41 protein-coding genes and 2 pseudogenes (1 of these 43 running past the window's edge) are annotated in these 44794 nt (G+C 59.1%); 14 read left to right on the top strand and 29 right to left on the bottom strand.

All coding sequences use genetic code 11. The features are described 5' to 3' along the window. Positions 1 to 146 precede the first annotated feature (146 nt). The gene (locus tag E4P00_RS04360; RefSeq protein ID WP_032876588.1) at positions 147 to 1004 is read right to left on the bottom strand and encodes an SDR family oxidoreductase; all 858 of its coding nucleotides are present in this window, start codon (positions 1002 to 1004) and stop codon (positions 147 to 149) included. Positions 1005 to 1245: 241 nt separating this feature from the next. On the opposite strand from E4P00_RS04360, the gene E4P00_RS04355 reads away from it, so the two are divergent. The 3 genes and pseudogenes from E4P00_RS04355 (at position 1246) to E4P00_RS04345 (ending at position 2160) form a co-directional block, all read left to right on the top strand. Beyond that, a complete protein-coding gene (locus tag E4P00_RS04355; protein WP_078821010.1) occupies positions 1246 to 1491 on the top strand; it encodes a type II toxin-antitoxin system ParD family antitoxin in 246 nt (81 codons plus the stop codon). Between the two features lie 9 nt (positions 1492 to 1500). After that, positions 1501 to 1662: pseudogene (locus E4P00_RS04350) on the top strand (type II toxin-antitoxin system RelE/ParE family toxin); the annotation flags it as partial. Between the two features lie 42 nt (positions 1663 to 1704). Then, the gene (locus E4P00_RS04345; RefSeq protein WP_078821009.1) at positions 1705 to 2160 is read left to right on the top strand and encodes a GNAT family N-acetyltransferase; all 456 of its coding nucleotides are present in this window, start codon (positions 1705 to 1707) and stop codon (positions 2158 to 2160) included. 6 nt (positions 2161 to 2166) lie between these two features. Here E4P00_RS04345 and E4P00_RS04340 read toward each other — a convergent pair whose 3' ends face one another. Continuing rightward, positions 2167 to 2655, bottom strand: coding sequence for a DUF2938 domain-containing protein (locus E4P00_RS04340; protein ID WP_078821008.1), 489 nt, complete (start codon positions 2653 to 2655; stop codon positions 2167 to 2169). 81 nt (positions 2656 to 2736) lie between these two features. Here E4P00_RS04340 and E4P00_RS04335 point away from each other — a divergent pair, with 81 nt between their 5' ends. Both E4P00_RS04335 and E4P00_RS04330 read left to right on the top strand, forming a co-directional pair. Beyond that, positions 2737 to 3186: a helix-turn-helix domain-containing protein gene (locus E4P00_RS04335; RefSeq protein ID WP_078821007.1), complete on the top strand. Its 450-nt coding sequence runs from the start codon at positions 2737 to 2739 to the stop codon at positions 3184 to 3186. Beyond that, a complete protein-coding gene (locus tag E4P00_RS04330; RefSeq protein ID WP_216091158.1) occupies positions 3183 to 3632 on the top strand; it encodes an N-acetyltransferase in 450 nt (149 codons plus the stop codon). The genes E4P00_RS04335 and E4P00_RS04330 overlap by 4 nt, the downstream gene beginning before the upstream one ends. Here the strand turns inward: E4P00_RS04330 and E4P00_RS04325 are convergent. From E4P00_RS04325 to E4P00_RS04275, 11 genes are all read right to left on the bottom strand, one after another. Continuing rightward, positions 3575 to 4027, bottom strand: a complete 453-nt coding sequence (locus tag E4P00_RS04325) for a response regulator (protein WP_179119818.1) — start codon at positions 4025 to 4027, stop codon at positions 3575 to 3577. The two genes, E4P00_RS04330 and E4P00_RS04325, sit on opposite strands and share 58 nt — an antisense overlap. An 11-nt stretch (positions 4028 to 4038) precedes the next feature. Continuing rightward, complete coding sequence (locus E4P00_RS04320) at positions 4039 to 5163, bottom strand: fimbrial protein (RefSeq protein ID WP_216091157.1); 1125 nt, start codon at positions 5161 to 5163, stop codon at positions 4039 to 4041. Beyond that, the gene (locus tag E4P00_RS04315) at positions 5160 to 7757 is read right to left on the bottom strand and encodes a fimbria/pilus outer membrane usher protein (protein ID WP_194440461.1); all 2598 of its coding nucleotides are present in this window, start codon (positions 7755 to 7757) and stop codon (positions 5160 to 5162) included. The genes E4P00_RS04320 and E4P00_RS04315 overlap by 4 nt, the downstream gene beginning before the upstream one ends. A gap of 33 nt (positions 7758 to 7790) precedes the next feature. Further along, positions 7791 to 8537 carry a fimbria/pilus periplasmic chaperone gene (locus E4P00_RS04310; RefSeq protein WP_078821003.1) on the bottom strand — a complete coding sequence of 249 codons (747 nt, stop codon included), beginning with the start codon at positions 8535 to 8537 and terminating at the stop codon, positions 7791 to 7793. Positions 8538 to 8610: 73 nt separating this feature from the next. Further along, a complete protein-coding gene (locus tag E4P00_RS04305; protein ID WP_078821002.1) occupies positions 8611 to 9159 on the bottom strand; it encodes a fimbrial protein in 549 nt (182 codons plus the stop codon). A gap of 277 nt (positions 9160 to 9436) precedes the next feature. Then, positions 9437 to 11770 (bottom strand): ATP-binding protein, encoded by a 2334-nt coding sequence (locus E4P00_RS04300; protein ID WP_216091154.1) that lies wholly within the window; start codon positions 11768 to 11770, stop codon positions 9437 to 9439. After that, positions 11770 to 14112 (bottom strand): ATP-binding protein, encoded by a 2343-nt coding sequence (locus tag E4P00_RS04295; RefSeq protein WP_248130759.1) that lies wholly within the window; start codon positions 14110 to 14112, stop codon positions 11770 to 11772. The genes E4P00_RS04300 and E4P00_RS04295 overlap by 1 nt, the downstream gene beginning before the upstream one ends. A 41-nt stretch (positions 14113 to 14153) precedes the next feature. Next, entirely contained in the window at positions 14154 to 14879 is a 726-nt protein-coding gene (locus E4P00_RS04290; protein ID WP_248130757.1) for a response regulator transcription factor, read from the bottom strand. Between the two features lie 79 nt (positions 14880 to 14958). Next, positions 14959 to 15624 carry a response regulator transcription factor gene (locus tag E4P00_RS04285; RefSeq protein WP_078820998.1) on the bottom strand — a complete coding sequence of 222 codons (666 nt, stop codon included), beginning with the start codon at positions 15622 to 15624 and terminating at the stop codon, positions 14959 to 14961. 221 nt (positions 15625 to 15845) lie between these two features. Next, a complete protein-coding gene (locus tag E4P00_RS04280; RefSeq protein ID WP_248130755.1) occupies positions 15846 to 17195 on the bottom strand; it encodes an EAL domain-containing protein in 1350 nt (449 codons plus the stop codon). Positions 17196 to 17300: 105 nt separating this feature from the next. Beyond that, positions 17301 to 18194, bottom strand: a complete 894-nt coding sequence (locus tag E4P00_RS04275; RefSeq protein WP_122735686.1) for an AraC family transcriptional regulator — start codon at positions 18192 to 18194, stop codon at positions 17301 to 17303. Positions 18195 to 18401: 207 nt separating this feature from the next. Between E4P00_RS04275 and E4P00_RS04270 the strand changes: the two genes are divergently transcribed. From E4P00_RS04270 to E4P00_RS04255, 4 genes are all read left to right on the top strand, one after another. Continuing rightward, complete coding sequence (locus E4P00_RS04270) at positions 18402 to 19019, top strand: hypothetical protein (protein ID WP_078820995.1); 618 nt, start codon at positions 18402 to 18404, stop codon at positions 19017 to 19019. Positions 19020 to 19054: 35 nt separating this feature from the next. Continuing rightward, positions 19055 to 19513, top strand: coding sequence for a (2Fe-2S)-binding protein (locus tag E4P00_RS04265; protein WP_078820994.1), 459 nt, complete (start codon positions 19055 to 19057; stop codon positions 19511 to 19513). 17 nt (positions 19514 to 19530) lie between these two features. Further along, positions 19531 to 21708: a xanthine dehydrogenase family protein molybdopterin-binding subunit gene (locus E4P00_RS04260; protein WP_194440459.1), complete on the top strand. Its 2178-nt coding sequence runs from the start codon at positions 19531 to 19533 to the stop codon at positions 21706 to 21708. A gap of 75 nt (positions 21709 to 21783) precedes the next feature. Beyond that, positions 21784 to 21933 carry a hypothetical protein gene (locus E4P00_RS04255; protein WP_164699489.1) on the top strand — a complete coding sequence of 50 codons (150 nt, stop codon included), beginning with the start codon at positions 21784 to 21786 and terminating at the stop codon, positions 21931 to 21933. A 15-nt stretch (positions 21934 to 21948) separates the two neighbouring features. Here the strand turns inward: E4P00_RS04255 and E4P00_RS04250 are convergent, their stop codons facing one another. From E4P00_RS04250 to E4P00_RS04220, 7 genes and pseudogenes are all read right to left on the bottom strand, one after another. Continuing rightward, complete coding sequence (locus E4P00_RS04250) at positions 21949 to 23457, bottom strand: sensor domain-containing diguanylate cyclase (RefSeq protein WP_078820992.1); 1509 nt, start codon at positions 23455 to 23457, stop codon at positions 21949 to 21951. 347 nt (positions 23458 to 23804) lie between these two features. Next, a pseudogene (locus E4P00_RS04245) lies at positions 23805 to 24013 on the bottom strand (NAD(P)-dependent oxidoreductase); the annotation flags it as partial. 29 nt (positions 24014 to 24042) lie between these two features. Continuing rightward, positions 24043 to 24870 (bottom strand): DMT family transporter, encoded by an 828-nt coding sequence (locus tag E4P00_RS04240; protein WP_078820991.1) that lies wholly within the window; start codon positions 24868 to 24870, stop codon positions 24043 to 24045. A gap of 75 nt (positions 24871 to 24945) precedes the next feature. Then, a complete protein-coding gene (gene gcvA / locus E4P00_RS04235) occupies positions 24946 to 25851 on the bottom strand; it encodes a transcriptional regulator GcvA (RefSeq protein WP_248130753.1) in 906 nt (301 codons plus the stop codon). Positions 25852 to 25912: 61 nt separating this feature from the next. Next, on the bottom strand, positions 25913 to 27868 hold the full coding sequence (locus E4P00_RS04230) for an FUSC family protein (protein ID WP_248130763.1): 1956 nt from the start codon (positions 27866 to 27868) through the stop codon (positions 25913 to 25915). After that, positions 27868 to 28776, bottom strand: a complete 909-nt coding sequence (locus E4P00_RS04225; RefSeq protein WP_248130751.1) for an HlyD family secretion protein — start codon at positions 28774 to 28776, stop codon at positions 27868 to 27870. Before E4P00_RS04225 ends, E4P00_RS04230 begins: the two co-directional genes overlap by 1 nt. Before the next feature lie 12 nt (positions 28777 to 28788). Beyond that, positions 28789 to 28977 carry a DUF1656 domain-containing protein gene (locus E4P00_RS04220; protein ID WP_032876622.1) on the bottom strand — a complete coding sequence of 63 codons (189 nt, stop codon included), beginning with the start codon at positions 28975 to 28977 and terminating at the stop codon, positions 28789 to 28791. A gap of 147 nt (positions 28978 to 29124) precedes the next feature. On the opposite strand from E4P00_RS04220, the gene E4P00_RS04215 reads away from it, so the two are divergent. Further along, the gene (locus tag E4P00_RS04215; RefSeq protein WP_248130749.1) at positions 29125 to 29913 is read left to right on the top strand and encodes a helix-turn-helix transcriptional regulator; all 789 of its coding nucleotides are present in this window, start codon (positions 29125 to 29127) and stop codon (positions 29911 to 29913) included. Here E4P00_RS04215 and E4P00_RS04210 read toward each other — a convergent pair. Next, positions 29910 to 30272 (bottom strand): response regulator, encoded by a 363-nt coding sequence (locus E4P00_RS04210; RefSeq protein ID WP_248130747.1) that lies wholly within the window; start codon positions 30270 to 30272, stop codon positions 29910 to 29912. The genes E4P00_RS04215 and E4P00_RS04210 overlap by 4 nt on opposite strands. Continuing rightward, the gene (locus E4P00_RS04205; RefSeq protein WP_248130745.1) at positions 30269 to 32452 is read right to left on the bottom strand and encodes a PAS domain S-box protein; all 2184 of its coding nucleotides are present in this window, start codon (positions 32450 to 32452) and stop codon (positions 30269 to 30271) included. Before E4P00_RS04205 ends, E4P00_RS04210 begins: the two co-directional genes overlap by 4 nt. A gap of 229 nt (positions 32453 to 32681) precedes the next feature. Here E4P00_RS04205 and E4P00_RS04200 point away from each other — a divergent pair, with 229 nt between their 5' ends. After that, complete coding sequence (locus tag E4P00_RS04200; protein WP_216091147.1) at positions 32682 to 33704, top strand: alpha/beta hydrolase; 1023 nt, start codon at positions 32682 to 32684, stop codon at positions 33702 to 33704. Here the strand turns inward: E4P00_RS04200 and E4P00_RS04195 are convergent. The 6 genes from E4P00_RS04195 to E4P00_RS04170 all read right to left on the bottom strand — a co-directional run bounded on the left by E4P00_RS04195 (position 33688) and on the right by E4P00_RS04170 (position 41002). Continuing rightward, positions 33688 to 34788, bottom strand: a complete 1101-nt coding sequence (locus E4P00_RS04195; protein WP_248130743.1) for a polyamine ABC transporter substrate-binding protein — start codon at positions 34786 to 34788, stop codon at positions 33688 to 33690. The two genes, E4P00_RS04200 and E4P00_RS04195, sit on opposite strands and share 17 nt — an antisense overlap. Positions 34789 to 34851: 63 nt before the next feature. Then, positions 34852 to 35667, bottom strand: coding sequence for a carbon-nitrogen hydrolase family protein (locus tag E4P00_RS04190; RefSeq protein WP_248130741.1), 816 nt, complete (start codon positions 35665 to 35667; stop codon positions 34852 to 34854). Between the two features lie 368 nt (positions 35668 to 36035). Then, positions 36036 to 36851 (bottom strand): fimbrial protein, encoded by an 816-nt coding sequence (locus tag E4P00_RS04185; protein ID WP_248130738.1) that lies wholly within the window; start codon positions 36849 to 36851, stop codon positions 36036 to 36038. A gap of 202 nt (positions 36852 to 37053) precedes the next feature. After that, positions 37054 to 39552, bottom strand: coding sequence for a fimbria/pilus outer membrane usher protein (locus tag E4P00_RS04180; protein WP_248130736.1), 2499 nt, complete (start codon positions 39550 to 39552; stop codon positions 37054 to 37056). Positions 39553 to 39634: 82 nt separating this feature from the next. Next, positions 39635 to 40354 carry a molecular chaperone gene (locus E4P00_RS04175; RefSeq protein WP_248130734.1) on the bottom strand — a complete coding sequence of 240 codons (720 nt, stop codon included), beginning with the start codon at positions 40352 to 40354 and terminating at the stop codon, positions 39635 to 39637. Between the two features lie 54 nt (positions 40355 to 40408). Further along, positions 40409 to 41002: a fimbrial protein gene (locus E4P00_RS04170; protein WP_248130732.1), complete on the bottom strand. Its 594-nt coding sequence runs from the start codon at positions 41000 to 41002 to the stop codon at positions 40409 to 40411. A gap of 295 nt (positions 41003 to 41297) precedes the next feature. Here E4P00_RS04170 and E4P00_RS04165 point away from each other — a divergent pair, with 295 nt between their 5' ends. Further along, on the top strand, positions 41298 to 42080 hold the full coding sequence (locus E4P00_RS04165; protein WP_248130761.1) for a helix-turn-helix transcriptional regulator: 783 nt from the start codon (positions 41298 to 41300) through the stop codon (positions 42078 to 42080). Here the strand turns inward: E4P00_RS04165 and E4P00_RS04160 are convergent. Then, the gene (locus tag E4P00_RS04160; protein WP_248130730.1) at positions 42071 to 43180 is read right to left on the bottom strand and encodes a P1 family peptidase; all 1110 of its coding nucleotides are present in this window, start codon (positions 43178 to 43180) and stop codon (positions 42071 to 42073) included. The genes E4P00_RS04165 and E4P00_RS04160 overlap by 10 nt on opposite strands. A gap of 294 nt (positions 43181 to 43474) precedes the next feature. Here E4P00_RS04160 and E4P00_RS04155 point away from each other — a divergent pair, with 294 nt between their 5' ends. Together E4P00_RS04155 and E4P00_RS04150 are read left to right on the top strand one after the other, a co-directional pair. Beyond that, the gene (locus E4P00_RS04155) at positions 43475 to 43978 is read left to right on the top strand and encodes a POTRA domain-containing protein (protein ID WP_248130728.1); all 504 of its coding nucleotides are present in this window, start codon (positions 43475 to 43477) and stop codon (positions 43976 to 43978) included. A 281-nt stretch (positions 43979 to 44259) separates the two neighbouring features. After that, a protein-coding gene (locus E4P00_RS04150) for an MFS transporter (protein ID WP_248130726.1) crosses the window boundary here: on the top strand, positions 44260 to 44794 show its 5' portion. It continues 683 nt past the right edge of the window; 535 of the gene's 1218 nt are visible here — the first part of the coding sequence; its start codon is at positions 44260 to 44262; its stop codon lies off the right edge, out of view.

Here is a 44794-nt window from a genome sequence, read left to right as displayed (position 1 = left end):
GATCAAAAGCAGATCAAGATCAAGAGCGGCTCGCTTCGCATCGTGGTTACTGGTGGCTGCTACGAAGTTGTGTAGATACCCATGGCTATCGGGGGCAAGCCCCCTCCCACATTTTAGAGCTGCTTGAATCAGGGTTATGTGCCTGTTCAAAGAATCGGCTTGCCCCCCGTCACGCCATAGCGCTCGCCAGAGATGTAACTGCCTTCATCCGACGCCAGCAACACATAGATGGGCGCCACTTCCACCGGCTGGCCTGGGCGGCCCAGTGGCGTGTTGCCACCGAAATGCTTCACCGACTCCTCGGGCATGGTCGACACGATCAACGGCGTCCAGATCGGCCCCGGCGCTACGCTGTTCACCCGAATGCCACGCTCGCCCAGCATCTGCGCCAGGCCGGCGGTGAAGTTGGCAATGGCACCCTTGGTGGCCGCATAGGGCAACAGGGTCGGGTTGGGCATATCGGAATTGACCGACGAGGTGTTGATGATCGAACTGCCTTGCGCCATATGCGGCAACGCTGCCTTGCAGATGCGAAACATCGCCGTGATATTGACGTTGAAGGTTTTCACCCAATCCTCGTCGGGAATGTCCTCCAGAGACTTATAGGTCATCTGGAATGCAGCGTTATTGACCAGCACATCGATACGGCCGAATTTCTCGACGGTGTCATTGACGATCGCCGTGCACTGCGCCGCGTCGCCCAGGTCGCCGGGCAGCAACAGGCACTGGCGCCCTGCCGCTTCGACCCAGCGAGCGGTCTCCTTGGCGTCCTCATGCTCGTCCAGATACGACACCGCGACGTCCGCGCCTTCGCGAGCAAAGGCAATTGCCACCGCACGCCCGATACCGCTGTCGGCGCCGGTGATCAACGCAATCTTGTTGGCCAGGCGCCCCGAGCCTTTGTAGCTTTGCTCACCGCAATCCGGCACCGGGTCCATCTTGCGCTGGTCGCCCGGAACGGGCTGCTGCTGGGGATTGAAGGGTGGTGTTGGGTAGTGGTTCATCGGATTCCCTCCTGTGCATGGATACTGTTGCGAGGGCGTGCCGAGCGCGATAGTTCAGAGCAATTTTCATAAAATCGGATAACCGTTGCCGTGGGTTTGCGCCATTCGGGTAGGCGCATGTCCTCACGCACCGGGGACGGCTCATACCAAACACGACTTCTTTTAACCACTCATCTCGGATGCTCAATATCGCACCAGTAGTATGATAGGTTCACACAAAGATTCTTCTGGAGCCCCCATCATGGCCACTGTACGAAAAACCATCACCGTGACGGATCAACAAGATGGCTGGATAAAAGCACAAATCGAAGCAGGCCATTACACCAATGACAGCGAGTACATCCGGGACTTGATTCGTCGCGAACAAGATCGTAGCGCGCAAGTGGAGGCCATTCGCGCTGCGTTGCTTGAAGGTGAAGCCAGCGGCGAACCTCGGCGCTTTGATCCTGCGGCGTTCAAACAGAGGATGCTGGACGCCCATGGCTGAATACCGTCTTTGGCGCAATACCCTAAGACAGCTCCGGCTTGTGACCAAATCCGTAGTGGCTATCGACGGCGCAGTATTGAGCAGCACATGATTTACTTCAGGATCACTACGTATGGGATTTCAATCATTCGTATCCTCCATGACCGGATGGATACAACCCGCAAGCTATGACACCACGAACCGTCCACTCGGTAGAGTCGAATAGAGATCGAAATGGCTGACGCACAACTACCTCCCGCCACGCCCCAGTGGCTGATCCGCCAGGCCCAACCCGACGACGTACACGCCCTGGTTGAACTGGACGCCTACGCGGCTGCCCATGCCCACCGCCGCGTATTTATCCACGACGCCGTGGTTAACCAGCAATGCCTGGTGGCAGTCAGCGACCACGCGTGCGCCGGGTACCTGGTGCTCACCCACGACTTTTTCGATCACGGCTTTATTGCCCTTGTGGTGGTATCACCGACCTGCCAGCGCCAGGGTGTGGCCCTGCGCCTGCTGGCGGCGGCCGAGGCGGCCTGCAAGACGCCGAAGTTGTTCGCCTCCACCAACGCCTCCAATCGCGCGTCCCAGGCATTGATGACAAAGGCCGGATTCATACCCAGCGGGCAGATCGAGAACCTCGACGAAGACGACCCCGAGTGCGTGTACGTCAAATTCCTGCGCTGATCTGCATCAGGCCCAGGCGATCACCCACGCCGCCAGGTAAAGGCCCACACCAAACACGCCATGATTGATCAGGCTGCGCAGTCGGTTCTTGCCTGGCGTCGGCGTCCTGGACGATGCAAACCCGGCCCCCATGGCCGGCTGTATCACAAACAGCGGAACGGCCACTGTCACAACACCCCACGCCAGTGCAGGTACAAAGGTCGGCGCCAGCAACCAGGCATCGCCTTCAATCCACACCAGCACCCACGCGAACACCACTCCGGTGACGTAATGCGCGATCCAACCCAGGGCTACTTCACCTCGAACGGGAAGCGCTTGCCCAATGCTTGAATGCGCAAATCGCCCCCGGCACGCATGGCCGACCCAACGCCCAACGAACGCAAAATTCAGGGTCGGAACGCCAAGCACCTTCATCAGCAGCATCCACATATCCATCACCACGGTAGCCCCTGCCCCCAACAACACCACCTGTGCAACCCCTTCCAGCGCTGTCATACCTACCTCTTAGTCATGGACCCATTCAACCTGCGCAGGCATCATAGAAGTTGAAGTCAACTTCAAGTCAATGGTCTGTCTATGGATATCACCGAGGTCGTCAAACGCACGGGCATTGCTGCCCATACGCTGCGTTTTTATGAAAAGAAGGGGTTGATTACATCGACCAGCCCGCCCGGTGCTCGCCGTCATTTCGCAGCAGCGGTCGTTGAGCAGTTGGCGGTCATCGCCCTCGGGCGGGCGGGTGGCCTGTCGCTGGACGAGATACACGCCATGCTGTCACCCAATGGCCAGGCCAATGTGGATAGAGCGGTGCTGCTGGCCAAGGCCGACGAGATTGATGCCACGGTCAAACACCTGCAGGCGATGAGCCGGGGCTTGCGCCATGCGGCCGCCTGCCCTGCCCCCAACCACGCACAATGCCCGACTTTTCGCCGCCTACTCACCATCGCAGCAGCAGGAACCTTCAAGCGCGGCAGCGCCGGTCTCGCCAGGGTTCGGCCTGCTCACTCAAACACTGAGGCACTATGATTCGCCACTTTCAACCTGCCGACCTGGAACCCGTCCTGGATATTTGGCTGCACGCGTCCATCCTGGCCCACCACTTTATCGACCCCCCCTTCTGGCATGACCAACTGGGCGCCATGCGCGAGGTCTACCTGCCCAGCGCCGTGACCCGTGTGTTTGAAGCCGACGGGAAAGTGCTGGGCTTCAGTTGCGTATATGAAGACACCCTGGCGGCGCTGTTTGTCGCGCCTGAGCATCAGGGCAGTGGTATCGGTACACAATTGCTCAAGGACGCGCAGGCATCCAGAACTTCACTTCAACTGAGCGTGTATTCGCAGAATGTTCCCAGCCTTCACTTCTACAACAAGCACGGTTTTATCGCACTCAGAGAGCAACGGGACGAACACACAGGTCACCTTGAAACAGTGATGGGCTGGGCGCCTGATGGATTATTTGACCCACTGCCCTGATTACTCCAGCCCGTATTGCACTCGACCTTTCCCATAAACGCCGCCAGCGCCTCCGGATCAGGCAACGGCGCCGCACTGATCAGCACGTTGGGCACATGGCACCACGCAAGCGCGGGCGAAGCGCGTTCGCCCTGACCATAGATCAATACATGACGAATCTGTGGGTTGTCCCTGATGAACCAGAGCAAATCGAATTTCACGCTGTGCGCCAGGGCGGCATTGATGATCAGCACATCCAGCGGCGTATCGCCGAACTCCACAGCACTGAGGACTTCATCCAGCCGGTGTATCGGCGCGATACGGTAATAGCCCAACTGGTTCAACGCCCGCTCGATTTTCAAGCGGTAGAAGTGCTGCCCATCGGCAATCAGAATACGTAGCGCTTTATTGGTCATGTCCCCACCACTCACTGATAAATGATCGTGAAGGTTGCCGACGCATTCGCCGGCCCCGGCGTAACCTTGGCCCCGGTTTGCAGGTAGCGCGCGCGCAGCGGGATGGAATAACTGCTTTCGGTACTCCTGAGGGACAGGCCCGCATTTCGGTTGCTCGCCAATGGCAGGGCAACGCCGTTGCTGGTGGCGACCTGAATGCCGACGCCAGTCGCGGCAGGCGCATTGCCGGCCGTGCTCGGGTCGAGGCTCAGAATGCCGTTGCTTGCATTGATGGCCGTCCGAGCCGGGTCGATGCGGTATTGCAGTGTGTTGTTGACGCGGGTCCCGCTGGTGCCGGTGCCGGTGGGTGAGTTACCGCTTTGTGAAATCCAGCCGGGACCGGTAGTGGAAAACATGCCGTTGAACGCCGGGCAGTCATTCAAGGCGATGGCAAAATCCGTCCAGCCCGTGCTGCTGTTAAGGCCAGTGAATTTATTGACCAGGTGTGTGCCCATGGGCACCGAGACATCCGGTGTACTGCAGGTTCGCGAAACAATCTGGATGCTGCCGGAAATGCCCATCCTGAAGCCGTTCATTCTGGCGTCGCCGAAATTGCCGAACAGACTCACAATCGGCAATGTATTGCCCACCAGCACACCCGGCGTCACCTCGCCAATCTTGATCAAGATCAGCTCAAAGTTCGAAGGCCCGTCAAACGGCACGAGGCATCGCCACCCGGGCGTACACGTGGTCCATGCCTTGGCGCTTTGCCTGGGCAGCAGGCCACCGTAGCTATTGAAAGCAACGCCCAATCCGGGAACGCTGGTTCTGTAGACCTTATTGGCATAGGTGCCAGTGGTCATATTGGCAAGGGCATAGCTGGATTCAACCGTGAGTTCGGTCCACTGTTGATACGGCGCGAAAAGGCACTCAAGCTTGACCGCCTGGCTTGTCGCCATATTGAATCTTTGACGATAGACCTCAGTGCCCACCGGCACATCACGCCCGACGGTGATCGCCGAGATCTGCAACGGCATGGAGCCAACGGCAGGCCGGACACCGTCCATGTAGGAACAGGTGACCGCCATGGCCGTGCCGGCCGAGGCCCACAAGGCCATGCCCAGCAACCCCAGTTTGATAAAAGAACCGATGTTCATAACGCTACCTTTTGCTGGGTGTTGGGCTGCACGCTGTCAGCGACCTGTTTGCCGGCCGCACACACGGCGTCCACTTGTTGCAGCTGTTGCCCATCGCCAGGGCCTGGCGGGATCGTCAGGGCGCACTGCTGCTGCGCCCGGCTGCCCCAATTGACCAGCAAGCGGCGCGTCTCGGGTTTGATCCGCGCATACAGTTGCCCGCCCTGCCCGACCACGCCCACGGTGGCCCCCTCGCCGTCGGTCACCCCCGCGCCGAACGGCAGGCTGCTGCCGTCGTCCAGGCGCACATTGAGCAACACCGCCCGGCCCTGGTTGGTGGTGTATTTGAGGTGCACGACTGCACCTGCACGCGGCGCGGTCTGCTGGCTGGTTTCGCTCAACTCAACGTCCAGGGAACTGCCGATCGGGTCGATCGCCACCTCGTTCAACTCATACGGGCGCAGGTACGGCACCACGGCGTTGCCGCTGCCGTCGAGCCTCAGGCCCGGGTAGCCGGAGACCTTCGCCCCCTCGGCGCCTGGCGCGCTGACCACGGCCATGGTTTCGCCGCGGTAAGGCGTCATGGTCACACCATCGCCATGGGCCACTACCGTACCGCTCGCGCCCACCGATGCGCTGGTATAGCCATCGCCTCGGCCCAGGGCGGCACTGAGCATGGCGCGGGCGCCGGTGTACTGGCCGTTGAGGGCGGCACTCTTGGTGTTGCTGGCGCCGTCATGACCGAAGGTGGCGCCATAGCCATATTGGCGATCCTGGCCGGCAGTGCCGCTGATACCCGCCTGCTCGCTGTAATTGCCGCGAGTGTCACGGCCCAGTTGTGCGGTGACTTGCGGCCCATAGCCCGAGCCGCCAAATTCGAGCGGCATGCTCATGGTCAGCAGAAAACTGTTTTCCATATCGCCCAGGCCCATGCGGCTGCGGTTGGCATTCACGCTGAAACTCACCCGGTTGAACTGCTTGCTGTAGCTGAGCTGGTACTGCACGTCGCTGCCCTGCTGGTTCCAGTAGTTCTGGGCATAGCCGCTGATCGACACCTGGCCCCAAGGCCCGAAGCTCTGGTCGGCGGTGAGTGACAAGCGGCTGCGCGGGCGGCCGAACTGGCTGGTGTCCCAACCGTTTTTCTCGGCATCGAGCAGCTGCACGGCATTGCTGAAATCCAGGTAGTCACGGGTGGAAAAACGGTAGGCCGCCACCGAAAAGTTACTGCCGGTGCTAAGAATGTTCTTGCTGTAGGACAGGCGCATGCTCTGCCCCTTCGCCCGACCGGCAGCCAGGTCGGTCTGGGCGTGTGTCACGTCCACCGCCAAGGCGCCGATCGGCGTGCCGAACGCCAAGCCTGTGAGGACAGCCGCGTAGTGATCGCTCGATTGCACACCGCCGAACCCGGTGAAGGTGTTGTTCAGGCCATATTGCAGCGTGCCTTGCAGCAGGCGCGTCTGCTCGTCAACGAAGTTGTTGCGGGTTTCACCGGCGGTAACGCTGAAACGTGACGTGCCAGGACGCAGCAACTGACTGACCGAGGCATAGGGCACGATAAAGTTTTGTTCGGTACCGTCCGCCTCGGCCACGCTCACGTTGAGATCGCCCCCGTAGCCGGTGGAGTACAGGTCGTCAATCACGAAGGCGCCGGGGGCGACCGTGGTTTCCAGCAGCACGTTGCCGGCCTGGCGAATGGTGACGCGCGCATTGGTGCGGGCGATGCCACGAATAACCGGCGCATACCCGCGCATGGAGTCGGGCAACATGCGGTCATCACTGGCCAACTGCACGCCGCGATAAGACAAGGTGTCGAAGATCTCGCCGCTGGTGTTGGACTCACCCACAGTCAGCTGGCTTTTCAGCGCAGTGATATCGCGTTGGGCGTAGCTGTCCAACGCCTGGTACTGGCTACCGTTGCGCGATTGCCAGCCTACCGATGCATTGTGACGCAAGCGCCAATCGCCAAGGTTGAGGCCGGCATTGAGCCCCAGGAAGGCCGAGTCATTGTTGCCACTGCGGGTGCGGTTGCGATTGGCATTGAAGTTGTAACTGAGCAGGCCTGCGGTGACGCCACGGTCCCACAGTTCAGGGCTGACATAACCCCGCGAATTTCGCTTCAAGGCCGCCTGGGGGATGCTGAGGTCGAGCGCCTGGTTCTCCGGGGAAAAGTTCGCACTGGCACCCTGGATCAAACTGCTCAATGCCGTGCAACCTGGACCGTCAAGCGCCTGGCTGGCTTCGGGCGACAGTTTGGCGATGTTCACGCCCTGGCGCTCAAGCAAACCATGGTCCATGCACACCACCGGCTTGCTGCCGTCAGGCTGGGCCTCGATACGTATGTCCTGGCGACTGTTCAACTGGCCGTTGAGCACAACGTCCGCACGGTACTGCCCAGGGGTCACCGGGTTACCGGCCTGGTATTTGCCGAGGTCGAGATTGCGTGAGTCTTCCGGCAGGAATGCATCGTTGAACTGCACCTCTTGCGCCATCGCGGCGTGTACGCCCCAGGCGCCTGGCGTGACGGCCAGTACCTTGAGTATCAAGCGGGTGAGCGGATTCAGGGCGAAGCGAGGCTGCGCCCCCAGAGGCGGCCTGGAGCGGGAAGAGGTCTGCATAAATGACTCGCGGGTAAAGACGTCAGGAATTGATCAGGGCTTGAGTGCTTTCCGAGTCGGGATCAGCGCGCCGTAATCGTTGATTGCGCTGAACTCCACCTGTGCGCCTGCGGCGGGTGGGGTTTTAAGAGTCGGCAGCGGAAATTGCCGGGTTTGACCCGGGCCCACCATGCCGTCCTCACTGCGCGCGCGCTGACCGCCGGCCACCAGGTCCAGCTCGACCAGCGATACGTGAAACGCCGACGGGTTGAACGCTTGCAGGGCAAGGCCCTGGCCATCGCGGGCCGCAACCAGTTGCCATTGCACCTGCTCGATCGCTTCGCTGGCGGTGCCTGCAAGACCGGTCGGGCGATAGAACAATTTGATCCGCGAACGGAAGGCCATTTGCAGAGTGTTCAGGTCTTCCCCAGCCTCAGGTTTAGGCGGAATTTCCAGCACGTTGAGCCAGAAAACCGACTCCTTGTCCTGGGGCAGCGCTGTCCCCGTGAATAGCACTCGCAGGCTTTGGCCCTTGGTCGGGTCGATACGCGCCACCGGAGGCGACAGCAGAAACGGCGCCTTGGAGCTGGTGGGGGTGGACTCCACACTGCCGGTGTCAATCCACGCTTGCATCAACGCGGGTTGAGTACCGTTGTTATTGAGTTTTACCGTGACTTCTTTCTGGTCCGCCGGGTAGATCACGCGGGTGCCGGTGATCACTACACCTGCCAGCGCCTGGGAACACCCAAGTGCCACAAGGCTTGCCAGAAGCAATTGTTTAAATGCAAGTATGCAAGGCATGACTTAGTCCCAATGCCGCCCCGAAAACACGCCCTTTAAATAAACAACAGGGCGTGCCTTCATTACCGGCGACTTACTGATAATTGATGGAGTAAGTCACGTTGCTGATAACGGTGCCCGGCGTGGTCGCGGCCTGGGCGTAGTACTGAACTGCGTATGGCAGGTCTGCGCTGAGTGAGGTGGCATCGATGTCGATACGGCTGGTGGACGCCACTTGTGCGGTGTCGCCGGCCTTGATGGCCTTGCCATTGGATGCGTCGACCAATTGCAGTTGGACCTTGGTGGCACCACCGCCGATGTTCTTCAAGTTGCCGCTGGCCGGGTCAACCGAGCCACCGGCTTCAAAGAATGCAGCCGCGGTTTTCAGCGCTGCCGAGCATTTGCTCAACTGAATGCTGAAACCAGTCTGGCCCGCCACCTGACCAGCAGAGGCCAGGGAAGCAGTGGAGATAGTCGGCAGCGTGACGGTGGTGCCTGCCGAGCCGGCCGCCCCATTCACTGCAACCTGGCAGGTCTCGGCCTTCAGTTCACCGTTGAAATTGATGGTGCCATCCGAAGCCATGGCAGCGGAGGTGGCGGTTGCGGCGACCAATGCAGCGAGGACGCGGGCTTTGTAATTCATGAGTAACTCCGAGAGAGCGATATACCAGGTAAGTGAAGAAGTTTCCGGTGCTGGATAACTTCTGTGTTGTTGCGCAGTGAAGTGTAGGGAGTCCGCGCAACACCCAATATAGGAGTGCTCCTAAAAACAACTAAGCCACTCAATATTTTCAACAATTAACGTCTGTTTCGCTCGACAAAAACTTACGCACTTCAACTTATGTTATTTGTTTTTAGAGTCACTATTTCGTCTATAGGAGTGGTCCTAAAAACCAGACTGTCGAGGCAAGACGCGTTATTCAATAACCGGCCGCAGCCCAGTCTTGCGCCATAAGATTGAGTTGATCCGCAACCGCTACGGTTGGCCAGTTCACTTCATCGTGCAACAACGACTCGATCCCTTCGGCGCCGGCCGCTATCGCAGTCCAGCCTACCGTCTGTGCAGCCCCCTTTAGCCGATGCGCCGCCTGCAGGGCAACCGGGCGATCACGCAGGGCAACAGCGCTGAACAGACGGTTCAGATCCTGGCGCAGTGCTTCTTGCTGCCCTTCCCGCTCTTGCCCTGAGGCAGCATGCACCTGCGCCGCTGGTATCAGGACCTGATCGCACCACAGCTCGATCATTTGCTGCAATTTGTCCTGACGCACCGGCTTGCTCAGCACGCCGTCCAGGCCGGCCTCAAAACAGCGTTCAAGATAGTCATTACCTGTTACCTGCGACATCGCAATGATTGGACAATGCCCGCGCTGTTGTTGGCGCTCCACGTCGCGCATAGGGCCGCTCAGGTTGAACGCCTGATGCTCATCGATCAGTACCAGATCGACCCTGTGCTGATTGAAGAGCGCCAGCGTCTCGTCACCCTCGACCGCCAGCCGTACGCCCAGGCCAAAACCTTGAAGCAGGGCCTTTACTGCTTGCTGATCGGCATATTCGCCTCCCGACACCAGCACCCATAATGAAACCTCCCTGGACGCCGCATCAGGATCTGCTGCCCGCACAGGCGGCTCAAGCGCTCCAGCCCACTCGACGGGCAACCTCACTTCGACCTGGGTGCCGCTCCCCGGGACGCTGCTCAAGGTCAGCTCGCCGTGCATCAACTTCACCAAACGGCGACAGATCACCAGCCCCAAACCGGTGCCGCCACTGCGCTTGAATGATTGCCTGGCGCGGGCATAGGGCCGAAACAGAGCAGCTTGCGCCTGGTCGGACAAACCAATGCCGGTGTCGACCACACGCATCAACACGTCTGAACTGGCCCCCGGCTGAGTGTCCGGCGACAGCAATTGCACCTCGACCCGGCCGTGCTCGGTGAACTTGATGGCGTTGGAGATCAGGTTACGCAGCACCTGGGCCACCCGCTGGTCATCGAGCAGTGCTGAAGCGACTGGGCGCTGGCCAGTCAATGTCAACGTCAGGCCCTTTTCCTCGGCATAGCCTCGGTAATCATCCACCTGCTGTTGCAACAGTGACCACAAGTCCAGCGGCTCAGGATTGAGCTGCAATTGCCCGGCCTCCATCTTGGAGATATCCAGCACATCGTCTACCAGGCGCAGCAAGGTATTGGCGCCGGTATTGGCCAGGTCCGTGAAGTGCCGCTGCTGTTCGTCCAGAGGGGTGTGCTCAAGCAGCTCGACCGCCGCCAGCACTGCATTCATGGGCGAGCGCACTTCATGGCTCATGACCGCGAGGAACATCGCTTTCTCGCGCTCACGCTGCACCGCGCGCCGCCGCTGGACCCGGCTTTGCCACACCAGCGTGATGAGCAACAGCACAATGGCCAGCAACAGCCACAACTCACCCGCGTAATGTTCGGCGATGGACCTGATGGTCGGGATATCCAGGTTCATGTCGGCAAACCAGGCATCGAAGATCGCCTTGCGCTCATCCCCGGTGATGGAGGCCAATGCCTTCTCCAGGATCGACAGCAGGACCGCATCGCTATCGCGCACCGCCATGCTGACGCCGGTGTGCAGTTGCGGCACCACGCCGGATATCTGCAAGACGCCCTGGTACTGGCGGGAAAGATACGGGATCAACAACCACTCCGAAGCGATAGCGGCGTCCGCCTTGCCGTCCTTGACCATCGCCATCATGTCGACCGCGTTCTGGGCGGCGATGAGCGTGACCCCTGGCGCCTCTTCGCGCAGGAAGGCGCCATAGACTTCGCGACCCAACATGACCAAGCGTTTGTGGGCAAGCTGTTCCAGGCCTGCCAGGGGCTGATCGCCAAAGCGACTGACAAGGATCGTCGAACTGGTGTTGTAAGGCAGGGTGTAAAGCATCCCACGATCCTGGGCCGGGTCGTCGGAACGACGTCGAGTGGACAATATGTCCACCTCACCGCTGATCAGCATCTCCTTGCGCGCACTGCGCGTGGTGGTCAGCACCGGCTCGAAATGCAGACCGGTACGCAGTCCGATCAGCCTCAGGTACTTGGCCGACAGACCGCGCAATTGGCCGCCGCTCATGTATTCGAATGGCAGCAGGTCCTCGAACACACCCACACGCAGTACCGGATGGGCGGCGATCCAGTCCACCTCCTGCTGCGTCAACACCATCGGTGGCGAACTGGCGTACACGCCTGCCGACGCCGGAAGGCACACCAATGCCAGTACCAGCAGCAGGCGCCTCATCAGCGGGCCGTCCGCTGCGCACGCGTCGCCGGCAGTATGTCGAGCACTGTATCGCCGCTCAACGCGGCCCAATGCTGCAACAACGGCCGCAGGGCTTGGGCGTGCACCGGTCCCCACTCTGTTTCGCCATACAGCAGACGCTCCATGTACTCGGCGGCCTGCGCCAGTGCCGACCACTCCATGATCAACGCCGCACCGTGCAATCGATGAGCCACGTGTTGAGCCGATTCGCGGTCGCACAGGGCGATGGCTTTGACCAGGTTTGCCAGGTCACCGGCCATTTCACGGTTGATTGCGGCTTGATCCAGCAAAGGCGCCATCAAGCTGGTACTGGGGGCGGCCAGCTTGACCCCGCACCAGCGTTCAATGACTTCGCACAGCTGCCCAAGGCGTATGGGCTTGCTCAGCGTCGCGTCCATGCCCGCCTCAATACAGCGTTGAAGATGACGGTCGCCGGTCAGGGCAGAGATCGCGATAATCGGGCTGCGTGTGCGCCCCAGTTGTATTTCCAGGGCGCGCAACCTGCGCACCAGGCCATAACCGTCTTCATCGGGCAAATCACAGTCCATCAGCACCAGGTCGTATACGGTTGCCCTGAACAGCGGCCAGGCTTGCGCGGCGTCGGCAGCGATCACTGGCTGGCAGCCGAATGCACTGATCTGCGCACGCAAAACCTCCTGGTTCGCATAGGTATCTTCCACCACCAGAATCTGCAGGCCGCTTACGGTTGGCAGGGCTGAGGGTGCCGCTTGCGGCATCAAGACCGGTGGCTCCTCGCCGATGCTCACCGGTAAGCGAATAGCCACTGCCGTGCCTGAGCCCTGCTCACTCGTCAGCGTCAACGTCCCCTGCATCAAACCCACCAGTTGCCGACAGATCATCAGGCCCAACCCGGTGCCCCCTGTGCGCCGGGAAGACTCTCGGGCCTGGGCATAAGGACGAAACAGGGCGGCCTGCGCTGCGTCTGAAATACCGACTCCACTGTCGCGAACCTCAATCTGCAATTGCGCGGTGCCGTCCGCTGAAACCGCTAACGCTACGTCGATGTCGATACCGCCCGTGTCGGTAAACTTGATGGCGTTGGATAGCAGGTTATGAAAAATCTGCGTGAGCCGGGAGCTGTCGAGCAGCAACAAGGGCAACTGCGCCTGGATATGGCAGTTCAAGCTCAGGTGTTTTTCCCGCGCACGCAGTCGATGCAGGCCAACTACACCTTGAACCAATGCCTCAATGTCGATTGCCTCGACAGCCAGCCTTGGCGGTGTGGCAATTGAGCCGGGCCTGTCCAAAACATCATCCAGCAGCCGCCCCAAGGCGTTGGCACCACTGTTAGCCAGATGGGCCAAATGGCGCTGCTGCTGGTTGAGCCGGGTGTGCCCGAGCAATTCCATTGCCGCCAGCACTGCATTCATCGGTGACCGGATTTCATGCCCCATCACCGCCAGGAACATGGTTTTTTCCTGCTCGTTACGCACCGCCAGGCACCGTTGACGCTGGCCTCGATACAGCAGTGCGCACAGGCTGACCAGCACGAGCGCGCCAAGGATCAACACATGCAAATAATGGGCGGCGATACTGGGCAGCGATGGAACATTCAGGTCCAGATCCTGGTACCAGCGCCCATACAGCCGGTTGCGTTGCTCGACGGTGATGGAGGCGAACACCTTCTCCAGTATTGAATACAGCATGACCTGGTCTGTACGGGTCGCCATGCTCACATCCAGCACCTGGCTGCCGAGCACACCGGATACTTCCAGAATGCCCTGGAACCGTTGATACAGATAAGGCGTTAGAAAGATGGCTGACGCGATTGCCGCATCGGCACTGCCGTCTTCAACGCTGGTCAGTATCTCCAAGGCTGAAGCGCTTCTTTTGAAAGTGGCCTGCACCCCTTTTCGGCGAAAGATCTGCTGGTAATACGTACCATCGGGTATCGCTACGGTCTTACCATGCAATTGGTCAATATCGAAAACATCGGGGCTCTCGACACGCGTCACAATGACCGGTGAGGTCGATTCGTAGGCAAGCGTTCGAAGCCCCTTGGTAGTGGGTTCAGACCTGAAGCGTAAATAAGACGACAGCAGGTCAACCTGGCCTTCCAGCAACATTTTCTCGCGCTCGGCCAGCGTTTTTCCAGGTACGAACGTGAACTGAAGGCCGGTCGCGGCCGTGACGAATTGCAAATACTCTATCGACCGCCCGCGCATGACTGCGTCGCTGATGTATTCGAAGGGCATCAGGTCTTCGACCACGCCGACCCGTAATACTGGATGCGTCTGGACCCAATCCTTTTGCTCTGCACTCAGCTCGACCGGACCGGCCCTTGCAGCAGGCACCATCATTATCAGCAAGCTACATAACGCCACGGTACACAGCGCCCTTTTCATGGAGTACCGATGATCTTGTTGAGCTTGAACAGCTCATTGTTAGACGTCACCCCAAGCTTGCGGAATGCAGAAGTTTTTTGCGTGCTGATGGTTTTGATGCTGCGATTGAATTTCTCGGCAATTTCACTCACGGTCATGCCTGCCAGATAACAGCGAATGACTTCCTGCTCGCGGCTCGTCAATTCCGCCAGGGCCAGCGCATCGCGCTCCACGTTGGTGCTTTCACGCGTCTCACCCGTGACCGTTTCCGCCAAGCGATAGGTCATGTCGGTGTTCAAATACACGGCGCCCGCTGCGACTTTGCGAATCGCTTTCACCAACTGGCTCATGTCTTCGCCCTTCCCCACAAAACCACGTGCGCCCACGCGCATGGCCAGGCCCACTGTCGCCGGATCATGATGGCTGGACAAGATCAGAATATGGCATTCGGGAAATTTGACGCGCAACGCCCGGATCAGTGATACACCGTCCAACTCATTGGGATTAAGAGAGAAATCCAGCAGTAGTAAATCTGCCGGTGCCGTAACAAGGCCGGCAATCAAGTCGCGACTTTTTTCATAAATGCCAACCACTTCAAAGTTCGCCTCGGCTGCCAACGTATTGGCAAGGCCATGTCGAACGACGGCGTGGTCATCCAATAACGCAATGCGTATGGTTTTCATCGTGATCGTACCCTCTCGGCCCGGCGCGCGCCGCACCGTCGAAACACAGGGATAACTCATCGATACAACGTCTAATACGCACATGAGTATATGCAATAACCGCAAAATGACACGCGCACAGCAGATGAATCCGCACCGCTCAAATTCCTTCGATAATATGCCTGATCCTGAATAACTCATTGTTCGACATCACCCCCAACTTGCGAAATGCGGCGGCTTTTTGCGAACTGATGGTTTTGATACTGCGGTTGAATTTCTCGGCGATCTCGGTGATGGTCATGCCGGCCAGGTAACACCGAATCACCTCCTGTTCACGTGCAGAAAGGCTGACAAAGCGCAGGGCTTCATCCCGGCCGTTAGCCTCGCCGTCATAGCTCACGGCGGTGGCCTCCGCCACGCGGTAGGCCATGTCCGGGCTCAAGTACACGGCGCCTGAGGCCACCAGCCGGACCGCGCAGATCAACTGCTCCATGTCTTCGCCCTTGCCCAGAAACCCGCGTGCGCCCACCCGTAACGCCAGGATTGCGGTCGCTGCGTCATGGTGCGTGGAAAAGATCAGGATCCGGCAGGCTGGAAACTTCACGCGCAGCGCGCGAATCAACGAAATACCATCCAGCTCGCAGGGGCCCAGCACAAAATCCAGCAGCAATATCTCGGCCGGTGCTGTCGCCAGCCCGGTTATCAGGTCACGGCTACGGCTGTACACGCCGACCACTTCAAAATCCGGTTCCTGTACCAGTCGATTGACTAAACCATGTCGTACAATTGCATGATCATCCAGCAAAGCAATGTGTAAACGTTTCATAGATCAAGGAACACTCTTTATAACGAGCAAAAAGACGAGAACAGCAACTTTATTGACTGTTAATTGGTTCTCGACTTCTCAAGCGCAAGTTCGCCAGCCGAGCTGGCCACGCCTCAGCAGCAGGACATTCAAAAGTACTGAACAATTGAAAAATCAGACGATGCGAAACTTAATGCAATTGCATTCAGATGAATATCAGACTGCTCTTAAAAGCGTAGGGCTCACTCAGCCAGCGATGTACCGGGACTGCTCTGTTGAATCACAAAGTTGAGGAAAGCATCGATTTCCATTGGCCGCGCCAAGGCATAGCCTTGTCCGATCCGGCAGCCCAAACGGTGCAGCAGCGGGATCGTCGACTCATCCTCGATCCCCTCCGCCACCAGGCTCAGGTTGAGCAGCCGCGCCCAGTTGACGATGCCGGCGATGACATTGCGCGACGAGGAATGCTGTTCGACACCCCGGACAAACGAGCCATCGACTTTCATCTCGTCAAACGACAGGTTTGCCAGTAAGGCAAAGGTTGCCGCCCCGGTACCGAAATCGTCCATCGACACCTGGAAACCCTTGGCCCGAATCGCAGTTAACGAAGCCGACAGGTGCAGCTCATTGGGTTCAGGGACGTCTTCGGTCAGCTCGATCTTGAGCAGGCGATTGGGCAGCTCTGCCTGGCGCATTCTGGCCGCCAGGCGATCGGCGAAGTTGGGCGTACAAATCGTCTTGGCTGAAGCATTCACGGCGATGGGAATCTGGATGTTCGCGCGTTTGAGCGACAGCATGACCTTGATCGTCCACATCTCCACCAGGCTGAACAACAGCAAATCCAGGCCCAGGCGGTTGACCAAAGGCATCAGTACCGAAGGCGGTACTTCACCAAAGCGTGGGTGCTTCCAGCGCACCAACGCTTCGGCCCCCACAATGCGTCGGCTGAGCAATTCGAACTGCGGTTGAAACACAAAGCGCAGCCCGTCGCCGGTCGTCAGCGCATGGATCACCTCATCTTCGGCCAGGGCGTCGAAGGTGTTTTTGCGTAGCGAGGGGTCGGGTTGCACGCGGGTCAGTACCGTGGCGCGCAATGCATCGCCCAGGTCCAGGGTGCCGCCTTCGCGCACGATCTCGACGAAAATGCCCGCCGCCCTCGCCAAACGGGCATGGGACTCCAGGGCGCTGACGGCGACTCCACCCATGTACTTGACCCACAGCGGCTTGGCCGACCTTTCACGTGCAGACGTACGTGCACCGTCAGCGGCCCCACCCGGCGCGCCCAGCGTGGTTTCGCCCATCCAGAAAATGCCTGGAAACTGGGCCAGTTTGCCTGACTCGTGACGGGCCTTGAGCAAGCTCGGCAACATCAAGCCATCGCCGCATTCAGGACGAATTTCACACACGATGACATCGACCGGATAATCATCCAGCCACGCTTGCAGCGCATCCAGGGAGTCGACGTTGGCCAGAGGCAGAACGCCCAAGCCACTCAAGGCGGATGCAAGCCGATGTGCGCACGCCGCATCGGATGCCAGCGTGATTACACGTAACGCGCTGAACTCGTTGGGCACGGCGACATTTAGGATCATGACAAGGATTTTCCCGAGACTATTTCTTCAGGGAAAAAGCTTATCAGCGCCAAAAAAGAAACAAATAGGACTGGGACTAAAAGCCAGGGTGGCTGCCATCAGCCTTTATTGAGCCGCATCCGCCCCATCACGCATACGCCGGATATCCCGTAAGGGCGGCGCGCCAAACAGTCGCTTGTATTCGCGGCTGAATTGCGAGGCGCTTTCATAGCCCACCAGGCTGCTCGCCTGGCCTGCGTCCAAGGCCTGATTGAGCATCAGTTGCCGCGCTTCCTGCAGACGCATCTGCTTCTGGAACTGCAAAGGACTCATGCCGGTGATATCGCGAAAATGCTGACGGAATGTCGCTGGGCTCATATGCGCGTGTGCCGCCAGAGCGTCCAGGCTCAAGGCTTGCTTGAAGTTTTTCCTGAACCAGGAAAGCGTCTTCGCCATGCGCTGACGCGGCGTACCGTCGCCGATGATATGCCGCAATTGGGCGCCCTGAGGGCCTGCCAGCAAACGCACAATGATTTCCTGTTGCAGCAGCGGTGCGAGCGACGCAACCAGTTGCGGCTCATCCAGCAGCCTCACCAGTCGCAACAAGACATCCAGCAGCGCCGGCTGCAGCACGTTGACGGAGATAGGTTCGTAGCCGGCCTCGGGCGACAGGGTCGACTCCATTTCGAAGGCCACTTGGGCGATCTGCGCAATGTCCAGGGTCAACATCATGCCCAGCAGTGGCTCGCGTCGTGAGGCGCGTGTGACGTGGGCAGTGACCGGTAGGTCGAAGGTCGACAGCATCAGTTGACCAGGGCCGTAATTGAATAACCTGTCACCGACCATGATGTGCTTGTGGCCCTGGGTAATGATGCCCACGCCCAGGCTGTAGATGCACGGCATCGGCTCGCTGACACCGTGCCGGCGGTGCAACGTCAGCGCGGGCAGCGCCGTTGCAAAGTCACCGTCGGTCCTGGCAAAGCGCTCGATAGCGTTAGACAACTCTGCAATCGGGGACATACCTGCGTCTTTCAATCGAATCACCCTGCCTTGGCGAATTACCTGCCTGAATCGACAAAGGGTAGCAGTAAGTATTGCCGGTAAAAATGCTGATTTGCCCAATCCTGCGGTTCAGGCAAGTAATCGTCATTTTTGTGCAAACGCTGGCCGCGCGGCTCACCTAACCTGCCTGTCTTGCACCGTGAGTTCGCCTGAAGGACCATAATTATGAAAACAGGACTGATCGCCTTTCTCCTGGCGTTGCCCATTTCAAGCATGGCGCTGGCCGACAGCACAGGCGCTCCCCTGCCCGCTGCCGGTAGCGTCAGTAAAGCCGAAGGCTTGAAAGCCTGGCAGCGGATCGAGGCGGTGGTGACGCATCCGCGTTGCGCCAACTGCCACGTCGGCCCCGATAACATTCCCATGTGGACGATAGCCGGCGAGAACAAGACCCGCCCGCACGGCATGAACGTCCACGCCGGCGACTCGCGAATCGGCGTGGAGACCCTGTCTTGTTCAAGCTGTCACGCCAGTTCCGCCACGCCGAACGTCGCCGCACATATGCCGCCCCACGTCGGCCTGCCGTGGCAGCTTGCCCCGGTGGCCTTCGAGTGGTTCGCAAAGACCGGCGCCCAAATCTGTACACAACTGCGAGACCCCAAGCGCAACGGCGGTCGGGATGCGGCGGGCCTGGTCGAGCACCTGCACCATGACGCCAAGGTCGACGGCTTCATTCCCTGGGCCTGGGCGCCAGGGCCTGGACGCTCCACCCCACCCGGCAGCTTCGAGACGCACGTGCAGGACATGACCGTGTGGGGCGCCGCAGGCCAGCCCTGCCCTGAATAAGCCGTTGCAATACTAACGAGTCGGAGAACTCCTTGATGATCACGCTTAATATCAATGACCAGGACATGCGTGTCGACGTCGCCCCCGATACGCCATTGCTGTGGGTGCTGCGCGACACCTTGCAACTGACCGGCACCAAATTCGGCTGCGGCATGTCGCTGTGCGGGGCCTGTACGGTACACCTCAATGGCCAGGCCGTACGCGCCTGCGTTACGCCCGTGTCGGCAGCAACCGGGGCCAGGATCGTCACCATCGAAGGTATCGGCCAGACCCCGACTGGCAAAGTGGTCCAGGACACCTGGCAGCGCCTCGACGTGGTGCAGTGCGGTTATTGCCAATCCGGCCAGATCATGAGTGCCGTGGCCTTGCTGCAAACCAATCGCGCACCTTCCGATACCGACATCGACCGGACCATGGGGGGCAACGTCTGTCGTTGCGCCACCTATGTACGTATTCGTGCGGCCATCCATGAAGCGGCCAAGTCGCTGGCCTGAGCAACGAGGTAATCAGCATGATCCGGTCTATCGAAAACCAAAGCCGCCGTCGCTTCCTCAAGGGTACGGCGGGCCTTACCCTGGCCATGTACTTGCCCTGGTCGGTGGCCGATGGCACCAGCGGCAAAGGCCGCCAGGGCACGTTCGAGCCCAACGCCTTCCTGCGCATCGGCGAGGACAACGTCGTCACCGTCATCTCCAAGCACCTGGAAATGGGCCAGGGGGCCTACACCGGCCTGGCGACCCTGGTCGCCGAGGAGTTGGATGCCGACTGGGCACAGGTGCGCGTGGAAAGCGCCCCGGCCGAATCGCGTTACAACAACTCGCTGTTGGGCATGCAAGGCACTGGCGGCAGCAGTTCCATCGCCAATTCTTGGGAGCAACTGCGTACAGCCGGCGCCACCGCACGCGCCATGCTGGTGTCTGCCGCGGCCTGGTTGTGGAAGGTGCCGGCGCAGGAAATCGAGGTCGCTGATGGTGTGGTTCGGCACCCGGCGTCAGGCAAACAGGCGACACTGGGCCAGTTGGCCAAGCTCGCCGGCGAACAACCGGTACCCGCCGAGGTCAAGCTCAAGGAGCCCGGTGCGTTCAAACTGATCGGGCGCCAGCGCCTTGCGCGCAAGGATTCGGCCGACAAGGTCAATGGCAAGGCGATTTACACCCAGGACATTCATTTGCCTGGAATGCTCACCGCAGTGGTCGCCCATGCGCCGCGCTTCGGGGCCAAGGTGAAATCCTTCGATGCCAGGGCGGCCCTGGCCCTCCCCGGCGTCATGCATGTGGTGCAGGTCCCCAGCGGTGTCGCGGTGGTGGCAAAAGACACCTGGAGCGCCAAGAAAGGCCGTGACGCCCTGACGGTTGAGTGGGACGAAAGCGGCGCGTTCAAGCAAAGCTCCGGGCAGATGCTCGAACGTTATCGCGAACTGGCCAAAACCCAGGGCACAATTGCGCGCGACGAAGGTGACGTCATCGCCGGTCTGGCAGGCGCGGCGCGGACGCTGCACGCCGAGTACGATTTTCCGTTTCTCGCCCATTCGGCCATGGAGCCGATGAACTGCGTGGTCAGCTTGACCAAGGACGGCTGCGACACCTGGCATGGCGCGCAGATGCAGTCACATGTGCAGAAGGTGCTGGCGCAGTTGTTCGACTTGCCACCTGCGCAGGTTCGCGTGCACACGCTGTACGCCGGCGGCAGTTTCGGTCGGCGGGCGAGCAAGGACGCGGACTACGTGCTGGAGAACGCACACATCGTCAAGGCCATCGATGGCAAGGCCCCGGTGAAGCTGGTGTGGCTTCGCGAGGACGACATGCAGGCCGGCCACTACCGACCGATGTATCACCACCGCTTGAGCGCCGGCCTGGATGAGCAAGGCCGACTGATCGCCTGGCAGCACCGCCTGGTGGGCCAGTCCGTATTCGCCGGCTCGCCCTTCGCCGCCTTCATCAAGGATGGCATCGACTCCACCTCGGTAGAGGGCGGGTCGACGCTGCCGTATAGAATCCCCAATCTGCGCGTGGACCTGCACACCCCCGACGATATCCCGATACCGATACAGTGGTGGCGGGTAGTGGGCCATTCCCATAACGCGTTTTCCACCGAATGCTTTTTCGACGAGCTCGCCCAAATGGCCGGGCAGGATCCGGTGGCCTGGCGCCTGGCAATGCTTGAGGGGCACTCCCGTCACCTTGAAGCGCTCAAGCTGGTAGCGTCGAAGGCCGGTTGGGACCAGCCGTTGGCACCCGGCAAACAGGACGAGCGTCGGGGCCGGGGCGTGGCGTTGCATGAAGCCTTTGGCTCGGTGGTAGCCCAGGTGGCCGAGGTGACCGTGCAACGCGATGGTACCTTCAAAGTGGACCGTGTGGTCTGCGCGGTGGAATGCGGCATTGCGGTCAACCCCGATGTCATTCGCGCTCAGGTTGAAGGTTCGGTGGGTTTCGCGCTCTCCGCGGCCCTGCGTGAAGCGATCACGTTGACCGACGGCAAGGTCGACCAATCCAACTTCCACAACAACGAGCCCCTGCGCATCTATGAAATGCCTGAGGTGCTGGTGCATATCGTGCCGTCGGCAAGCGTGCCGTCCGGCATTGGCGAACCGCCAGTGGCACCGCTGGCGCCTGCGCTGGTCAATGCCCTGGCGGCGGCCACCGGCACGCGTATTCGGCGTCTGCCTATTGGTGATCAGTTATCGGTTTGAAGCCTTGTTCAGGAACCTTTTCTCGAATACACAATCTGTGCATTTCCCTTGCGACCTAATTTGAGAACTGCGCGCATGATTCTGAGAAAAGCCTTCCTGTGCCTTTTACTGCTAAGCGCCGGCTTCATCGCTGGCTATGCGGCCAAGCCCACTGCGCAATTGGAAGTCACGGCAGGCCAACTCATGGAGTGTGGTGAAGTGATGATTCCGACGCTGGGTATGTGAGGTTAGAGCAGACAATCAAGGCCCCGTGGCTTGCAGGGAAAATCCATTGCGTCCCGCAGCCTTCGCCGAGTAAAGCGCCTGATCAGCCGCCTCGATCAATCCGAGCGGCGGTTCCAGACGCAAACCCGTGCCCGTCGCAATACCGATACTCACACTGACGTAACCGAACGGGCTGCCTGGGTGCGTGATGTTTTCGTGCTGCAGCGAGTCAAGGATCCGTTGCGCGACCACCGCCGCGCCTTCGCTGTCGGTGCCGGGCATGATGATCGCCATTTCCTCACCGCCATAACGCGCCACCAGGTCTGACGGTCGTCGCGCGCATCGTTCCAATAGCCTGCTGACCCTCTGCAAGCAAGTGTCGCCGACCACGTGACCGAAGGCATCGTTGTAGCGTTTGAAATGGTCGATATCGATCATCAACAACGCCAGCGACGTGCCTTCGCGCTGCGCCCGGCGTGCTTCCAGAGCCAGTGTTTCATCGAAACAACGGCGGTTCGCCAAACCGGTCAACGCGTCCTTCATCGCCAGGAACGCCAATTGACGATTGGAATCGAGCAACTGTTGCTGGGCGACGCGCAGCGCCTCTTCCGCCGCGGTTCGCCGGCGAATATCCAGGATCAGGAACCAGCCGATCAGCCCGGTCAACCCCAGCAAGCCCGCCACCACGACTGCCGACAGTGCCGCCTCGATGCGCCACGCCGCGAGGGCTTCATGCTTGCCCAGCGCGACGGTGGTAATCAGCGGCAGCGTTTCGCTTTTGCGAAAGGCATATAGCCGCTCCACACCATCCAGGCTGGAGGTATGCGCGGTGGTGCCGAAAGGCTGATCGAAATACTTTGCATAGATAGGCGACTTGGAAAAATTGCGCCCCATGTCCTGTTCACGGAAGGGATAGCGCACCAGCAACGTGCCGTCGGTGTAGGACAAGCCGATGGCACCCTCCTGGCCAACGTCAAGCTTGCCGAACACGCGCAGAAAGTTTTCCACCCCCAGCGTCACCGCGACCACCCCGGCAAAATTGCCCGATGCATCATTGAATCGGCGGCTGACGGTAACCACCCATTCCTGATTGGCACGGCTCTGAATCGGTGGACCAATGAACGGCTCGGGGCTCGGATCGTCGCGATGATGAATGAAATAGGCGCGATCGCTGCTATTGGCCCCCTCTGGAATCCGCCGGTTGGAGGACATCAACCAGCCGCCCTGACGGTCATACACCGTGATGCCACTGAGCTGCGGCATCAGCGGCTGCTGGCGGTTGATCAGCGCATGGATACGCTCGATTTGCACAGGGCCACTGCCTTCGGTTTCGAGGCGCTCGACCAGGCCCAGCAACAACAGCGCGCTTTGCCGGACGATACCTTCGGTATAGGTATTGAGTGCCTGGGTCAGGTTCAAACCATGCACATCCACTTCCGCCAGCGCGCGCTCACGCGAAGACAGAACCTTCCAGATCGTCAACGAGGTCAGGGAGCAACCAATCACCAACAGCAAAAGCATCACAAGGCGGGTATCGCGCTTCACGTCAGCACCTTAAGGAAGTCCGGTTTCCAGTCCAGCCATCATTCGAACGTCGGCACTTACAGAGGCCACCGGTTTCTGGGCGCAAGCATACAAGCACTCTGCTTGCACTGCAGCAATAGCACCCACAGAAATTTCCTACACCAACAGCCTCGCCTCGGCTTGAACCAGACCATACGGCTCACGCCCCACCCTGCTGAAAACTCAACAGCGCCTGCTCAAGATCATCTATCGCGCCTTCAACCTCTGCCACACTCGCCTCAAGTGAAACAACCGATGCTTCAGGGCCAGTGCAAGCAACCTCCAGGGCCCGGCACCGTTCTACCAGTGCTCACCTTTAACCACACGGGCATCGGGCCGATGGCGTTGACCGCGAAGATGCGCTGCATGCGCTCCAGGCTCAGGTCCTCCAGACGCGACTGAGTCGTCAGCACGCAGGTATTATTGACCAGTACGTCGAGGCGCCCGAACCTGCGGTCGATGGCCGGGCGGTCGCGGCACCCACTCCGCGACTGCCACCGGTGATCAGGATCAGCGGTGCCTGCGAGACGTCAACCATTGAAAATACCTCTTTGGATGATGGCTGTATCAGCCGATGATGAGGGTGCCGCCGGCGATCACCACGCACGCCAGGACCCTGCGCGCGGTAAGGGTTTCGCCAAGAAAAAAGTAGCCAATCAACATCGCGAACAACACGCTGGTTTCGCGCAATGCCGATACCGCGCCCAACGGCGCTTCGTTCATCGCGTAGATCACGATTGCATAGGCCAGCAAAGACACCAGCCCGCCGACCACCGCGGCCAAGGTACCGGGGCGCAGGCTTAATAAACTGCGGGCATCGCGCAGGCCGATGTACACCGCTGGCATCATCACGCCCCACAACGCGCACATCCATACGGTATAGGCCAGCGGCGCGCCGGAGAGCCTGGCGCCGATACCGTCGACAACGCTGTAGGCCGCGATGAAACAGCCCGTTCCCAGCGCATAAGGCAGGCTGGGAACCGACAACCGACGCCCGCTGAAAGCCAGGGAAATAATCGCCCCTGACACCAGTGCAATCCCCAGCAACTCGACGGGCGCAATGCGTTCCCCGGCAAATACCGCAGCCCCCAGGGTGATCAGCGCCGGCGACGAGCCCCGGGAAATCGGATAGATCTGCCCCAGGTCGCCCACCCGGTAGCTGCGCACCAGGAACAGGTTGTAACCGACATGCAGCAACGCCGAAAGCACCCCATAGCCCCAGCTCTCAATCGCCGGCGTCACCATGAACGTAGCGGCGATGAGACTGGTGAAGGCAATGGCCATGCACATGACAGTCATCGACCATAGCCGGTCGGCACCACCACGCAATAGCGCGTTCCAGCTGGCATGAAGCAGGGCGGCGAACAGCACCAGGAAGATGATATGAGTAGACATGCGCCATCTTAGGCAAGCCAAGCCCTTGGCTTACAGCGAAGTCTGCTCATCACAGCATGAACAGATACTCATACCTCATTGATCCACCCGTTGCACTTTCAGCGCCTCGCTCATCAGCCATTGACGAAAGCTGAGGATATGCGGCTGGGTTTCGATGCCCTTGGGGCACACAAAATAGTAGGCAAGCGGTGACGGGAACGGCACATCGAACAGGCGCACCAAGCGACCGTCACTTATTTCCTGCTCCACATGCCCGCTGCGCACCAACGCGATGCCATGGCCGAGCAAGGCCGCCTCGACGGTCATGTTGGTGTCGCCAAACCTGACGCTTTCCCTGAGCGGCGTAAAAGCCAGCCCCACCGCTTGAAACCAGACCTCCCATTTCGGTGCCAGCTCGGCGCCATCGCGGGCCAGCAGCGGGAAGTCCAATAAATGGGCGGGGCTGCCCGGGGTGCCAAGGCGCCGCAACAGTTCGGGGCTGGCCACCGGAAACACCTGCTCGCCGAACGAAAACTCCGAATACAGGCCCGGGTAGTTCCCCTTGCCCAGCCGGACCGCGACATCCGCTTGGGCGTCGGAAAAGTGGATGACGTCGTCCGTGGTGTCCAGCGCAACCAGCAGCTCGGGGTGCTGGCGAGCGAGGTTCGGCAAGCGTGGCAGCAGCCATTTCAAGGCAAAGGAATAGGTGGTGCTGACCTTGAGCCGTACCCTGCCCTTTTGCTCGCGCAGGTCGGCCAGGGTCGCCTCCAGGCTCATGAAGAATTCGCGCACGATGGGCGCCAGGGTAGCCCCCGCCGGGGTCAGGCGTAACGACTGGCCACGCTCGAACAACGCCAGGCCCCACAGCGCTTCCAGGTGCTTGAGCTGGTGGCTGACCGCGCTCTGAGTAACATGCAACTCCTGCGCGGCCGCGGTAAAGGTCGGGTGGCGAGTGGCGGCTTCGAAGGCGCGCAAGGTCGCGGTGGGCGGCAGATCTCTCATAAATTAGGTATCCGGCGAGTTAGCAGTAAGCGCTGAGCATGAGTATTGACTCATGTTAGCCCTAAAGCACCAGGTTCGCGTATTGCTCCAGCAGCTGCGCCAAGTGCTGATATCCGCTCGCCAGATGAGGCGCACCAAGCCTGCTCAACGATCGGGATGTGCGCCGCGCCTGTGCGGCGCCGATCGCGGGATGATGGGCATATCGTGCAACCCGCCGCGCACCGCTTTGCACGCATCGGGCCACGGGAGATGCCGGATCAATACCGCTGGCTTTGCGCTGTAGCCGATTCAATTGCTTGCTCAGTTGCAGCGACAAGTAGCCCGCCGGGTCAGCGTGCGGGTGATCAGCGCCAAGCAAACTCTTCAACGTAACTAACCGGTGTTGTTGCTCCGCTTGCCATTGAGCATGATCGATTGTATTTGCCTGGCGTAGCAGCAGGCGTGTGTGCCGGTGCAGCGCACGTGTCAATGCGCGTACCTGCCTGGCTGGATCTTTGGGCAGGATCTGAAACGCCAGGAGGCACACAATCATCGCTACGATCCAGGCCAGCGCCTGGTTGGCGAAACCGACGAAATCGTAGGTGGCGGTCATGCCGGTGCTGACCAAGGTGTTGAAGCCGATCAGGTAGGCAACCCCTTGCAGGGCATGGCGCGGCTGGCTCGTGGCATGGATGCCGAACGACCAGAAGCCTGCCATGACCAGCAACAACAGAGGGAAGCCGTTGATCTGTGGCATCAACAGGAATTTGCACAGCGCCGCCGCCACAATCGCGTAGAGCGTGCCGCGGATAAAACCGTTGATACCTTGGGCTGGCGCGGCAGCTGTCGCCACCAGGGTGCAGTACGGCCCCAGCACCGCCAGTAATGTGGGCCCTTGATCCCAGCCGCTGAAATACCAGATCGCACCCACACTCAGTATGGCGAGCAGTGCCCGGATGCCGTTTCGCGCCGCATCCGCGTAATGGCGGTGATACCCCACGGCGCGTACCGGTGCGCGGCGAGCCTGGTCGAGGCTGGCGAAGTTCAACAGGGCCTCGCCCAAGTCCGCCAATTGGTCGTCCAAGCGTTCGCTGCGCAACCGCAGGTGTGGGCTTGAGTGGGCGCAATCATCCACCCAGCGACGCAGTTGCTCCAGTGTCGCGGCCGCGGCGCGAAAGTCGCAGCGAGCCTGCGCCAGGCATTCACTCAGTTGCTGCAAGCCTGTGCTTATGCGGGCGCGCAACGCGGGGTCGATTGCGGGGTCGGGGTCGTCCGGGTGCACGTCGAGCACAGCCGACTGCAGATGCGCCAGGCCGGCCTGAATCGCCAGCTGCCGCGAGCGGATCAGCGACGATTCGCCACGGCCGAGCCCAAGCTGGTCGTCCACCTTGCTGATATCGATCGCGAGCTGGTGCCGTTGCGTCGCCAGCTGCGCAGGCTCTTCGCCCACAAGGCTTGCCGCGAGCAGCCGGGCGCTGCGCGCACAGGCGTCGATCAGCGAGCTTCGAACTTTATGCGCCATGGTCTTGGCGCTGAACAGCGTCGCTACCAGGCTCAAGCTGAGCACGCCGAGCGCTACCGCCGTGCCACGGGTGATGATGTGGTCGAAGCCCTGTTCCGGGGCGACGATGGCAGGGCCCAGCGCCAAACACACCGTATAGCCCGCCACCACTGCCGCGGTGGCCTGGTAATGACGCAAAACCGTCATTGCACCGACGCACAGGCCCAGCCATATACCGACGCCCAGTATGAACAACAGCATCTGTTGCGCGAACAGCCCCATCAGCACAAAGGCTGCGACCATGCCGACCAGGGTGCCCAGCATCCGGTACACACCCTTGCCTCGCACTGCCCCTTGGATGGGCTGCACCAGCAACAACACCGTGGACGCACCCGAGAATGGCGAATCCAGATGCAGTTGGAAACCGAGCCAGAGTGCCAGGCTTGCCGCCAGGATACTGCGCAGCACGTAGGCAAGCGTGGCGGACGTCCAGGGCCGAGGGATCGCCGCGAAAAAGCGTGTCGCCAGGCCAGTCATCACATGAACGCCTGCAGCCATTGGGTGAGTCGCCAGCGCGCTGCGGCGCCCGGCTGCGTCACTTCGACACTGGCGGTCATGCCCGCCGCCAACTCTACCCCGTCCGGCACTTTGTCCAACTCGATGCGCACGGGCACTCGCTGGGCCAGACGAATCCAACTGAAGGTCGGGCTCACCTGGGGCAAGCCGCTGTCGTTGCGCAACTCATTGGTGTCGGCAATGCCTCTGCCCAGGCTTGCCACGTGGCCTTGCAGCAACGGGTCAAAGCCCATCAGCTTGATCGACACCGGTGCGCCGATGAGTACACCCGGCAGCTTGGTTTCTTCAAAATAGCCCGTGATCCAGAAACTATGAGCGTCGACCACGAACAGGTTGGTAGCACCCGCCTGAGCATAGTCACCGGGCTGCAACCGCAGTTGCGTGACGTAGCCGTCCACTGGCGAACGCACAGTCGTGCGGTCAAGGTCGAGCTGGGCCTGGGCCAACTGGCTGCGCGCCGCATCCAGGCGCGCCTGGGCCACGGCCAAGTCACGCGCCGCGTTGTCGATCTCTTCCCGGGCGATGGCGCCGCCCAGTTGCGCGCGCCGCTTGAATTGCGCACTGCGCTGCTCGAACACACTCCGCGCTTCTGCGAATTGCGCTGCGCGCTGCTGCTGGGTCAATCGATAAGCACACGTATCGATGCGATAGAGCAAAGCACCCTTTGCCACCCATTGGTTGTCACTGACCCATAACTGATCGATTTGGCCGGACACCTCGGGCGCAATGCGGATCACCTGCGCACTCACCCGCCCATCCCGCGTCCAGGGCGCCAGCACGTAAGCCCGCCAGAGTTGCAGGCAAAACACCAGGGCCAGCACGCCAAGCCCCACGGTGGCGGCAGTTTTAAGCAGTTTGACGATAGACATGCGCGGCCTCGCTCAGCAATGGACGACCATCGTCGACACGACGATGAGCGAGACAAAAAAACGCGCCAGCGCCGGGTGCCACGCTCGGTCCAGCCAGCGACCGGCCAGACGTTCGATCAGCCGGTAGGCCAGGAGGGACGCACCCAGGTAGATCAACAAGGGCGGAAAGTAGAGGTTGGCAATCGAGATTTCGCTAAGCATGGCAAGCACCGGGATTCGGAAGGTTCTAGCAGTCGCCCGCCCAAGGAAGGCAAGGCTTGTAGGTGATGCTAGGGAATTACTGCCACTGCCGATATTGAGTACACTGCCAAAATATAATCAAATCCGGACAACCCTGGATGACCTTGCATGGCACAGATCCAAGTCGATCAGTTTGAGTACGACACCCTTTCCCAGCCCGCCGTAGCGCTGATGCTGGAACCCCAGCGCAACGACAGCGAGTCTGCCGTACACAAGCACCGCAAGGGGCAACTGGTGGTGGCGTGTTGCGGTGGCATTGTGTGTACGGTGGAAGATGGCGTGTGGATGGTGCCGTCAGGGTTCGGCGTGTGGATCCCGGGGGGCGTCGCCCATAGCAACCGCGTGACAGCCAACGGGCAGGTGTGTTTTCTGTTCGTGGAGCCCGGCGCTGCATCGCTGCCGGATCGCTGCTGTACCTTGGCGCTGTCGCCATTGATCCTTGAGCTGATCCTGCACCTGAGCGGCCAGGCTCAGGATTACCCGGCCGATTCACGCACTGCTCGATTGGCCCACGTACTGCTCGAAGCGCTTGAACTGGCCCCCACCGAACAACTCTACCTGCCTCTACCCGCCTCAAACCCGTTGCGTACCATCGCCCGAGCCCTGGCGCAAGATCCCGCCAACCGCGCCACCATGGCGAACTGGGCACGCCACGTGGCCATGAGTGAACGCTCGCTGGCCCGCCTGGTAAAAGCCGAAACCGGCCTGACCTTCGGACAATGGCGCAAGCAATGGCAGATCATCGTCGCCCTGCAAAGCCTGGCCGAAGGGCAATCAGTGCAGAGAACCGCTGAAGCGCTCGGCTACGAGTCAGTCAGCTCGTTCATCACGATGTTTCGTAAAACCCTGGGCACCTCACCGGCCCGTTACCTGCGCAACACCGTGGGTGTTACCTAAGACTCCAGCGTCAGCGCAATTTTCAACCGCAGATCCTTTTCCGCAAATGGCTTATGCAAGACCGGACAGCCCCTGAACTCTTCCGGCAGGCCACTGCCGCCATAGCCCGTACTGAACAAAAACGGAATGTGGCGTGCGCGCAGAATCCGCGCCACTGGGAAGACGTATTCTCCAGCCAGGTTCACGTCGAGGATCGCCAAGTCGACATCCACCACCCCTGCCACGTGTATCGCCTTGGCGAGTTGGGCCACGGAGGCGACTACGGTGCACTCCAGGTCTTCGAGCATTTCCTCGATCAACATGGCGATGGTGCCCTCGTCTTCAACCAGAAGCACTCTGGTGCCTGGGAACGTGGTCATGTCTGGTTCTCAGCGAGCATAAACGAGAAGCGGCAGTGAACGCCCTCAGGGGCGAAGTCAAGTTCGAACGAACCGCCTAGATCACGCTCGATGCAGCGCTTCATCAACCGCGACCCCAAGCCTTCGCGCTCCGGCGTGGATACCGAAGGCCCACCTTGTTCGCGCCAGTCCACGGTGAGCAGCGCGCCGCTGGGCTGGGGTCGCACGCTCCAGCTCACCGAGAGTGTCCCGGTGTCGGTGGACATCGCTCCGTATTTGAGGGCGTTGATCGCCAGTTCGTTGAGCGTCATGGTCAGGTTCAGGGCGACGCGGGTGTCGACCTCAATGGCATCACCGGCGATCACCACGCGGCCGGGGTCATGGCCAAACACCGGCACCAACACTTCCTGGGCCAGCACTTCCAGCGGCGTAAGGCCCCAATGCCGCTTCGTCAGCAGGTCGTGGGCACGCGACAAGGCGAGCAGCCGGGCTTCGAACCGGGTGTAGCCGTCCCTGGCATCCTGCGCGTTACGCGCGGTCTGGGACGCCAGGGACTGGACCGTGGCCAGAGTGTTCTTGACCCGATGATTGAGTTCATCGATCAAGTTCTTTTGTCGGTCTTCGGCCTGCTTTCGCTCGGTGATATCCACAAGCATGTTGATCGCGCCGATAAGATTGCCATCGGCGTCGTGCAGCGGGGTCGGATACGGCGTGAAAGACACGCGGGTGCCATCCGGGCGCTCGGCGACGGCCTCGACGCCGCGTATGGCGCGGTTTTCCTTGAGTGCCACGGCCATCGGGCATTGGTCGTGAGGCAGAAAAGAGCCGTCGGTGTTAAACAGTTTCCAGGTGACACACCACAGGTCGCCCAGTTGCGGCGTGCGTCCCGACAACTCGACGGCCGCACGATTATAAAAAGTGATACGCCCTTCGGCGTCGGTGGTGTAGACCGCTGCCGGCAGCGCCTCGAGCAGATCGCGCATGTGCCGCTCGCTTTCACGCACCCGGTTTTCCATTTTTCGGGCCAGCGTGACGTCCTGAATGACCCGCACACCATAGCGGAACCGGCCATCCGGCGCCCTGACCGACGAGCTATGAACATCCAGATAAAGCGCCTGGCCATCGAGCTTGAACGCGCGTTTGCGCAACACGTAGTTGTCCAGTTCACCCGCCACCTGTCGTGCGTATAACGCCGCGTCCTGCTCGACACTGTCTGGGTGGGTGTAGTCCAGGAAGGTCATCGCCAGCAATTGCTCACGAGGGCGCCCGAGCATGGTGCAAAGGGCATCGTTGACCCGCAGCAGGCGACCGTCCTCGCCAGCCTCGGCAATGCCGATGGTCGCCGCCTCGTAGGTCGCCGCCAGCCGGTCATCGCTCTCCTGGCGCCCGGTTTCGGCGTCATGCACGCGGGTCACGTCAATCGTGAAGCAACGTGTGTTGAAGAACTTGCCGTCTTCGAATCGCCCATTCGAGGTAATCGCTACGTGCCTGATGCTGCCGTCCTTGGCCCGCAGGCGCGCCGGGTAGCTGTTCAGGCAATCGCCGCTGCCGAGTTTATGGAGGATGTCGCCGATGACCGGTTCATCCACATGAAATTCAGTGATATGACGGCCGATGTATTCGTCCGCGCAATAGCCCAGCAGCGATAACTCGGCTTTATTAGCGCGCAGGATAATGCCTTCGCCGCTGACAATATGCAGGCCCACGGCGCTGTTTTCGAAAAAGTCTTCAAGGTCGGAACTTTTGCGTCGCAGCTCTTCGGATATTGCGTGGTGCGCCGAGACGTCCTGAAAGCAATTGATCGCGCCCTGGATTCGTCCATGGCGATCGCTAAGCGTGCGGACATTCATGAGCGCTACGAAGCGAGATCCGTCAGGGCGCTCGATCAAGACTTCCTGATTACGCGCACACAGGCCAGCGTTGAGCGTGGAAGCCATCGGACATTCGTCGACCGCCAATGGCGCGCCGTCCGTCGTATAAAGTCGATATGAGCCGCAATAGCGGTCGCCATGCTTACCGAGGGCTGGTGTTCGTCCCCACAAACTAACCGCTTCGCTGTTGAACCTGACGAGCCACCCGTCGCGGTCACAGAGGTAAATTGCCCCCGGAATCACATCGAGCAAGTGAGTCCCCATCGCGACCAGGCTCCCGTATTCACTGGGTTCGCGTGTGGTTGTGGGGGGCTGGTCAACATTCAACATACTTGATCCTCAATGCACCTGTGTTGAAAAACGCGACTGCTATTGCCGCCTTTCGCTCTTCCCTGAGTGTATGTACCGAGAAAGCATTCCACCTTGGATAAATTTCATTCACACGCAAGACTTTGCCTCGGACGCTGGAAGCGCCGAATGGGAACGAAACATGAAGCCTACCGCTCAGTATAGTGTTGCCGCTTCGAGTTTATCAGCCGACGTAGCATGAGGAGAGACTGTGTCCACTTCCAAGCTGACCTCGCGTGTCCTCAATACCCCGCGCCATACGACGCACTATGTAGAGATGGGACCGGCCGATGGGCCATTGATGCTGTTCCTGCACGGTTGGCCGGAGCTCAGCCTGATCTGGCGCGCACAGATCCAAGCATTCGCGGCACACGGCTGGCACTGCGTTGCACCCGACATGCGCGGTTATGGTCGTTCTTCTGCACCCGCGCCCACGCAGGCGTACACCCTTGAAAACATCGTGGCCGACATGGCAGAACTTCACGACCATCTCGGTGGCAGGCCCGCCATTTGGGTAGGCCACGATTGGGGCAGCGTCGTGGCGGGTGAACTGGTCGCTCATGAGCCTCAGCGCAGTCGCGGTGTTGTATTGATTTCGGTCCCGTACTTCCCCACCACTAACGCGCTGCCAACGCTCGTCCCACTGGTTGACCGCTCGATCTACCCGGCGGACACGTATCCGGACGGTCAATGGGATTATTACCGCTACTACAACACACACTTTGCGTGCGCTGTCGCTGACCTTGATGCGGATAAAGCCGCATCGCTGGCGTCGATTTATCGCCGAGGCGACCCGGCGAATATCGGCAAGATTGCAGCGAATGCCGAAGTGACCCGCAAGGGCGGGCGGTTCGGCCAAGCGCACCGGGCCCCCCTCACCCAGCCAGACCTTGCACTCTGGCCGCCTGCAGACTTCGCGCAATTGGTGCGCAGTTTCCAGGCGCATGGTTTCCGCGCTCCCTGCGCCTGGTATTTAAACGACGATGCCAACATTGAATATGCGCACCGGGCGTTAAATGGCGGCCTCTTGTCATTGCCCGTACTGTTTGTGAACGGCGACTACGATCAAATGAACACCATCAAAGGTAATCAGCTGGGCGATCCAATGCGGGCGGCCTGCGTAGATCTCACCGTGGCAAGCCTACCCGGCGGGCATTGGTTGCCGGTGGAATGCAAGGTCGAACTCGTTGAAGCCATAAGCACCTGGCTACGCAAGCTCAGGTCCCACTCTTGACCTTGCTCCAGACCCGCGTACGCACCCGCTCCAGTTTCAACGGCAGCGGCTCCAGCGCAAACAGCGTATCCAGCACTGCCTTGGAAGGATAAACCCCCGGATTATCGCGCACCTTCGCATCAACCAGCCCTTTGGCGTCCTTGTTGGCATTGGCATAGCTGAGGTAGTTGGACGATGCGGCGATCACCGGCGGGCGCAGCATGTAGTCGATGAACGCCAGGCCCTGCAGGGGATTCGGCGCGTCATTGAGCAGCACCAGGTTTTCCACCCAGATCGGCGCGCCTTCCTTGGGAATGCTGTACTGGATCCGCCGCCCATTGCCGGCGGCATCGGCAGCTTTGCGTGCGTCCATCACGCCACCCGCCCAGCCGACGACGGCGCAGATATCGCCGTTGGCCAGGTCGGTGATAAAGCGCGAGGAGTCGAAGTAGCGGATGTGTGGGCGCAGTTTCAACAGCAGCGCCTGGGCCTTCACATAGTCGTCCGGGTTCTGGCTGTTATAGGGCAGCCCCAGATAGTGCAAGGCGATCGGGATGATTTCAGCGGGCGCATCCAGCATGGCTACGCCGCACTCGCCCAGCTTGGCGAGATTTTCCTCCTTGAAAATCAGGTCCCAGGAATCCACCGGTGCGTCATTGCCCAGCAGCGCCTGGACTTTGGCTACGTCGTAGCCGATGCCGGTAGTGCCCCACAGATATGGCACTGCAAAGCGATTACCGGGGTCGTTGCTACTGACCTTGGCGAGGATGTCCGGGTCCAGATGGGACAGGTTGGGCAGTTGCGAGCGATCCAGTTCCTTGAGTACCCCGGCCTTGATCAGGTTGGGCAACAGGTCGCCGGTGGCGACCACCACGTCATAGCCACTGCGCCCGGCCATGAGTTTGCTTTGCATGACCTCGCTGTTGTCGAACACATCGTAGGCCGATTGAATGCCGGTCTGCGCCTGGAAATCCTTCAGCGTAGTGGGCGCGATGAAGTCATACCAGTTATAGATATTGACCTTCGGCTCCGCCGCCTGAGCGCAAGCCATTGCGCCGCTGATAACGGCAGCCAGCCCCCATTGAATGCATCGAATAGCGATCATCACGAACTCCTGGGCCGGCACCTGCGCGCCAGCTGATTATTGTTATGGAGGGTATAAGCGCAGTCAGCGAATCAGCAGTTCACGGCGGCCGTCGGGGTGCTCGACAGCCTCTCCTTGCAGTTGCAGTCGACGATCATTGAGGTAGTGATAATCCCTGCGGGCCGCCTTGATTTGAGCAAGGTCCAGGCTGATCACATGGCGAGTTTCTTCGCGCCCGGCTTCGTACAGCACGCGTCCAAACGGGTCGACCACCGCACTGCCGCCGGCGAATACCAAACCGTCATCGCCCTGCCCTGCGCGGTTGACCATCACGCCGAACAGCTGGTTTTCCTGGGCCCTGGCCATGATCGCGGTGCGATGCACCGGACCGTAGGGGTCCATGTTGCCGTTGGTGACGATGATCAATTCAGCACCCAGTTGCGCCAGCGCCCGCGCCGTTTCCGGCAGCTCGATGTCGTAGCAGATCAGCAGGCCGACACGCACGCCGTTCCACAGCGTAGTGACGAAGCGATCGCCGGGTGTGATGTCGGCGCGCTCGGAGGGCCACAGATGGGTTTTGCGATAGCGCAGGGCAATGCCGTCGGGGGTGATCAAGACCGAAGTGTTGTAGTAGTTGCCCGCGTCACGTTCGACCAGACCGATGACCACTGACACGTTGCGCTCACGCACCGCCTGTTGCACGGCTTGCAGTGTCGGCCCTTTCAGGGGCTCGGCGACGCTGGCCAACTGTTCGCCACCGACGAAGCCCATCAAATGGGTTTCCGGGAATACCAGCAGGTCGGTGTCCGCGTTGCAGTTGGCGATGGCCTTCAATGCGCAAGCTAGGTTAGACGGCGTGTCGCCATCGCGACCGGCTAACTGTATCAATTCAATTTTCATCGGTGATTCTTCCGCGCAGCTCAGCAAGTTCTGAAAGAGTATGGGCGGCGCTGACGAAGCGAAAAATCACGTCGATGGGGTACCCCCGTGGGGGTAGTGAGATCAAATAATATTCAGATCAAAGCCGATCATTGATAAGCCAACGTCACCGTTACACCTGACGTCAGCAGAATTGGCTGTGCGGTTACGACCGTGCGGATGTAGCCCACGCTCAGGGGCTTGCTGGGAGATCCATTGCCTTTAGACATTGCGCCTAACGTGCAGCTTGGAAGCAGCCTCGAACGAGAGGTGCGTGGAGACGCTGACATTCACTGCCACGCTGTACGCTACATCTTGACGTCAGGATGGTTTTAGGATGAAGACAACGATCACTCATAAGAAAGCGTTACCGTGACGCCGCCCCTCACAGTACCTGGGGTTATCCGCGGCTCGGTCTTGATGTATTGAACGCTCAACGATTTGCTGATGGCTCCGCCGGACAAGGTGCCAATAACGCCACTGAACGAAGGGCTCAGTTTTATCGGTATACCGGCGTCCAGAATTTGCAGTGCCAGGCCGCTCGCGTCGCCAACTCCGTTAGTCAGTGTCAAATTGGAAGAAGCATTTAAACTGTTATTGACATCCTGCATGGCATAACTCACCTTGAAGTTAGGAATATTCGCACTGCATAGAACGCTGAGTGGAAAGTTGGCGGCTTCCACAGTTGAACCAAGCGTTGAAAACTTGTAGACACTGAGCTGTTTGAGTTTTACTTCTGAAGGCGTGATCAGTTTGCAGGTTGGGCCTTTGGCCTTAAATGTGAAGGGTGAAAATGACATAGACCAAGGAAGTGAAGTTCCCGTACTTTTCGAACTAAAAAGCCCACTCATCACGTCCACGCCACTTACATTTCGCTGGCCGGCAGCCATACTTTTAGATGCAGAATAAAAACGCACCCTCACTTTAACATCCGTGCTCACATAATCATATTCCCTCGAATATGCGCTCAACCTATACGGAGTTGAGTCAAAAGGATATTCCACCCGACCTGGAGAACCATTAGATTTAGGTGCAGACAAATACCCAAAATAAAAAACATCATCCACATTTGTTTTATAAAGATCGTACGACACCCCTTCAAACGTTATTTTCTTTCCCGCAGGTATACCACCTACAGTTATATCATTATCAAAAATCTTATACATCCCTACGCCATTACACGTCCAAACCAAAGAACCTTCATGCCACCCTGTGGACAGCATCCCACCCGAGTCATTGGCGACATCACTTACGCTAGGCGATATACTGCTTATCGTTTGATTACACCACTTGTCAGCCAAGACGCTAGCCGGAAAAATAAAAAGTGACGCCAGGCAGATCCACAAAGCATGATTATATCGCATAATATTATTTACCCTTACAGAGGACATCATATTTTTCGAACATAAGATCCTTATTTACCGGCGGCACTTCATATTGAACCTCGCACTGCCCAGCCGCCCACTTTACAACAATTGTTCCTTTGTCCTTAACACCAAACAGTAGCAACTTGGACAAGTTATCAACCACCCCCAAAACAGTGCCACTTTCACCATACGCCTGGGCCCCGAATGGGATATTTTCGCCATTATTCAAACGCAGCGAAAACTGCAATCTGCGGCCCGTCTCAACCTCGAACGAGCGTTTGACGACTGCCCCGCGAGTGGGAACGACTCGCTTGGAGCTTTCTCCCACCTCAACATCGCTACCAAAAGTATTAGTATCCAGATTGATCCAGTTGTAACGGTAAGGCTGCGCATAAGGCACCACTGCATAGCCTTTTTTATCGGTACGCACCGCAGTACCACTATCAACACCGACGCCTTGGATATCGGGGACTTCTATAAGCGCAAATGTCTCACCCACCGGTTGCCCCAGCGTCACACCACCACTGTGAACCACCAGCGAACCGGAAGCGCCGACGTCAAAATGCTTGTTATCCCGCCCCTGCCCATAGTTGCCACTGACTTTCGCGTTCGGCGTGTCCCAATTTATACCGACGCTGCCGGAGGCACCGCTGGTTTTGCTTTTGCTGCCCTGTACCGAATAACTCAAAGTGTTCTGTTCGTCGATGTTGCCGGACAGGCCCGTTTGAATCGACGTCTCGCCCTGAGACGACGAAGTAGCGCTGGTGTACAGGCGCTGCGCGCGACGGTTGTCACCAAACGGAATGCTGAAGGATGCAGACACCTGGTTATCGACCCGCTGACTGCCACCCTGCCCCTCAGTACGGGACACGGCAAAGCTGTAGCTGGTGTCGGCATAGCTGCCGTTGTAGCCGAACTGCCAACGCCGCGTGCTGCCCTGGCCGTTCCAATAACTGGTTTCGCCCAAGCTCAAAAACAGCGACCCACGCCCTTCCAGGGACTGGTTGACGTTCATATCAAACCGGCTTTTCTGTCGGCCGTAATAAGGGGTGGCAAAGTAATCCTGCTCATCCACATGCTGACTGAACGTGCGATAGGACTCGGTGGAATAGCGATAGCCGACCATGGTGAAGGTAGTATCGGTGCTGCTCAGGGTCTTGGAATACAAAAAGCGCGCACTCTGGCCCACGTTCTTGCGCCCGGATACATCCTTGGAGTTGCTGTTGGTGACGTCAAACGACACACCGCCCCACGGCGAGTTCACCCCGACGCCCAGGTTCAACGCGTTGTAGCCCTGGGAGGCGAGTAACCCGCCGTAGCCGGTGAAGTTGTCGGTCACGCCATACACCAGCGTGCCTTGGGTAAACTTGGGCGCCGCCTGCCCCTCAGTCTGATATTGGCCGGCGGCCAGGCTATAGCGGGTACTGCCTCGACGTGTCATCACCGGCAGGTAGGAGTAGGCCTGGGTGTATAGACGCTCGCGCCCATCGGCCTCGATGATCTTGACGCTCAAGTCACCGTTGGAACCACTGGGGTAAATATCGCTGATCTCGAAGGCACCCGCCGGAACGCTGGCCGAATAGATCACGTAGTTGTTCTGGCTGATCTCCACCGTTGCATTGGTTTCAGCGATACCGCGCACTACGGGTGCAAAACCGACTTCGTCATCGGTCAGCATGCCGAGTTCCGACGTCAATTGCGCGCCGCGAAAACGCACACTGTCGAAGATATCGCCCTGGGTGTACAGCTCGCCACCCGCCAGTTTGCTCTTGAGGCTGACGACGTCACGCTCGGCATAGGTACGGTTGCTGCTGAATGTGTCTCGCCTGCCGGTGCTGCCGGAGATCGACGACTCATTGCGAAAGCGCCAGGCTCCCAGATTGAAGCCGTTACGCAAACCTATGTAGCGGTAGTCGCTACTGTAACCACGGCTGATATTGCGACTGAAGTTAGTCTGGTAATTGGTGTACAGGGCGGTGATGCCGTTATCCCATAACGACGGGTCGACATAACCACTGGACTGACGCTTTATATAGGCTTGAGGCATGCTGATCTGCAACGCCAGCGCGTTTACATCAAACTCGATATCGGCACCTGGTACCAGCGCCGGCAGATCGATCACGGTATCGTCGGTGCTGCCCGCAGTGATGACACCTTCTTGCTCAAGCCGTGCAGTGTTCACCCCAATCGCCTTGAGCAGGCCCAGGTGTATGATCGGTTTGACTTGCGAACCGTCCTGCACGGCGAACTTGATGGATTCACGCAGTATCAAGATTTGATTGAGATAAATATCGACATTGTAAGTGCCGGGGGCGACCGTACTTCCTTGTTCAAAGTACTTCAGTTCGGCCGTGGCGCCATGCTTGTTCAAAAAGGCATCATTAAATTCCACGGCATGCGCGGCCAATGGCAGGGAAGCACTTGCCAGCACTAGACCAGAGGCGCCAAAACGACCAAACAGACGGGTACCGGCATAACTCCCAACACAAAGTGGCCACATAAAAAATCTCGCCTCATTACTCAATCGTTTACTGCTCGAATTATTTCAGATGCAAAACTACCTGCCGTCCTTGAAAAGACCGCTAGTTTGAAATATTGACCAGGTGCTTAATAGGGACGCCGTAATCATTAACGACATTAAACTCGACAACAGCTTGAGCATTAGCAGGTATTGCACCAGCGCCTTCCACCAAAAACTTACCCGTCGTACCGGGTGCTACCATTTCCGCATTGGCCGGATGACGAGCCCCCTTGTATTCAAGAGAAACAGCGCCAAAGGAGGCGTAATAAACAGAATCATTGGAGACCAGCAACCAACGTTTTCCGCCTTCACTTACCAACTGCCACTTCAATAACTTGACAGACTCTTCAGGCGTACCGGGCAAACCCGTCGGCCGATAAAACAGCTTGATCCGTTGGCGTACTGCAATCTGCAAAGTGTTATCGGTCTCGGACTTCTGCGGAATTTCCTGCACGCTGAGCCAAAACACCGACTCTTTGTCCGAGGGCAAACCTGTGCCCGCATAAAAAATGCGCAAGGTTTGTTGCTTGTTGCCGCCCAGGCGACTCAGCGAAGGGGTTAACGCAAACGGTACATCCTGATCCGGCTTTTTAGCGTCCGGTTCCAACCATGACTGAATCATGATGTCCTTGTCGGCGTCATTCTTGACCATGATCGACGCCTCCTTGAGCTTTTGCGGGTAAATAACCCGCGTGCCGCCCAATGTAATACCGGCCTGTGCGATACCACTGCAGAGCAATACGATCCCCGCCAGCCAATACCTGGAATACACGCTCTTCATTTAGTTACCTGCGGTAAAGTAGAGAAGCATGAACATGCTTCTCTAATGAAAGATTTATTCGTAAGTTAGGGTAAATGGCAACGTACCGTTAGCCTGACCAGGCACGATAGGAGTAACACCGTTAGCCATATAGGAGGCACGCATGTTCAAATTAGCGGTATATTTGAAGTCTGGGTCAGTACCCGCCTTCACTAAAGCCGCATCAAAAGAGCCGTTACCGGCCAGGTTAATCAAGTTGTTACTGCTATCGTAGATACCAATACCCACGCCCTTCGCAGCACCAGTGGTTCGGAGCAAGTTATTATTCGAGCCATCCACACCTGAACCAGAGCTAGGGTCGAACGCCACCTTAACGGTAGTCAACCCAGCAGCGGTATTGCCGCAGTCCAGATTAATGTTAATCGCTGTGCCCGAAACAATACCCGGGCCCTTGCTGTTCAGGGAGTCAGTACTGACTTTGCCCATCGGCACTTCAATTATCTGCGCACCGGCGATGCCACCCACACTGGTACCGGCACCGGAAGAGGCTTTGCAGGAAGCGGCAGTGATTTCACCGGTAAAATTGATAGTTCCGTCTGCCGCCAGAGCGGAAGTTGTAATCAACGCGGTGATAGCCGCTGCCAGAATATGCCTTTTTTGGATAGCCACAATAAATTTCCTTTTGGTTGTACAGGAGGTAAAAACTTGCAATCGACCCTTTAAAAAGAGTCGCCAAATTTTAGCCGGTACACCCACAGCAACAACCGCAGGAATCCATATCTATCCCTAGACGAATCCTTACAAGGCTTAAGATATATCCTACAAGATTAACGAAAACTCAAATAACGCTTGATACAACGGCGAGTACGGTCTTGTAGACTGGGATATGCGCGCGTGACACGAGCCAGTGGCGCACGGCCAAGGGCAAGCAATAACGTCAAAAGGAGCACCGATGGGCAGTGAAATGAACCTGACATTGCAGGATGTAGCGTGGCATGACGCGGTCGGCAAGCTGATCGAGGCCCTGGATCGCCAGGACTTCTGGCGATCGTTGACGCGTTTGCTGGGGCGCTACGTACCGGTGGATAACTGGGTGGTGCTGATATTCAGCACGGGCAGGCCACAGGTGCTCGCCGAGTCTGCCGCTGAGGGTAACGAGTCCGACTCACTCTTCCAGGATTACCTCAGAGGCCTGTACCTCCTAGACCCGTTCTACCTGGCCAACCGCGAGTTACCACAAAGCGGCCTGTTCCAGTTGGACGACGTCGCCCCAGAGTGCTTTGAGCAGACAGAGTATTACCAGCGCTACTTTCGATTGAATGTCGTCGCCGACGAAATTCATATCAATGTGCAACTGGATACCAGCCGCACTTTGAGCTTGTCGCTAGGCAGTAGTAGCCGCTTCAGCCAACAGCAGATCGCGTTGCTGGGCCTGGTACAGCCATGGGTCGCCGGCTTGATGCGCCAACGGTGCACGTTCGAACAGAGTTTGAAGGACGCACCGGAGCAGGCACCTGACTGGCAGGAGCGCCTCCACGCAACCACGCGACAGATCAGCGCTTCATTGTCTGCCCGTGAAATGGAAGTGGGCCAACTGATGCTCAGCGGCTGCTCAAACAAAGAGATCGCCCGCAAGCTGGCGATCTCTGCCGAAACGGTCAAGGTTCACCGCAAGCATATGTACAACAAGCTGGGGATCAAATCCCAGTCCGAGCTGTTCCTGTTGTTCCTTCAGGCTCAGGAGTGAACCGGGGCCGTCCAGCCCACTTTTGCCATTGCTGCCAGCAATTGTTCAGGTTTGAGCGCCAATGCTTGTCGGCCACGGCCCTTAAGGTCGTTGGCGGCCAACAAAGCGTTGAGGATTGCCTCTTCGACGGCGTCTGCCGCGGCCACAAATAACGCGGAGATGTAGTCGTTGTTGACCATCTGCAAGGCCGTGGTCGGCGGGCACGGCTGCCCGAGATTGGCAACCGGCAAGCCGGTATTGCCCACCGAAAAGGCGATGAAGATGTCGCCGCTGTCGTCCTCGGTGCCACCACCGACCCGCGCCAAACCAATGCTTGCGCGTTGTGCCAGGCGTGTGCACTGATGAGGCAGCAAAGGCGCGTCGGTGGCGATGGTGATTACGATGGAACCCATGCCGGGCACGCCGACATTCACCGGCCCGTCATAAGGCGAAGGCGTGTCCTGCAATACGCTGCCCACCGGGTAACCCGCCACGCGCAATGCGCTGCGTACGCCGTAGTTGGCCTGCACCAATGCACCTACGGTCCAGCCACCCTCCTCTGCAGTCAAGACGCGAGACGAAGTACCAATCCCACCTTTGAATTCATGGCAGATCATGCCGTTACCGCCGCCCACACAGCCTTCCTGCACCGGGCCGCTGTGTGCATCCGCCAATGCGGCGTGCACATGCTCGGCAGTGACGTGCTGGTCCCAGATATCGCTCAAGATGCCGTCGTAGGTTTCCAGCACCACCGGCATACACCAATAGGTGTGTTGCTTACCCATCTCGCGCTCGGCGGCCACCAATGCATCACGCGCCACACCAACGCTATGGGTGTTGGTGTAGGCAATGGGCGTGGTCAGTAAACCTGCTTCGCGAATCCACTCCAGGCCGGTGGCATCGCCATTGCCGTTGAGTACGTGAACGCCGGCAAAACACGGCGCCAGATGAGCCGCGACCGGGCGCGGCTCGATGATGGTCACACCGGTATGCATCGAGCCGTCGGCGCTTTCGGCATTGAGGGTGTGATGGCCGACGCGTACGCCTGGCACGTCGGTAATGGCGTTGAACGCGCCAGGTGTGCCCGTGCCAATGGTGATGCCTAGGTCTCGTAAGCGCATGTTTTAACTCTCAATAGTTGAGTGAATAACGTGCATGAAGTCTAGGTTGACGACGGATGCGTGACGATAACCTCCTGTGGTTACCCTCGAGACGTTAGGCCATTCGTACGATTTATCGCAGCACCCATACGACAGCGGCCTCACCATTGTCAGTAACGTCCTTGGGACGCCGAGCTTCATCTTATTTTTTCTTGCATTGGCCTTCTTAGCATAGGCAGATGAAATCAACGCGCGGCCAGCCCGATCGATATCATCAGCGGCACTCAACGCCTGCAAGACCACCAACTGAAAAGCTTGCAAGCCCAGGCACTTGGAAAGCCGGATGCACTCACCACAACGCCCCTGCCCTTCGCCAATGCGCTGAAGCTGCCAGAAGAATCACCCTGTTTCGTTATCCGCACAGTAGGGTGGAAAGGTGCAGATGATTTCGACTGGCTGGAGCGCGCACCGGCAATCCTGGGGCACTGTGTGGGCGGTGAAGGGTTGACGATTTATCGTCGCTGGGTAGCGGCGCAACTGATGGCCCGTGGGTACATCACCACGCAGGTGTTGATATCGGCGCAACACCTGAGCAGCGGGCACTTGATCGTCCAGCTTATCCCAGGGCGCGTGGGCAAAATCGATCAGCAACCGCAATCCCTTGGCTGGCCAGGCATGGCCTTTCCCGCAGCCAAAGGCGAACTGCTGAACGTGCGCGACCTGGACCAGCGTTGGAAAATGTGCGCCGCCTGTATGGAGCGCGCCAGTGGTGAGCTATCCGGTGTTCAACTGGAGTTCCTATCCGTCGTTCGCCTTTAACACTGCGACAAGCCTGAAACAACCGACCCGCATCCTCCCGCAACCACGCTACTGGTAAACCGCTCCAGCCGGGCGCGGTGGTCCACACCCACCCGGCCACCTCTCAAGCCTCGCTGACGCGGCTGCCTGGACGATGACGAATGAAGCCTGGGGTTTCGGGCATGGTGCCAATCGCACCGGTCCGTATCATTTGCCAATGGGCAAAGCCCTCTAAACCGCATTCACATCCCGCTTGCAAACATTCACTCGGCAAAAGCCCTGAGCGCTGGGCTGGGAGACACATGTCCGTCGATATCACTAAACACAGCTCAAAAGGCTTGTTGTTTTTTCTCGCGCTGTCATTGACCGCAGCGCTCATGAACAGCAGCGCACCCACGCCGCTGTACCCGTTTTACCAAGAACATCTGCAGATCAACGCTGTGGACCTGACCTTTATATTCGGCGCCTACGGTGCCGGTGTTTTGCTGGCTTTGATGACCCTGGCGCGCATCGCCGGCCATGTCAAAGACCAGCGTTTTTTGCTGCTCCCAGCCATTGCACTGGTGCTGATCGGCGCCTGGTTGTGCGCCGAATGCGATTCGTTGTGGGCCCTGTGTGCAGCCCGCGCCATCTCGGGGCTTGGTGCGGGAATCATGACCACTGCCGTGAACGTAACGCTGGTACGGTTCGGCCCACTCGACAACGGCAAGTTGGCGGCGACGCTGGCCACCTTGGCAATGATCCTGGGGTTGGCTTTCGGCCCGGTACTCAGTGGCATGGCACTGCAACTGAACCTGTACCCGGCCAGCCTGCCCTTCTGGTCGATCATGGCCCTGG

Origin of the sequence: Pseudomonas sp. B329 (genome assembly GCF_023127835.1) — a bacterium.
Classification (GTDB): domain Bacteria; phylum Pseudomonadota; class Gammaproteobacteria; order Pseudomonadales; family Pseudomonadaceae; genus Aquipseudomonas; species Aquipseudomonas synxantha_A.
This window is presented reverse-complemented; position numbering and strand designations above follow the sequence as displayed.

Coding starts and splice junctions, on each gene's coding strand:
- E4P00_RS04360 (WP_032876588.1), bottom strand. CDS start 1,004: ATGAACCACTACCCAACACCACCCTTCAATCCCCAGCAGCAGCCCGTT.
- E4P00_RS04355 (WP_078821010.1), top strand. CDS start 1,246: ATGGCCACTGTACGAAAAACCATCACCGTGACGGATCAACAAGATGGC.
- E4P00_RS04345 (WP_078821009.1), top strand. CDS start 1,705: ATGGCTGACGCACAACTACCTCCCGCCACGCCCCAGTGGCTGATCCGC.
- E4P00_RS04340 (WP_078821008.1), bottom strand. CDS start 2,655: ATGACAGCGCTGGAAGGGGTTGCACAGGTGGTGTTGTTGGGGGCAGGG.
- E4P00_RS04335 (WP_078821007.1), top strand. CDS start 2,737: ATGGATATCACCGAGGTCGTCAAACGCACGGGCATTGCTGCCCATACG.
- E4P00_RS04330 (WP_216091158.1), top strand. CDS start 3,183: ATGATTCGCCACTTTCAACCTGCCGACCTGGAACCCGTCCTGGATATT.
- E4P00_RS04325 (WP_179119818.1), bottom strand. CDS start 4,027: ATGACCAATAAAGCGCTACGTATTCTGATTGCCGATGGGCAGCACTTC.
- E4P00_RS04320 (WP_216091157.1), bottom strand. CDS start 5,163: ATGAACATCGGTTCTTTTATCAAACTGGGGTTGCTGGGCATGGCCTTG.
- E4P00_RS04315 (WP_194440461.1), bottom strand. CDS start 7,757: ATGCAGACCTCTTCCCGCTCCAGGCCGCCTCTGGGGGCGCAGCCTCGC.
- E4P00_RS04310 (WP_078821003.1), bottom strand. CDS start 8,537: ATGCCTTGCATACTTGCATTTAAACAATTGCTTCTGGCAAGCCTTGTG.
- E4P00_RS04305 (WP_078821002.1), bottom strand. CDS start 9,159: ATGAATTACAAAGCCCGCGTCCTCGCTGCATTGGTCGCCGCAACCGCC.
- E4P00_RS04300 (WP_216091154.1), bottom strand. CDS start 11,770: ATGAGGCGCCTGCTGCTGGTACTGGCATTGGTGTGCCTTCCGGCGTCG.
- E4P00_RS04295 (WP_248130759.1), bottom strand. CDS start 14,112: ATGATGGTGCCTGCTGCAAGGGCCGGTCCGGTCGAGCTGAGTGCAGAG.
- E4P00_RS04290 (WP_248130757.1), bottom strand. CDS start 14,879: ATGAGTTATCCCTGTGTTTCGACGGTGCGGCGCGCGCCGGGCCGAGAG.
- E4P00_RS04285 (WP_078820998.1), bottom strand. CDS start 15,624: ATGAAACGTTTACACATTGCTTTGCTGGATGATCATGCAATTGTACGA.
- E4P00_RS04280 (WP_248130755.1), bottom strand. CDS start 17,195: ATGATCCTAAATGTCGCCGTGCCCAACGAGTTCAGCGCGTTACGTGTA.
- E4P00_RS04275 (WP_122735686.1), bottom strand. CDS start 18,194: ATGTCCCCGATTGCAGAGTTGTCTAACGCTATCGAGCGCTTTGCCAGG.
- E4P00_RS04270 (WP_078820995.1), top strand. CDS start 18,402: ATGAAAACAGGACTGATCGCCTTTCTCCTGGCGTTGCCCATTTCAAGC.
- E4P00_RS04265 (WP_078820994.1), top strand. CDS start 19,055: ATGATCACGCTTAATATCAATGACCAGGACATGCGTGTCGACGTCGCC.
- E4P00_RS04260 (WP_194440459.1), top strand. CDS start 19,531: ATGATCCGGTCTATCGAAAACCAAAGCCGCCGTCGCTTCCTCAAGGGT.
- E4P00_RS04255 (WP_164699489.1), top strand. CDS start 21,784: ATGATTCTGAGAAAAGCCTTCCTGTGCCTTTTACTGCTAAGCGCCGGC.
- E4P00_RS04240 (WP_078820991.1), bottom strand. CDS start 24,870: ATGTCTACTCATATCATCTTCCTGGTGCTGTTCGCCGCCCTGCTTCAT.
- gcvA (WP_248130753.1), bottom strand. CDS start 25,851: ATGAGAGATCTGCCGCCCACCGCGACCTTGCGCGCCTTCGAAGCCGCC.
- E4P00_RS04230 (WP_248130763.1), bottom strand. CDS start 27,868: ATGACTGGCCTGGCGACACGCTTTTTCGCGGCGATCCCTCGGCCCTGG.
- E4P00_RS04225 (WP_248130751.1), bottom strand. CDS start 28,776: ATGTCTATCGTCAAACTGCTTAAAACTGCCGCCACCGTGGGGCTTGGC.
- E4P00_RS04220 (WP_032876622.1), bottom strand. CDS start 28,977: ATGCTTAGCGAAATCTCGATTGCCAACCTCTACTTTCCGCCCTTGTTG.
- E4P00_RS04215 (WP_248130749.1), top strand. CDS start 29,125: ATGGCACAGATCCAAGTCGATCAGTTTGAGTACGACACCCTTTCCCAG.
- E4P00_RS04210 (WP_248130747.1), bottom strand. CDS start 30,272: ATGACCACGTTCCCAGGCACCAGAGTGCTTCTGGTTGAAGACGAGGGC.
- E4P00_RS04205 (WP_248130745.1), bottom strand. CDS start 32,452: ATGTTGAATGTTGACCAGCCCCCCACAACCACACGCGAACCCAGTGAA.
- E4P00_RS04195 (WP_248130743.1), bottom strand. CDS start 34,788: ATGATCGCTATTCGATGCATTCAATGGGGGCTGGCTGCCGTTATCAGC.
- E4P00_RS04190 (WP_248130741.1), bottom strand. CDS start 35,667: ATGAAAATTGAATTGATACAGTTAGCCGGTCGCGATGGCGACACGCCG.
- E4P00_RS04185 (WP_248130738.1), bottom strand. CDS start 36,851: ATGTATAAGATTTTTGATAATGATATAACTGTAGGTGGTATACCTGCG.
- E4P00_RS04180 (WP_248130736.1), bottom strand. CDS start 39,552: ATGTGGCCACTTTGTGTTGGGAGTTATGCCGGTACCCGTCTGTTTGGT.
- E4P00_RS04175 (WP_248130734.1), bottom strand. CDS start 40,354: ATGAAGAGCGTGTATTCCAGGTATTGGCTGGCGGGGATCGTATTGCTC.
- E4P00_RS04165 (WP_248130761.1), top strand. CDS start 41,298: ATGAACCTGACATTGCAGGATGTAGCGTGGCATGACGCGGTCGGCAAG.
- E4P00_RS04160 (WP_248130730.1), bottom strand. CDS start 43,180: ATGCGCTTACGAGACCTAGGCATCACCATTGGCACGGGCACACCTGGC.